Origin of the sequence: Nitrospira sp. SG-bin1 (assembly GCA_002083365.1) — a bacterium.
Classification (GTDB): domain Bacteria; phylum Nitrospirota; class Nitrospiria; order Nitrospirales; family Nitrospiraceae; genus Nitrospira_D.
Map to the genome: position 1 here is coordinate 115,344 of LVWS01000038.1, position 57,671 is coordinate 173,014.

At 55.2% G+C, this 57,671-nt stretch carries 59 protein-coding genes and 1 tRNA gene (2 of these 60 cut by a window edge); 39 read left to right on the forward strand and 21 right to left on the reverse strand.

The window, feature by feature from the left end; all coding sequences use genetic code 11:
• Nucleotides 1–91, reverse strand: partial view of a hypothetical protein gene (locus A4E19_08120; protein ID OQW31568.1) — the beginning only. It extends 704 nt beyond the left edge of the window; the window shows 91 of its 795 coding nt (coding positions 1–91); the start codon lies at nt 89–91; the stop codon falls past the left edge of the window.
• Between the two features lie 398 nt (nt 92–489).
• On the opposite strand from A4E19_08120, the gene A4E19_08125 reads away from it, so the two are divergent.
• Together A4E19_08125 and A4E19_08130 are read left to right on the forward strand one after the other, a co-directional pair.
• On the forward strand, nt 490–927 hold the full coding sequence (locus A4E19_08125; protein OQW31569.1) for a hypothetical protein: 438 nt from the start codon (nt 490–492) through the stop codon (nt 925–927).
• Nucleotides 924–1,454, forward strand: a complete 531-nt coding sequence (locus A4E19_08130; protein OQW31570.1) for a hypothetical protein — start codon at nt 924–926, stop codon at nt 1,452–1,454. Before A4E19_08125 ends, A4E19_08130 begins: the two co-directional genes overlap by 4 nt.
• Before the next feature lie 242 nt (nt 1,455–1,696).
• Here A4E19_08130 and A4E19_08135 read toward each other — a convergent pair whose 3' ends face one another.
• From A4E19_08135 to A4E19_08150, 4 genes are all read right to left on the reverse strand, one after another.
• Nucleotides 1,697–2,104, reverse strand: coding sequence for a hypothetical protein (locus A4E19_08135; protein ID OQW31571.1), 408 nt, complete (start codon nt 2,102–2,104; stop codon nt 1,697–1,699).
• 494 nt (nt 2,105–2,598) lie between these two features.
• Nucleotides 2,599–3,567, reverse strand: a complete 969-nt coding sequence (locus A4E19_08140; protein ID OQW31572.1) for a hypothetical protein — start codon at nt 3,565–3,567, stop codon at nt 2,599–2,601.
• 253 nt (nt 3,568–3,820) lie between these two features.
• Nucleotides 3,821–4,123, reverse strand: coding sequence for a hypothetical protein (locus tag A4E19_08145; protein ID OQW31573.1), 303 nt, complete (start codon nt 4,121–4,123; stop codon nt 3,821–3,823).
• 91 nt (nt 4,124–4,214) lie between these two features.
• Complete coding sequence (locus A4E19_08150; protein OQW31574.1) at nt 4,215–4,562, reverse strand: 4Fe-4S ferredoxin; 348 nt, start codon at nt 4,560–4,562, stop codon at nt 4,215–4,217.
• Nucleotides 4,563–4,866: 304 nt separating this feature from the next.
• Here A4E19_08150 and A4E19_08155 point away from each other — a divergent pair, with 304 nt between their 5' ends.
• From A4E19_08155 to A4E19_08200, 10 genes are all read left to right on the forward strand, one after another.
• The gene (locus A4E19_08155; protein OQW31575.1) at nt 4,867–5,148 is read left to right on the forward strand and encodes a hypothetical protein; all 282 of its coding nucleotides are present in this window, start codon (nt 4,867–4,869) and stop codon (nt 5,146–5,148) included.
• Nucleotides 5,149–5,737: 589 nt separating this feature from the next.
• Nucleotides 5,738–6,079, forward strand: coding sequence for a hypothetical protein (locus A4E19_08160; GenBank protein ID OQW31576.1), 342 nt, complete (start codon nt 5,738–5,740; stop codon nt 6,077–6,079).
• A 180-nt stretch (nt 6,080–6,259) separates the two neighbouring features.
• Nucleotides 6,260–6,748 (forward strand): acetyltransferase, encoded by a 489-nt coding sequence (locus A4E19_08165; GenBank protein ID OQW31577.1) that lies wholly within the window; start codon nt 6,260–6,262, stop codon nt 6,746–6,748.
• Between the two features lie 284 nt (nt 6,749–7,032).
• Entirely contained in the window at nt 7,033–8,067 is a 1,035-nt protein-coding gene (locus tag A4E19_08170) for a hypothetical protein (protein ID OQW31578.1), read from the forward strand.
• A gap of 203 nt (nt 8,068–8,270) precedes the next feature.
• Nucleotides 8,271–8,930 (forward strand): isoprenylcysteine carboxyl methyltransferase, encoded by a 660-nt coding sequence (locus A4E19_08175; GenBank protein ID OQW31579.1) that lies wholly within the window; start codon nt 8,271–8,273, stop codon nt 8,928–8,930.
• Between the two features lie 109 nt (nt 8,931–9,039).
• The gene (locus A4E19_08180; protein OQW31580.1) at nt 9,040–9,312 is read left to right on the forward strand and encodes a hypothetical protein; all 273 of its coding nucleotides are present in this window, start codon (nt 9,040–9,042) and stop codon (nt 9,310–9,312) included.
• A 406-nt stretch (nt 9,313–9,718) separates the two neighbouring features.
• Nucleotides 9,719–9,913, forward strand: coding sequence for a hypothetical protein (locus A4E19_08185; GenBank protein ID OQW31581.1), 195 nt, complete (start codon nt 9,719–9,721; stop codon nt 9,911–9,913).
• Between the two features lie 328 nt (nt 9,914–10,241).
• Nucleotides 10,242–11,861 carry a hypothetical protein gene (locus A4E19_08190; protein ID OQW31582.1) on the forward strand — a complete coding sequence of 540 codons (1,620 nt, stop codon included), beginning with the start codon at nt 10,242–10,244 and terminating at the stop codon, nt 11,859–11,861.
• A 105-nt stretch (nt 11,862–11,966) separates the two neighbouring features.
• Nucleotides 11,967–12,431, forward strand: coding sequence for a hypothetical protein (locus tag A4E19_08195; protein ID OQW31583.1), 465 nt, complete (start codon nt 11,967–11,969; stop codon nt 12,429–12,431).
• A 164-nt stretch (nt 12,432–12,595) separates the two neighbouring features.
• Nucleotides 12,596–13,432: a hypothetical protein gene (locus tag A4E19_08200; protein OQW31584.1), complete on the forward strand. Its 837-nt coding sequence runs from the start codon at nt 12,596–12,598 to the stop codon at nt 13,430–13,432.
• Between the two features lie 21 nt (nt 13,433–13,453).
• Here the strand turns inward: A4E19_08200 and A4E19_08205 are convergent, their stop codons facing one another.
• Nucleotides 13,454–16,120, reverse strand: coding sequence for a hypothetical protein (locus A4E19_08205; GenBank protein ID OQW31585.1), 2,667 nt, complete (start codon nt 16,118–16,120; stop codon nt 13,454–13,456).
• A 4-nt stretch (nt 16,121–16,124) separates the two neighbouring features.
• Nucleotides 16,125–17,345 carry a hypothetical protein gene (locus A4E19_08210; protein ID OQW31586.1) on the reverse strand — a complete coding sequence of 407 codons (1,221 nt, stop codon included), beginning with the start codon at nt 17,343–17,345 and terminating at the stop codon, nt 16,125–16,127.
• A 682-nt stretch (nt 17,346–18,027) separates the two neighbouring features.
• Here A4E19_08210 and A4E19_08215 point away from each other — a divergent pair.
• Nucleotides 18,028–22,149 carry a hypothetical protein gene (locus A4E19_08215; GenBank protein ID OQW31587.1) on the forward strand — a complete coding sequence of 1,374 codons (4,122 nt, stop codon included), beginning with the start codon at nt 18,028–18,030 and terminating at the stop codon, nt 22,147–22,149.
• Here A4E19_08215 and A4E19_08220 read toward each other — a convergent pair.
• A complete protein-coding gene (locus A4E19_08220) occupies nt 22,144–22,590 on the reverse strand; it encodes a hypothetical protein (protein OQW31588.1) in 447 nt (148 codons plus the stop codon). The genes A4E19_08215 and A4E19_08220 overlap by 6 nt on opposite strands.
• Nucleotides 22,566–23,207: a hypothetical protein gene (locus A4E19_08225; protein OQW31589.1), complete on the reverse strand. Its 642-nt coding sequence runs from the start codon at nt 23,205–23,207 to the stop codon at nt 22,566–22,568. Before A4E19_08225 ends, A4E19_08220 begins: the two co-directional genes overlap by 25 nt.
• 205 nt (nt 23,208–23,412) lie before the next feature.
• Here A4E19_08225 and A4E19_08230 point away from each other — a divergent pair, with 205 nt between their 5' ends.
• The 10 genes from A4E19_08230 to A4E19_08275 all read left to right on the forward strand — a co-directional run bounded on the left by A4E19_08230 (nt 23,413) and on the right by A4E19_08275 (nt 33,104).
• Nucleotides 23,413–24,228 (forward strand): hypothetical protein, encoded by an 816-nt coding sequence (locus A4E19_08230; protein ID OQW31590.1) that lies wholly within the window; start codon nt 23,413–23,415, stop codon nt 24,226–24,228.
• Nucleotides 24,229–24,250: 22 nt separating this feature from the next.
• Entirely contained in the window at nt 24,251–24,652 is a 402-nt protein-coding gene (locus A4E19_08235) for a hypothetical protein (protein OQW31635.1), read from the forward strand.
• Between the two features lie 28 nt (nt 24,653–24,680).
• Nucleotides 24,681–25,763, forward strand: coding sequence for a 2-alkenal reductase (locus A4E19_08240; protein ID OQW31591.1), 1,083 nt, complete (start codon nt 24,681–24,683; stop codon nt 25,761–25,763).
• 64 nt (nt 25,764–25,827) lie between these two features.
• Nucleotides 25,828–27,564: a peptidase gene (locus A4E19_08245; protein OQW31592.1), complete on the forward strand. Its 1,737-nt coding sequence runs from the start codon at nt 25,828–25,830 to the stop codon at nt 27,562–27,564.
• A 77-nt stretch (nt 27,565–27,641) separates the two neighbouring features.
• The gene (locus A4E19_08250) at nt 27,642–29,168 is read left to right on the forward strand and encodes a peptidase (GenBank protein OQW31593.1); all 1,527 of its coding nucleotides are present in this window, start codon (nt 27,642–27,644) and stop codon (nt 29,166–29,168) included.
• Nucleotides 29,165–29,359 carry a hypothetical protein gene (locus A4E19_08255; GenBank protein ID OQW31594.1) on the forward strand — a complete coding sequence of 65 codons (195 nt, stop codon included), beginning with the start codon at nt 29,165–29,167 and terminating at the stop codon, nt 29,357–29,359. Before A4E19_08250 ends, A4E19_08255 begins: the two co-directional genes overlap by 4 nt.
• Before the next feature lie 87 nt (nt 29,360–29,446).
• A complete protein-coding gene (locus A4E19_08260; GenBank protein ID OQW31595.1) occupies nt 29,447–30,220 on the forward strand; it encodes a proteasome subunit alpha in 774 nt (257 codons plus the stop codon).
• A gap of 12 nt (nt 30,221–30,232) precedes the next feature.
• On the forward strand, nt 30,233–31,036 hold the full coding sequence (locus A4E19_08265; protein OQW31596.1) for a hypothetical protein: 804 nt from the start codon (nt 30,233–30,235) through the stop codon (nt 31,034–31,036).
• A 4-nt stretch (nt 31,037–31,040) separates the two neighbouring features.
• Nucleotides 31,041–32,531, forward strand: coding sequence for a hypothetical protein (locus A4E19_08270; protein ID OQW31597.1), 1,491 nt, complete (start codon nt 31,041–31,043; stop codon nt 32,529–32,531).
• 114 nt (nt 32,532–32,645) lie between these two features.
• On the forward strand, nt 32,646–33,104 hold the full coding sequence (locus tag A4E19_08275; GenBank protein ID OQW31598.1) for a hypothetical protein: 459 nt from the start codon (nt 32,646–32,648) through the stop codon (nt 33,102–33,104).
• A gap of 36 nt (nt 33,105–33,140) precedes the next feature.
• Here A4E19_08275 and A4E19_08280 read toward each other — a convergent pair whose 3' ends face one another.
• From A4E19_08280 to A4E19_08330, 11 genes are all read right to left on the reverse strand, one after another.
• Nucleotides 33,141–34,127 (reverse strand): hypothetical protein, encoded by a 987-nt coding sequence (locus A4E19_08280; GenBank protein ID OQW31599.1) that lies wholly within the window; start codon nt 34,125–34,127, stop codon nt 33,141–33,143.
• An 819-nt stretch (nt 34,128–34,946) separates the two neighbouring features.
• Nucleotides 34,947–35,022, reverse strand: a tRNA-Asn gene (locus A4E19_08285).
• Between the two features lie 63 nt (nt 35,023–35,085).
• Nucleotides 35,086–35,355, reverse strand: coding sequence for a hypothetical protein (locus A4E19_08290; protein OQW31600.1), 270 nt, complete (start codon nt 35,353–35,355; stop codon nt 35,086–35,088).
• Between the two features lie 77 nt (nt 35,356–35,432).
• Nucleotides 35,433–35,711: a pyruvate ferredoxin oxidoreductase gene (locus A4E19_08295; GenBank protein OQW31601.1), complete on the reverse strand. Its 279-nt coding sequence runs from the start codon at nt 35,709–35,711 to the stop codon at nt 35,433–35,435.
• A gap of 18 nt (nt 35,712–35,729) precedes the next feature.
• Entirely contained in the window at nt 35,730–36,437 is a 708-nt protein-coding gene (locus A4E19_08300) for a ferredoxin oxidoreductase (protein OQW31602.1), read from the reverse strand.
• Nucleotides 36,438–36,450: 13 nt separating this feature from the next.
• Nucleotides 36,451–37,362: a ferredoxin oxidoreductase gene (locus tag A4E19_08305; protein OQW31603.1), complete on the reverse strand. Its 912-nt coding sequence runs from the start codon at nt 37,360–37,362 to the stop codon at nt 36,451–36,453.
• Nucleotides 37,363–37,418: 56 nt separating this feature from the next.
• A complete protein-coding gene (locus A4E19_08310) occupies nt 37,419–38,630 on the reverse strand; it encodes a ferredoxin oxidoreductase (GenBank protein ID OQW31604.1) in 1,212 nt (403 codons plus the stop codon).
• Between the two features lie 50 nt (nt 38,631–38,680).
• The gene (locus A4E19_08315; GenBank protein OQW31605.1) at nt 38,681–39,304 is read right to left on the reverse strand and encodes a carbon monoxide dehydrogenase; all 624 of its coding nucleotides are present in this window, start codon (nt 39,302–39,304) and stop codon (nt 38,681–38,683) included.
• Between the two features lie 349 nt (nt 39,305–39,653).
• Nucleotides 39,654–40,916, reverse strand: a complete 1,263-nt coding sequence (locus A4E19_08320) for a hypothetical protein (protein OQW31606.1) — start codon at nt 40,914–40,916, stop codon at nt 39,654–39,656.
• Nucleotides 40,917–41,019: 103 nt separating this feature from the next.
• Nucleotides 41,020–41,298, reverse strand: coding sequence for a hypothetical protein (locus A4E19_08325; protein ID OQW31607.1), 279 nt, complete (start codon nt 41,296–41,298; stop codon nt 41,020–41,022).
• A gap of 62 nt (nt 41,299–41,360) precedes the next feature.
• Nucleotides 41,361–41,777, reverse strand: coding sequence for a hypothetical protein (locus A4E19_08330; protein ID OQW31608.1), 417 nt, complete (start codon nt 41,775–41,777; stop codon nt 41,361–41,363).
• Nucleotides 41,778–42,292: 515 nt separating this feature from the next.
• Here A4E19_08330 and rho point away from each other — a divergent pair.
• The 8 genes from rho (at nt 42,293) to hisB (ending at nt 49,784) form a co-directional block, all read left to right on the forward strand.
• Nucleotides 42,293–43,540, forward strand: a complete 1,248-nt coding sequence (gene rho / locus A4E19_08335) for a transcription termination factor Rho (GenBank protein ID OQW31609.1) — start codon at nt 42,293–42,295, stop codon at nt 43,538–43,540.
• A 95-nt stretch (nt 43,541–43,635) separates the two neighbouring features.
• Nucleotides 43,636–43,842 carry a 50S ribosomal protein L31 gene (locus tag A4E19_08340; GenBank protein ID OQW31610.1) on the forward strand — a complete coding sequence of 69 codons (207 nt, stop codon included), beginning with the start codon at nt 43,636–43,638 and terminating at the stop codon, nt 43,840–43,842.
• A gap of 99 nt (nt 43,843–43,941) precedes the next feature.
• Nucleotides 43,942–45,021, forward strand: coding sequence for a peptide chain release factor 1 (locus A4E19_08345; protein OQW31611.1), 1,080 nt, complete (start codon nt 43,942–43,944; stop codon nt 45,019–45,021).
• 3 nt (nt 45,022–45,024) lie between these two features.
• Entirely contained in the window at nt 45,025–45,915 is an 891-nt protein-coding gene (locus A4E19_08350; GenBank protein ID OQW31612.1) for a hypothetical protein, read from the forward strand.
• 9 nt (nt 45,916–45,924) lie between these two features.
• Nucleotides 45,925–47,193, forward strand: a complete 1,269-nt coding sequence (locus A4E19_08355; protein ID OQW31613.1) for a UDP-N-acetylglucosamine 1-carboxyvinyltransferase — start codon at nt 45,925–45,927, stop codon at nt 47,191–47,193.
• 7 nt (nt 47,194–47,200) lie between these two features.
• A complete protein-coding gene (locus A4E19_08360) occupies nt 47,201–47,899 on the forward strand; it encodes an ATP phosphoribosyltransferase (GenBank protein OQW31614.1) in 699 nt (232 codons plus the stop codon).
• Nucleotides 47,896–49,179, forward strand: coding sequence for a histidinol dehydrogenase (locus tag A4E19_08365; GenBank protein ID OQW31615.1), 1,284 nt, complete (start codon nt 47,896–47,898; stop codon nt 49,177–49,179). Before A4E19_08360 ends, A4E19_08365 begins: the two co-directional genes overlap by 4 nt.
• A complete protein-coding gene (gene hisB, locus A4E19_08370; GenBank protein OQW31616.1) occupies nt 49,176–49,784 on the forward strand; it encodes an imidazoleglycerol-phosphate dehydratase in 609 nt (202 codons plus the stop codon). Before A4E19_08365 ends, hisB begins: the two co-directional genes overlap by 4 nt.
• 257 nt (nt 49,785–50,041) lie before the next feature.
• Here hisB and A4E19_08375 read toward each other — a convergent pair whose 3' ends face one another.
• On the reverse strand, nt 50,042–50,296 hold the full coding sequence (locus tag A4E19_08375) for a hypothetical protein (protein ID OQW31617.1): 255 nt from the start codon (nt 50,294–50,296) through the stop codon (nt 50,042–50,044).
• A 336-nt stretch (nt 50,297–50,632) separates the two neighbouring features.
• On the opposite strand from A4E19_08375, the gene hisH reads away from it, so the two are divergent.
• The 8 genes from hisH to A4E19_08415 all read left to right on the forward strand — a co-directional run.
• Nucleotides 50,633–51,241: an imidazole glycerol phosphate synthase subunit HisH gene (gene hisH, locus A4E19_08380; GenBank protein ID OQW31618.1), complete on the forward strand. Its 609-nt coding sequence runs from the start codon at nt 50,633–50,635 to the stop codon at nt 51,239–51,241.
• A 140-nt stretch (nt 51,242–51,381) separates the two neighbouring features.
• Nucleotides 51,382–51,981, forward strand: coding sequence for a hypothetical protein (locus A4E19_08385; protein OQW31619.1), 600 nt, complete (start codon nt 51,382–51,384; stop codon nt 51,979–51,981).
• 1 nt (nt 51,982) lies between these two features.
• Nucleotides 51,983–52,708 carry a 1-(5-phosphoribosyl)-5-((5-phosphoribosylamino)methylideneamino)imidazole-4-carboxamide isomerase gene (locus A4E19_08390; GenBank protein OQW31620.1) on the forward strand — a complete coding sequence of 242 codons (726 nt, stop codon included), beginning with the start codon at nt 51,983–51,985 and terminating at the stop codon, nt 52,706–52,708.
• 67 nt (nt 52,709–52,775) lie between these two features.
• Nucleotides 52,776–53,597: an imidazole glycerol phosphate synthase subunit HisF gene (locus A4E19_08395; protein OQW31621.1), complete on the forward strand. Its 822-nt coding sequence runs from the start codon at nt 52,776–52,778 to the stop codon at nt 53,595–53,597.
• The gene (locus tag A4E19_08400) at nt 53,584–54,228 is read left to right on the forward strand and encodes a bifunctional phosphoribosyl-AMP cyclohydrolase/phosphoribosyl-ATP diphosphatase (GenBank protein OQW31636.1); all 645 of its coding nucleotides are present in this window, start codon (nt 53,584–53,586) and stop codon (nt 54,226–54,228) included. The genes A4E19_08395 and A4E19_08400 overlap by 14 nt, the downstream gene beginning before the upstream one ends.
• Before the next feature lie 10 nt (nt 54,229–54,238).
• A complete protein-coding gene (locus tag A4E19_08405; GenBank protein OQW31622.1) occupies nt 54,239–54,583 on the forward strand; it encodes a histidine triad nucleotide-binding protein in 345 nt (114 codons plus the stop codon).
• A gap of 121 nt (nt 54,584–54,704) precedes the next feature.
• On the forward strand, nt 54,705–56,531 hold the full coding sequence (locus A4E19_08410; protein OQW31623.1) for a hypothetical protein: 1,827 nt from the start codon (nt 54,705–54,707) through the stop codon (nt 56,529–56,531).
• A gap of 2 nt (nt 56,532–56,533) precedes the next feature.
• Nucleotides 56,534–57,671: the 5' portion of an RNA polymerase subunit sigma-70 gene (locus A4E19_08415; GenBank protein ID OQW31624.1), read on the forward strand. It continues 677 nt past the right edge of the window; the window shows 1,138 of its 1,815 coding nt (coding positions 1–1,138); its start codon is at nt 56,534–56,536; its stop codon lies off the right edge, out of view.

Sequence of the window (57,671 nt, forward strand, 5' to 3'; positions counted from 1 at the left end):
CGACAGGGAATTTCAGCTCCTGCGCGAACACCCCGACTGCGGCGGCGATTGTGCCGGCAAGAAGAGCCTGTTGTACCAGGAGCGTCTTCATGTTCAACCTAAGCGACGTGTGGGTATTGCGGGACTATATGGATGGCCGTGATGGCTGTCAACTTGATGAGGATCGGTAAGGAGGGCGGCCCGGGTGCTTTGATCAGCCGGTCATACAGTGTACCGATGAATCCGTGTGATTCGATGGTCTAAAGCACTGTTGCCGGGACTCTGACGTCACTTGGAGCCTCACTCTTCCGTGCCTGTACGAACCCAGCTACCCTCGTGCCTCGATCCCCCTCTTCGGCAACGCCGGATGAACACAGGTATTGCGAAATATCTGGTCTGGTCAAGGGATTTATTGCATACATTATTATTGAACGGCAAAGAGCGGCGCCATCAGTTCGGGTTATGTGCATGAAGGCTAGTCCATTCCACAACCTAACCATTAGGAGCACCATGAACCGAATCAAGTTGCTGCTTCCCCTCCTATTTGTGTGTCTACTCCTGCCAGCCTGTTCTTCGACCCTGAATGCCAAAAGGGCACCAGGAACGGACTTGTCCCGCCTGAAGTCGTTGTACGTTCAGAGACTGCCGGCGGACGGACGAGGGGTTGAACAGTTGATTGCTCGTCGATTGACGCAGATGGGATTTCGGGCTACCTACGGGGATGGGGAGATACCCCCGATTCCGGTTGACGGCATTGTGACATATCAGGACAAATGGATGTGGGATATCACGATGTACATGTTGCAATTGTCGGTGCAAGTGCGCGATCCGAAGAGTCGAATGGTGCTTATGAATGGTGAATCGATGCGTACCTCACTGGTCAGGAAGGATCCTGAAGGGATGGTGGAAGAGGTACTTACGGAGATGTTCAAAGGAGACAGACCATGACCCGATCGACCTGGGCGATGCTTCTGCTAGGAGTATTGTTTGTCGGAGGATGTGCGTCAGGAGCGAAGCCGGAGGCCATGCTTGTCCGCATGAACGTGCCGGTGCATCAGAGCCAATCCGATGTGAGTGTGAGCGTGATCGGAGGAAAAGAAACATCGACGATGGGGGCGTCGCAGATATCCGACCAGGACTTTGCGCAAGCTCTCCAAGGTTCAATCGTGCAATCTGGACTATTCAGAAAGGCAACGACCAATAGTCCGGCAGCCTACAGATTGGACGCCTTCATTGTACAAATGAATCAACCGATGTTCGGTGCATCCATGACCGTATCGATGGAGGTCAATTACAGCTTAGCCAGAACCAATCCCAAAGAAGTGGTCTGGCAGAAAGCGATAACCAGTACCTACACTGCACCATTTAGTGAGGCGCTTGTCGGAGTTACACGATTGAGAATGGCCAATGAAGGGGCGGCAAGGAAAAATATCGAACAGGCGATCAATGAAATGTCCCAACTCAAGCTTGACTAGCAGTACTTTAACAAACACTGTCCAGTTTCGGATCCCCCCGGACAGAGGCTTGCCGGCAAGATCTCCCGTTTCGCGAGGGGCGATCCGAATCTGGACCAGACCTGCGCAACCCCGGATAGCCGGTGTAGCTCGTGAAGTGGCGTGTCCCATGCCGAAGGCTTGGTCTGGCCCATGTTCTTCGCCGTGAGCGAGGAGGACGATCCCGACCGTACGAGCCCTGAGAGATGGTGTTACGGCAGAGGTCACTCTGACGACCCGCCCACGAAGTAGAGGTGCTTCTCTCCGGTGAGATTCTGCGGTTGAACGATGTAGTGGCCTGTCATCGAGGGAATCCAGACGGACTTGGCCACCTCCATGTCGCCTCCCGTGATGGCCCAAGCGAGGCCGCCCACAATGCCGCCGCCGATCGCATAGGCCATCTTCACGGCACCATAGGGAACGGTGAGAGCCCAGCAGGCTGCTTGGAGTCCGGCTGCTTCGGGGCTGGATAGATTCGTTGAACTGGACAGGCTCGCATGCGATGGACTCGCCTCGGATATGTCTTCACCATGAGCCAGTACAGATTCCCCTATCATGACCAGTACCGTGCAAAGGGCAGTTCCAACAAGAAGCTGCCCGGCCTGCGCCCGTAGAAAGCGATTCATGCTCATGGCTGTTCTCCAGTGGTGAGGTCTGCCAACAAGCGAGGTTCGATACGAGTCTCCGCGTACGTGCTTTTCGCTTCTGGGAGGACGGAACCTCGTGAAGAATGTGTGTTCTGGGGCCAAGTTCGATTCAACAGTTCCTCTCGATGTCTCGCACCTGGCAAGGACCCTAGAGGAAATCAATAAGAACATGACCGCAAGCTTTTCCAACTGCCACGCAACATCTCACTCTTCAGCGCGTGAACGAGCCCGGTCCCTCGTACCCGAGCCCCTTCGGCAACGTTTTAGCCGCATTCGGATTACAGCCCCCCAGCCTCCGGCAACGAGTGCTTCTCATCCTCCATCACGATGGCGGCTCGCCCACAGACTACAGAACACCTCATCACCTATGGCCGCGGAAAGCACCTGAAGTTCACTCGTGATACCTTCGAGCATCGCCAGGCCCTGTTGACCCAAGTGTCTCGAGGCTACAACAGTTCAGGTTCTGTCGCCGATATCTGTCAGAACTGGGCTTCAAACGACAGCTCCAGTGAGACGGTCTGATTGGCCGTCACCGTGAGGTCGCGTTCTAATGTCCCCAGAAGGGGATGCCAGGTCTTGAGGCGATAGGTCCCCGGCGGGAGATCCTCGATGGAAAAGGAGCCCTTCGCATCCGTCACGGCATAATAGGGATTGTCGACGGCATAGCCCCAGTTCTGCATGTAGGGGTGCAGGCTGCACTGCATGGTGAACGCGTTGCGCCCTTTGACCAGCTGCACGAGATCGGAGGTCCCACCGGCCTGTAGGGACGGCCGATAGAAGACGACATCGCCTCCGGTTTGATCGGACGCATACCCTTGGATGTCGTGGGGTACTGGGTCTTGATTAACCACCGTGATTCGACGCGTGTCGCTGATCACGGCGACGAACGGCAGAAACCGGCAGAGGTTCGCTTCCACCTTGGCCTCGGTGAAGGGGAAGGGCTTGCCGCGTTCCACACCCTCCACCACCACCACGGCGTCTTTGAGGCTGCCGTCCGCTCTGGCCCAGACTTCTGTCAAGAACCGATACCCCTTGCCATTGGACAGTTTGCTGCAATATTCGTGGTCTGGATAGCGACGTAACTCGAATTCTTTGGGTATCGGTATGGTTCCGGTGACGGTCACGGTCCCTCGCACGGTGGCCCCCTCCTTCACGGGGACCGACTCATAGGCCCAGGCGTCAGGTCCCAGCCAGGTTGTCAGCACCTGGAGCACCCCTGCCATCATCCAGAATCCGGTTCTAACATATCGCTTCACCACTGTTCCTCCTGCATCACTGGTCTTTCGATGACGATTGTCGGGGTGCCCCGGGATCGGCTTGACTCCATCGCTGAGGAGTTTCACACCAGAACGGCGGCTGCCTGGTGAAGATGAGCCGCCGATACTCTTCCGACCACTTCCTTGCCGATTCACCACCTTGAGTAGAAACCGCCGACCTTGTTTACCCACCGAATAGTATCGCCGAGTTTGGCTCCCTCTGCAACGGGGGATGGTCGTCTATGTGAATTCTCATCTCACGTGCAGCGCAGGCACGCTCTATCACATGACCGCTTGCGGTAATATCCGGCAAGACATAGGCGGCGGCCTAGCTCACCTTGCTTCAATCTCTTCCTTAGACGCTTCGTTCTCGGCGGGACTGTTTCTGTGGAGGCTTCTAGATGACACAGAATAAGAAGCCACCCTCTGGAACCGGAAGGTCGGCTTATGGTTCGTCTTTGGGGGACTCCTCGCTCTGTTTGAGCCAGAGTTCCAGCAGTCTTGTTTCCCGTTCAGACTGGGAAATGTGTTCCAACGCAAACGCGCCCGTCAGACGATCTTCATAAAAAGCCCGTTGCTTCGCGTAGGTTTTCTTAAAGGCGTCCGTCTTAAGAGCTTTCCAATTCGCGTCGGATATTCCGGCTTGAGAACGCAAGAGGTTGATCTCGATGGCTTGGAACGCAAAGACCTTGGCTAAGACCTTGATGACCGTCGCATTGGTCAGGAATCGAGGAGCTTTATCAGCCATGACTCATCGTCTTGGTCAGCCAAGGCACATAGATCCGTATCGGCGCGTTCTCAGCATTCTCGCGCGGTGCGGAACTTCGAAGGGGAACCTATCAGTTCCGCACGCCGCTCCACACTTTTGCCGGATCGATCGGCTTGTCGGGATTGAGGGCCTTCGCCTTTTCCAGCAGGACATCGGTCCCCTCCGGATAGGCCGGATCAGAAATACAACAATTATCAACCGGACAGACCGCCGCACATTGCGGTTCGTCAAAATGGCCGACACATTCGGTGCACCGATCATGGGTGATGACGTAAATATTGTCCCCCACTCCCTGGCCGTCGCCCACATGATTTCCCTTCGTCTCCGCGTCACTGCGAGTTTCGAAGATGGCCTCGTTCGGACATTCCGGCAGGCAGGCGCCACAGTTGATACATTCGTCGGTGATCAGCAGTGCCATGATCCTGGTCTCCTTTATCTTAGAAATGTTTCTTGTCTTCGAGCCTGGGTTTCAAGGGATCTCATCGTGGACGTGTGCGTATGACTCCCTCACCCTAGGCGCATTGAATGTGACAGTCAAGCTGCCTGATGCGTGTTTCAGTCAATAAGAGTCTATGTTGCACCTTCGTAAGCGTTCCTGTCAATGCGGCGGTCGAAGAGAATTTCTGAGGAAGGAGTAAAGGGGCGAGCCTTTCCTTCATTGCTTCAACCGACATCCGAGTGCCCATCCATTCCGAAGAGCTGCTCCACAAGGACGTTCCATCATGCCGACGATGGGGTTATCGTTTGGGGCAAAGAATAATGAGGTTCTTCACGACATGCATTTTTGCATGCTTTCCAATGACACCGGCCTCATCAGCGCCGGGGGTATCAAGGTTATGGCCTGTGTCACGCAAGCAGTTTCATTCGAGGATTTCAATCCGTGTGGCTTGGACTCTGACGTCACGCGGCAGATCGCTCTTCAGCACCTGTACGATTCCTGTTACTCGCACCCGATCTCCATCCTTCGGCAACGCGTCAGCCACACCTGGGTTGCAGCTCCCTAAAACCACCACGGGCAATGAGCCTGTTTCATCCTCCAGCACGAAAGAGGCTCGCCCATAGAGAAGGCATCGTGTCCTGTGGGATGAGAAGTAGAACGGGGGGACGATTTGGAGCGTACTCGTCACGCCCTCTAGCGTTACGAGACGTTGTTGATACGAGGTGGCTTGCAGTGAAAATAACGTCTGGATTGAGACCCGTTCCGGTTCAATGGCACCGGCAGGATTCAGGAACAAGGACGTAGTGAGAAAACCAATAGTCATCCACCACAAGATCAGGCGTACAACCCGTTGAACCGATACCATGCTCTAAGTCTAGCACCAACCAGTTGTTGTGCGTCTTTTCCTGGCACACGGCACAGTGGGATCCAGAGACGATAGGATGAAATCGCGGAGGCCGGTGAGCTATGGCAGGGATGCCGAACCTTGCCGTTGACAAGCGATACCTTGAAAGATAACACTCCTCCCTCGTGCGGGAATGTTCGGCGGGATGGGTGCGTGTTTGTTTCCTGAAACCTGACCACGCTCCTCGTCATATGCTTGTGTATCGCGGTGCTGCGCCCGTCGTGACTGGGATATGAACGATGGGCAGCCGATGATCGGGAAGGCATCACAAGGTAACCTGTCCGGGGTCCAACGGTGTACGTTCACCTTCCACAAAGGAGCAAATCTCATGGCGGATGTCAAAGAGCAGATCACGAATGCCCTGGAGCATTTCAAGCAGCAGCGCGATGAGCTTCAAGTTCAGCTGCACCTGGCGAAGGCGGACGCGAAAGACGAATGGGCTCGCTTGGAGAACCAGTGGGAAGACATAAAACCCAAGCTGGAGGCGGCAAAAGAGGAAGTCGGTAAGACGGCGGAATCCGTGGGCGCCGCACTGAGCCTGGCGATCGACGAATTGAAGAAGGGCTATGAGCGGCTGCGAAGCCGGTTATAAGAAAGGCTCCTCCTTCAAAGCAGCGACGGGCCGAAGCATGATCCTCGATGGGGATCACAGGTAGGTGCGACAGCGTGGTGTGACGAAGTTCGACCGGTCTCGCCCGTAAGGAGCTTGCACTGGACCGGGTTGGACGAAGCTCCCTTATACTCGGGCCTGTCAACAAGCACATGATGCCGCATGGCTATTCGAGAGGCTACAAGAGATGATTTTGAGCGGATTTGGCCGATCTTCCACGAGATCGCGGCAGCCGGCGAAACGTATGGCTATCCGAGAGACGTCACGCAAGAACATGCCTTCGAGCTCTGGATGGATATTCCAAGAAAAACATATGTGTACGAGGAGAATGGACACATCGCGGGCACGTACTATCTCAAGACGAACCAGTTGGGTCCAGGCGACCATGTCTGTAATTGCGGCTATATGGTCTCATCTGCCGCCAGAGGGCGGGGAATCGCAACAGCGATGTGCGAGCACTCTCAAAAGATCGCACAGGCGCTCGGGTACAAGGCCATGCAGTTCAATTTCGTCGCATCCAGCAATGAAGGCGCGGTCAGGCTTTGGAACAAACTGGGTTTCACGACCGCGGGGCGCTTGCCCAAGGCGTTCCGCCATCCATCCAAAGGCTATGTTGATGCGTTAGTCCTGTACAAGTGGTTGGAGCCGTAACTCCACATTTCAACCGATGCCGCCGCTTCAGCTCAGGCTTCTTCCAGCCAGAGATTAGGCGAACAGTCTTGAATCCAAACTGCCCGCCGCGCTCTTCGCTAGGGTGGATCCTAGTGTTCTGAGGCCACGTCAGAACTTATCCATAAACATGTTTGCCGTAGGGTGGTCGAATACCAGCAAAAAACGATGTGGAGACAGGCTCTCATCGCCGCCTTGAATTCCCATTGTCCGTCTCGCTAGACTTCGCCCCGCTCAGTGCTTGCCGCTTCTTCGGAGGGTACTCAATGGCGCGTCGTTTTCTTCTTCAGGTATTCATGATCCTCGGAGCGTTGGTCTGGACGGGGGTGATTCCTTCGGAAGGAGCTGAAAAGCCTCAACAACTGAAAGCGGCGTGTGAGAAGGGTCTGGCGATGGCGTGCAACACGCTGGGCATGTCGTATGTGAGAGGTGAGGGCGTAAAGCATGATGATACGCAAGCTGCGGTCTTTTTCAAGAAAGCCTGTGACGGTGGGGAGGCGAGCGGCTGCTCCAACCTCGCCGTGATGTATGCCGAAGGGACGGGGGTCCAGCAAGATGACGGGCAAGCCGCCGCCTACTCGAGCAAAGCTTGTGACGGGGGGGATGCCAGGGGTTGTTACAATCTCGGTGTAATGTACGCCGAAGGAACCGGGGTCCAGCAAGATGAGGTGCAAGCCGCCGACTTCTCGAGAAAAGCCTGTGAGGCTGGAAACATGAAGGGCTGCTACAACCTTGCCGTAATGTATGCCGCAGGGTCCGGCGTCCCGCAGGACGACGTCCAAGCCGCCGATCTTTATAAGACAGTCTGCGAGAACGGGAATGCGAGAGGCTGCTACAACCTTGCCGTGATGTATGCTTCAGGGACCGGCGTCCCGCAGGACGATGGTCAATCCGCCGACTTTTATCGAAAGGCCTGTGACGGGGGGAATGCAAAGGGTTGTTACAACCTTGGTGTGATGTATGCCGAGGGGACCGGCATCCAGCAAGACGAGTTTCAAGCCGTCGACTTTTACCGGAAGGCCTGTGACGGGGGCAGTGCGAGGGGGTGCTCCAACCTGGGCCTGATGTACGCCGAAGGGAGCGGGATCAGGCAGGACGATGCTCGAGCCGCCACGCTTTACCGAAAGGCCTGTGACGATGGCGATGCGAAGGGGTGTATCCATCTCGGTTCGGTCTATCAAGCCGGGAGGGGTGTCAAACCGGACGATGCGGAAGCACTCAAGTATTATGGGAAGGCGTGCGACCTCAGAGAGCCGAAAGGCTGCTCTCTGTACGCGAGATTGAAGACGGGTCGGCGGTAAGATCGTCCCTGATCAACACGATCATGACGTGATCGCGAAAAGCCGGAGTCGGAACAGTAAAGAAAATCGTCGGATCTCATCAAACGATAAACGATCGGACTTTTTCTCCAGCTTCTCCGTGCTTACAGGACAAGCGAGACTCCGAATTTCAGCAGGACGGGAAGAAACCCTGGGTCCACGGCACAAGGCCATAGGACATTCCCTTGGATAACGACACAGTTTATGGGGTGTGGTGGCTCGTTTTCGTCAATTCACTATTCTTTATCGTGTTCGCGTTCGGTTTCATGCGTCCTCGGACGGGGCGCGATTGGCGATCACTGGGAGCCTTCTCCGCGTTTATGGTGGCTCTGTTTTCGGAGATGTACGGGTTCCCTCTGAGCATCTATCTGCTCTCCGGCTGGCTGGCGAGCCGTTATCCCGAGGTTGATCCGTTTGCGCATGATACCGGCCATTTTTGGCATATCCTGCTCGGCATCCCGGGGCCTGCACATGCTGATCCGCTGCATATCTTCAGTGAAATACTGGTCTTCGTCGGTCTCATCCTGCTGGCCGTCTCTTGGCGTACCTTGTATTGGGCACAGCGGGACCAAATTCTGGCGACAACCGGACCGTATGCGCTGATCAGACATCCGCAATACGCCGCCTTCATGCTGATCATGTTGGGTTTTCTTCTCCAGTGGCCGACCATTCCGACCCTCTTCATGTTCCCTGTATTAATCGGGATGTATGTTCTTCTTGCTCATGAGGAGGAAGCGGAGGCCCGTGCAAAATTCGGTGAGGTCTATGATCGGTATGCGGCGCGAACGCCGGCCTTTGTTCCCTCATGGAGAACGCGGGGACAAGAAGCAGATATCGAACGGTAGCCGGAGTCAGCAGACAGATGAAATCTGACTCCTGAGTGGGACGGTACCAAGGTACTCTGTGAACCGCAGGCGAGCTATGGTACGGAGCGGACCTTTATGGAGGTGGAGCATGGTATTCAGACGGCCTGAGTTGGAAAAAGACAATCCGATTGCCCCCGAACCCTATGTGGGACCGCGCCGCCGGCTGGCTATGGCCCGCGCGGCGGCATCTGGCGAACGCACGGAAAAGCATGATCTCAAACAGACGCTGCGGGCTTTGACGGAGGCGGCGTCTTATTACGTGGAGTATGTGCCAAAACCCAAGAGATCGGAGAAGAGCTTCAAATTCCTACAGGACGCGATCGCTCAAGCTGAACGGGTGCTTGCAGCCGAAGAGCGCTAAGCGGACTCTTGAAACATAATACCCGCAACTTCCCTATGGATTCAGAAGATAGGTGTGCAGTGGAGTGAGAGGTGCGAGTCCAAGGGATCTACCCGCTGCGGTTCACTAGTCCCTCCTGCCTGAAAACGCGATGATTCCGTTCCCGTCTGAATGATATCCATTTCGATACATCGTGATATCTGCAAGATACTGGTCTGTGATCCTCACTTGAGTTGTGCGCCGGTGAGAGATCCATAAGTACTTATGACTAAAGGACCTTGCATCAATGGTCAACTTGGTACAAGCCTTGCTGGAGATGTCATACAGAACTACAAGACGTGGGACTCGATCCATCACGAGAATCGGAGGAACTCCACACCCACGTAACCCAAACATTGATGGAAGAACAGAAAGGAAGGAGGAGGCCATGCACGAGGTTGCGGTTTTGATAGTCTGGTTTGCGTTGAATATTGCAGCGATGATCCTGACGATGCTGATGCCGCATGTCTTTGCAGATTCACCCGGGAGCAGGAAGAAGCACGATCAGCCGGTTCTGGTCCTATCAGAAGACGGTATAACGGAAGAGAGAACCGCGATGGTACCGATAGGAAAGGCGGCATAATTGTCTTGTAGGTCCAAACGGACCCTTCCAGCGTTACGGATACGAGGAATGAGGGGCGTCTCGGATATGGACAGCGTGACGGAGGCTGCTAGAAATGGATCCATTTGGATTCAGTTTTTTATCGACAATGATACAGATCAGCCGTCTCCCTCTTTACTTTTCTTCGCGCTCGCTTCATAAACCTCTGTCTGGCAAGAAGTTCTATACTGGTCTTGCCGGGTACGCGATGTGCTGTGGCTGTAAGTAATAACACTGTTACATTGCCGACAGTAAGTTCAAAGGCGGAGTGGGCGGAGTGAATCGTAAATGAAACAGTGGGAGGTGTCGTATGCCAGGCAAGAATATCGTTTTATGTTCGGATGGAACCGGCAACACCGCCATCAAAGCGCGAGGCACCAACGTCTTTAAACTCTACGAGGCGGTTGACATCCAAGGGCATAAGCATGACTCGTCCTTGAAGCCGCAAGTCGCCTTTTATGACGATGGAGTGGGTACATCGCGCCTTGCCCCACTCAAGGTGATCGGGGGAGCCTTCGGGTTCGGATTTGCAAGGAACGTCCGGGAACTGTACACGGAGTTAGTCCATGTCTACGAGCCTGGCGACCATATTTATCTCTTTGGCTTCAGCCGAGGGGCTTATACTGTTCGGGCGTTGTCGGGCTTGATCCAGCACTGCGGCGTTTTGGATGTCAAGAATATCAGCGAAGCGTCGGTCAAAAAACGCGTGAAGAGATGTTGGAAAGCGTTCCGCAAGGAAGCATTTAAGCGTGTATCGGACAGTGAACGGCACCGTAACCGAGCCGACGGTTCCTCTGAACAACCTCGAAGGCTGTACGAGGCCTACGACGCGTCCATCGAGTTTGTCGGGGTATGGGATACGGTTGCAGCGATCGGGATGCCACACGAGGGACTGCGTACGGTGATTAATTGGTTCTACCCGATGCGGTTTTCTGAATTGACGCCCAGCCGCTGCATCAAGCGGGCCTGTCATGCTTTGTCCATTGATGACGACCGCCGGACTTTCTATCCGGAGTTGTGGAATGAAAAGGAGGTTCCTGCCGGACAAGTGGAGCAGGTTTGGTTTGCCGGTGTGCATTCCAACGTGGGTGGCGGGTATGTCAAACATGGCATGTCTTTAGTCGCGTTGGACTGGATGATGGCGGAAGCGGAAATCAGCGCGAAGGATGGGTACGACCGGCTGCGTTTCATCAAGACGGACCGCGAGTATGTGCACACACACCAGGACGTCCACGACGAACTCTACGATGCCCGTGCCGGCTTGGGGGTGTACTATCGGTGGGACCCTCGCAATGTCGCCACACTTTGCCGTGAACATCATATGGGTCTTCCGAAGATCCACGTGAGCGTCTTTGAGCGCATTGCCAACTGCACGGGATGCTATGCGCCGGTCAACCTCCCGTATCAGTTCCAAGCGATGGGGACAAGAGGGGCACGCACGTGGCCGTCCAATGAGACGCTTCGAGAAATTGAACACCAGGTGACTGGCGGTGAAGACACAGATGAAAGCCAAGGAGGGAGCACATCCCTCCTTGATGGTCTGCGCACCACCGTCGATAGCGGGAAATGGTCCTACCGTGTGTTTGCCGCCGTGTCAATCTACACTGTGGTCGCTGCCATCGTTCATCTCACCGGCCTGGGGGATCCCTTGCCTCCATTTCCACAGATCGCGGAGGCAGTTGCCGAATGGTGCGCGCACCCGTACCTGGCCATCGGCGGCCTCTATGCTCTCCTTGGCGCAGCGGTGTGGGGGTGGTCCAAGTACGTGGATGGGAAAATGGAGTCCGTGGCGCAGGATCATTGGCAACGTCATCGCGAATCATTGCGGGACATCTTTGCCGACGACCGGGCACAGAAAGAATCAGAATCGAATGAGGTCACGATATTGCCGGCGGCATGGTTGGATCGAAAGTCGCGTGGCCTTCCGTGAACGAGGAGGGCGGTACGGCGGTACGGTAATTGGAATGGGTAAATGGCTTCCTGTCTCCTTTCAGAGAGCCTGTGGCACGGATAGGAACTCGGGAGGTCGATTCTCATGACGGTGTATGCAATCTGTTGGATCTCCCGAAGAAAACCAGTTCGTCATGGCGGCATGCTGCCGATCGTATTGGGGACTCTGTTGCTCGGTATCTCACTTACGGGCTGTGGGGCCACGAACATCATGCCGTGCAAAGGCGATGAGCAACGCGCAGTGCAGGAATTGCTGTATTTCGGAACAGAAACGCCGTCCGGCCGTGTCACGTCGGAAGCCTGGGAGAAATTTCTCGGCGAAATAGTCACTCCTCGTTTCCCCGAGGGATTGTCGGCCTGGCGAGCGTCCGGGCAATGGCGTTCGGCTTCAGGTGAAGTGATCCGCGAGCCTTCATATGTCCTGAGCCTCGTTCATCCCGATGATGCCGCACTCGGCAAGGCCGTGCAGGAGATTGTCGAATCTTACAAAACGCGCTTCCGGCAGGAAGCGGTGCTTCGCGTCACATCTTCCGCATGCAAATCTTTCTAGTCGTTGATCGAAAGCTTAGGTGAAGCTTTCGTCATCAAGGTACCTCCAAAAGGGTTTCCTCCCTTTATGGCCGCAGCAATACCAGCCAGTCCCAACCTACCTGTCCAACAAAAGCGTTTACGGATATTCCTTGTCACGAATTCTCGCTTTGCTAGAGTGGTCGCATGCGAACCTGCAAGAGTTTCCTCGCGTGGGGCTTCTCATGTCTGCCACGGTTTGTGCTCCTGCTCTCGCTGTCGTTTTCGACGACGGATCTCGTACAAGCCGACACGACTGTCCGCGTCGTCGAAACGTGGCCGCCGGGCGATTACGTGACGTTGGGAAAGAATCAGAATTTTTATCTTCGGCTGGCGTATGAGACCGACAAGCCTGTCCATATCTGGGCTCGTCCGTACTTCAGGGGCAAGCCCGCCAATGTCGGCAGCAACACTTCGCTCAGCTATTCAGGAACCGGTGAGACATTTGGTTGGTTCTTCTTCAATCATCCGGTGGACGTGGTCGATGAAGTCCGGATCATGGCCGGCGACGGGAGCGACGCCAATACGGCCGTTGTCGCGGTGTGGCGCGGCTATGTCATGGGAGACAATAAGGTGAGCGGAGCGACGGCTGAACCGGCTTGGGTTGCGGAAATGAGGGGTCGCGTCAAAGCGGCGCAAGATGAGGCCTATCGGGCACGGAAGCAGAAGCCAACGAGCGCATTCGACATAGTATCCGATATATTCTTCGGTGTCGCATTCCTCTGTGTCGTGCTCGCGTCCGGGTTCTTCGGATTGTTCATGCCGGCCCGGGCAGTATGGCGCTGGCACGGGGCCTGGAGAATCGCGGCGGCCATTCCCGGCGCGATGATGGCGTTCGTCGTTCTGCGGATTGTGGTCGATGGGTTCCGCGATCCTACGTCACACAACCTATTCCCCTTGGAAATCATCATGTGGGGATCGGTCAGCACCGGGATGATGGTCTTGCTCTATCTTGCGCACAAGTTCGCCGGGGGGAAGCGCTGAATTGGTGCCATGTGCGCGGTATCATGGTGTCTCAGCCCTGAGTTGTGTGGACTGCTCGCCCACCGGAATGGGTCGATCCCGGTGAAAGTATCGTCGCACCAATGTTTCAACCGATGAAAAATGCCGTTCCGGAAGGTTCTTGAAACGTCGTCTGCAATGGGCCAGTGCCTCTTCGGCGGTCGCGAAGGGCATGATCACGGAGCGCAGATGGTCATAATAATCCCGGACCTTCAATTCCGCGGTTCGTAGATGGGTTGGATCTCCGGCAATCTCAATTGCCGCCTTGGCCTGGTCGCCCTTGGCCACGACGAGCGCCTGGAAGCAGAGTCCTTTCAAACGCTGTGTCACCGTGCCGCGATCCCATCCCAGCGTTTCCGCCGTGGACCGCATATCAAAGTCATGCCGCCGCAGACAGTTCAGGACTGCAAGATCACTGGCTCGGTCGGGAACGGTTTCTCCGGTACGTCTGCGGGATAGCTCCTTCCGGTTGCCGAGCCTAAGCGAATCGCTCGACAATAGGGGGCCATCGTTCAGCGCGACGGCCTGTTCCAGGCAGTGGCGGAGCTCCCGCACATTTCCTTTCCAGTCGTGTTCTGTCAATGCACGAAGCGCATCATTTGTGAGCCGGGACGGCGACTGGCCGATCTCCTGGGCAAGCTGGTTCAAGAACACATCAACGAGGAGCGGAATATCACCGGTGCGTTCACGAAGCGGCGGAAGGTGAAAGACCATTCCGTTCAATCGAAAGTACAAGTCCTCGCGAAACCATCCTTCCGATACACCTTTCTGCAGGTCGCGATTGGTCGCAGCCACGATCCGAACGTCAACCGTCGTCGGGACGGTGGCGCCCACTCGATAGAATGATTTGTCCTGCAGCACTCGTAGGAGTTTGCTCTGATGATCCATCCGGAGATCGCCGATTTCGTCGAGGAAAATCGTGCCGTGGTCGGCGAGGCCAAAATAGCCGCGACGGTCACCAATCGCGCCGGTGAAGCTGCCCTTCACATGACCGAAGAGCTCACTTTCAAACAGTTCAGGAGAAATAGCCGCCATATTGACGGCGACGAAGGTCTTCCCCGACCGCGGGCTTAGGCGGTGGATTGCACGGGCAAAGAGTTCCTTCCCGGTTCCTGGTTCGCCTAGAATGAGGACGGTCAACGGAGATGGCGCGCTCTTTTTCAGGTCGCGAAACAGCCGAAGCAGCGAGCGATCCTGGGTGATGATGCCGAACTGGCGGGCTTCGTGTTGAAGCCGATCGAGTTCCGTATCGCCGATCGTGGCTGATACGGTATGTGCGGCTCGAAGATCGCCGAGCTGCCGTTCCAGTTCCTGCAGGTGTCGACGCGCATCCTGTTCTTGACTTTGAGCTTCAGCTATTTGGCGCCGCAGTACGCCGGTGATTCTGGTCAACTCCTCCTGTTGCCCGGACGAAACAGCAGCGGCGGCGGTGGCTGTTTCTAACTCCTCTTGAAGCGCTTCGGCTCGGTCTTCGTACAGCACAAGCGCTTCTCTCACAGCCGTTGACTCCTGCTGGATACGGATCATGTCACGTTCCAGCACAATCAAGCGTTGGTTTGCCGTCCAATTCATCCAAACGGTGGTGCCGATGAAGACCAACCACGAGGCGGTGAGAGGGGCGGCGATCGGCATGACGAGAGAGGCCACGCCCAGCATCGCGATGGCCAGTGTCCCGTACCCTCCAATGGCGGCACCAGCAAGCAGGACCCCTTGTATCCCACGAAACTGCAGGAGGAGCCAAGCCGCCAGCGAGGCGAGCGCGATGGTGACGGTGAGGCGGCTGAACCGGCTCAACGAATCGATGCGTTCATGGTTGAGCAAGGCATTCAGCACATGGAGGTGGCCGGTTATCCCGTCGACTGCCGAGTTGGAAGGTAAAAGCCATGTTTCCGAACTCACGGGATTGGATCGGATCACCACGACTTTGTCCCTGCACCAGGAAGCCAACAGTGGCTCGTCGTGACGTTCGGCCGCGCTCCAAACTGACGACAAGGGGATTGGCTGAAGGGCCGCCAGTGATCCGTCACCGACGAAGTTAATCAGAACGTCACCGTCAACGTGATTCAACCCAGGCTGAGTGGGAGTGGTGCGTCGGTGAAAGAGGTCGAACAGGACCCAACCAAAAGCCGGAACGGTTTGAGTCCCGATCCTCGCGGACGCCGGGATGTGACGGGATATGTGATCGAGATCATTCGTGACCGCAATATGTCCAGAGAGCGAGGCGTCGGACTGAAGATGGGGATCGGGCTCATGAATCAGGACAACCGGTGATGCCGTGCGAAGTGCTTCCAGGAAACGTGCATCGCTTGCGGCTCCTCCCAGCTGAGCAGGGCTCGCATAGTTCAGTCGATGATCCACGCCGATGACCGCGGCGCCGGCCTCACGGATCGCCTCGATCAACTGCGCGAGGATGCCGCGGTCCCAAGGACCCTTCCCGAACCGTTCTTCACTGGCCGCATCGCGGGTCACGATGGTCAACGAGGGGTTGATCTGGACTGTCGTGCGATGGCGAAGCCACGCGTCGTAGACGGCGTAATCCGTCGCCGTAAAGGTCGCGGGCGCGGCGGACCACAGCATTGCCGAAAGAAGCGTGGCGAGTGCGCCGATGCCCAGCGCTTGCAGAGGCAGCGACGCGATGAACAGGCGCCAATATGTCCGCCGGTAGAGCATAGGATCAGTTCAGTCCCAACTCGTCGAACAAAGGTTGTGTGTCCTGTCTTGGGAGACTTCTGAGGAGCGCCTTCGCTTTCGGAATGTCGGCCTCGAGACCGAGCCCCTTGGCATAGATCCGAGCCAGGATTTTCTTGGCCGGGACGAAACCGTCCGCCGAGGTCGATTCAAAGCAGGTGAGGATGTGCTTGTTGAAGGGGATCAGATGCTGCTCCCATCCGGTTTCATAAAGAGAGGCCAGTTCAACATGGGCCTCTTCGCTCAAGGCCAAACATTCCTTCAAGAGGATTGGAATCGCATCGTCCGTACGGTGTTGCTCGAGGAGAATTCTCCCCAGCGATTGCGGATCAGTCGGGCGAGGGATGTCGGGAAAGTCGTTCCAAAGCGTATCGCGGTAGGTCCGCAATGCCTGCTGTGATTCCCGGCGCCGTTCCTTCGTCGATTCAGCGGATAGCGCCTGGCGCCGCACTTTGGATAACGATTCGGCGGCGGTGGACTGGCCGAGGCCGGCGGCTTGCATCCACCAAAAAACCGCCAGACTGAGGTTCTTCTCGACGCCTTGCCCGGTCTGGTGGGCATTGCCGAGAAACAATTGGGCCTGAGGCACTCCGCCTGTTGCCGCCGTTTCGAGATGCTGTACGGCTTCTTTCGTGCGCCCCGTCACTCTCAGCAACAACGAGAGTCGGAAGTGGGCGTCCGGAAAATGAGGGTTTAGTTCCAGCGTACGCCGATAAGATTGGAGCGCGGCTGGTACATTGCCGAGGGAATAGTGCACGCTTCCCAAGCTGTAGTGGGCATGGGACAAGTGGGGTTCCAGCCGGATCGCCTCGCCCAAGGCGGAAGCGGCGGCTCGCCATTCTTGCTTCGCCATGAGGATCAGGCCGAGCTGGAGATGAGCGTTCCCCTCGTCCGGTTGCAACGCGATGGCTGTCCGACATTCCTCAACGGCCGCATCCAGATCGCCGACACGGAAGAGAGCTTGGGCAAGTCTTAACCGGTAGTCCGGATCGGTTGGTATGAGAAGGACCGATCGACGGAAGGACGCAATCTCCGCCACCGCATCCGTTGGTTGGTGGATGTTGTGTTCGGGAGTCCACTCAGGTGCCTCAGAGAAGACACCGCCAACCGTGAGACCGTACTCATTCGGTGGATGAGCGTAGGTGAGAGATGAAGAGCACACAGTCGCGGCGACGGTGAGGGCCAACAGTATCGATCCTGGACGCATCGGCAAAATGTAACTCACTTCCTCAGTAAACAAGCATTATAGCACCACAGTCAGTTTGCTGAATCTTCTGAACCCTAATGAACGCTACGGTTGGACGGACGACATGATCATACATCAGTGTGGCATTGAGATGAGGCCTACGTACTTGACATGAACTGACGGTAGGTACAAAATCTTGCCCATGCTTCCATGAGGTGAGATGGCGTCGCAACGTCAGATCTCCGAGCTTCTCCTCCAGTTCTCAATCATCGGTTTACCTTCCACTTTTTCATCCTGTAAGCACATGCGTATATGGCTGGTGCTGGTAAGCCTCTTGTTCATGGCCGAAGTCGCTCTGCTACTGCCTCAATCGGCACAGGCGGGGATCGGTAGCTGTTCCACTGAAGAAGTGAGGGGCCTCCGAGATGAAGGCTTTACTGCAAAAGAGATCCGCGAACTGTGCAGGAGTGAATCGGAAAATGAATCATCGAGAGGCTCGCGACGGCGCAGCTATGATTTTGATCAAAACGTTGCGCCCCCTCCGAGAGTTCTGCCTGCCTTCAGGTGCGGGTGTTATGCAGGTCCGGTTTGCCCGCTCATGTCTCCATTGCCACAGGGGGCGTCCTGTTCTTGTTTTTCTCAATTCGGAAGTTGTCCGGGGCAAGCGTTTTAGGGGCAGATTCTCGACTTATAGGGCGGCACAATGTCATCGGACCATAAGTCGCCATCACGCTTGGCTGCGCTTCAGTGGCCTATCATTTTAACGATCGGGGTCATCCTGTTCCTGTGCGTCGTGAGCGGCGTCTTCTATCTCTATGTTCTCGACAGAGAACGATACTACAACGAACGATATTTTCGGCTCCTTCATGCGGAAGCAGAAGGGGTCAGCCTCAAACTTGAAAACTATAGAGAGGTGATCTTTTCAGCCGGCAACCTCGCGGCGAATGGTTGGATGAGTCGAGAAGTCAAGGACGGCAATAGGTATAAATATGCTCTTCCGGACATATACCTCTCAAATCATGAGGATATCGGCGAAAATTTAAACTCGTTTCGATCAACAAAGTGCACAAAGACATCTCATGGAAATACTATTGCTCAAGAGATCGCCATGCAGCTCTGCCAGGTGATGGACTTCTATAACGTAAGTGTATCTCCATTGCCACTCCAAAATCCATTTCAAAAATCCGAATCTCAGGCAGAACCGCAAAAATGCGAGACAGTGTTAGAAAAAGTGCGCGCTATGGAAGCGGTAATAAATGGGAGAGGCCGTCCCTTCTGGGTAGATGTTGAAAGGCGATCTTCTGACTCAATCTTTATGATGCAAGCAATTGTCCCCTCCCTCAGGATTGAAGGAATTCGCTGTCAATACGTTCAATGGCTGATACTTGCAGAAGTCGACGGAAAGAATCTTTTCGGCAAGATCCTCTTAGAACAATCGTTCGATGATCTTCTGCTAGCTGATAAGAAAGGGAATGTACTTTTCCAGAGTGGCGACTCTGGATTGCAGTTTGCTCAAGCCGATAGGCTTATCGCGGGAGGTAAAAATGCTTCAGAGCGTGGAACCTCAACATTGAAATTTGTATCGGCGAATGGAAAAGACATAGGCGAGGTTGAACCTCAAATTACGATTGGACGTAAAGAAGGCAGCAATCTTCTAAAGAAAGTGCCCGTCCGCGAGGAGGTGGCTGTTGGAGATAGAAATCTTCTTGTGTTCGCCCTTCCTGTAAACCTTCCAATCGTGGAAAGCGAGCAGCTCAGTGGGGAGAAAGAGCAGGAAAAAAGGCCGGAGGCTAGTCTATTAGTGGAAGCAGACTATGTGCTTGTAGGTGTCATCGGCAAAGACAGATTTCGAAACGAAACCTGGCAGTTGTCACCTTCTATACTTTTGATGCTTCTGCTGATTGCATTATTGACGCTCCTGTCCTTGCCTCTTCTCAAGTTACTGTTGATGACTCCCCAAGACCAATGGACCATCAGGGATTTTGCCCTTGTTGTAGGGGCGAGCATTATTGGGACTGGCCTGCTTACTCTTTCTCTTGTGGACTCTGGTGTATTCTGGTGGAAGAAAAGCCTGGTTGATGATGAGCTCAAGGAGTTTGCGGCTTCGATACACAAGCACGTTAATACAGAGATTGATGGCGCGCTGAAGGTCCTGAAAGATTTCGATGGTATTAGAGCGCAACAAATAGAGAAAGATGTAAAAGTGATCGGAGAAGAGGAAGATGAAACACCTTGCTACAAGAAAAAGCGTAGCTTCCCTCCCCCTGTAGCAAGAATCAACATCTTAAAAAGCGAGGCACCGGATCCATATAGATTCTTTGACTCAGTGTTTTGGATCAACTGCGGTGGAAAACTTGTGGAACACTGGGATACTAGAACTAAGGCCAACTATTTCCTGCCGGTTGTGACAAACCTATCCGACCGCGCATATTTCATCGACATTGTTGAGAAACGGTCTTGGCAGAGGAGTAAGGAAACAGTGAAGAATAAGGAAGAATCGAAAACTCCTTTTATCCTGGAACCCGTGTTCTCGCGCCTTGATGGTTCAAACACTGCTGTACTAGCGATTCAAAGTAAGGTCATAGGCTCAGGCCTCCACGACATTACCGTAGCCGGACTGGAGTCACGATTTCTGTCTCTATTTGAACCAATCATTCCTCCCGGGACCGGATTTGCCGTGGTCGATATGAACGGAAGAGTCCTTTTCCATTCCCAGGGACAGCGGAATTTACGCGAGCACTTTTTCGAGGAAATCGATGATAACAAGAAACTCAAGGCGCTGATCAATGCTAGAGCTCAGGACTGTGAGAATGGAACGTATGGTGGTAACGCTCATCGATTCTGCGTCAGCGAATTCAAAGATATTCCTTGGTCCCTCGTCGTATTTAAGAATATGGAGCCTCTGCGCACGGCGAATCTGCAAGCCGTCACCGTCGCGTGCTTTCTCTTTGCTATTTATACGTTGGTTCTACTTATTGTCATGATCGCAGGATTGGTCGTGGCAAGAATGCGGCGTCAAACTGTGCCAACCATGTTATGGCCGTCAAAGAAGCAACACGATTCATATGTAGGTGGTGCATCAGTGGCCCTGCTTCTGTTTTTCTCCGGCCTGATAACGCTCTGGTTATTTCCCCCACACTATGCGTTCGTTCTGGGTGTCATCATCTTACCCCTTTGGGGAATCATCGCGGCAGTCGTGTTTTTTAGAGTGCCTACAACTGTGGAATTTCTCCCCAAGTTTCTCAAACAAAGCAATAAGGGAGATTATCGGCAGGCTTACTTGGCTTTATGCGGAAGCCTCTTGGCACTTTGTTCTGTGCTCCCGGCCACTATCTGTATGATGTTGAGCTATGAGGCCGAGCAAATACTGATCTTGAAGGCAGGGGCACTTGATATAGCAAAGAGCTTCGCAAGAAGTGCGGATCAGATCAGAGAGAAATATCAGTATCACAAGGACGACAGACTCATCGCGCAGCGTCTCGCTGACTTCGGGCGGCTGGATGTTCATCTAGGTGAGACTGAAAGAAACGTAGACAGTAATGACTGGTGGTCAATCGTTAGTCAGACGCCGGTCGTGGAAGACTTTATGCGGATGACCACGCTCAGGGTACAGTGGAAAGTTAACGCCAGTCGTGGCGAGAGTGTGTCAGAGCAATCGTCGAGGAGTGAAAATTGGTTCGAAGAAATCTACCGATCCTGGAGGGTGCCCTATAACGATGAGTTTACCAAGACTCACGGGCTATTCCGTGAGGCACAGCAATCTGAAGACATACGGTGGCCGACGGATACAACGGTCTCCTACAGACCGGTGCAAGCTTTGACGCGCCTGGACAATGACCAGCACAAAACCACAGAGCGCTGGAACGTCGCCGTGATTGTTCACTTATGGCTCATGCGCTTGCCGGCGGTTGTCCTTCTTGCCCTTGTGCTTGGTGTCGCCTATTCGGCTTATCGGAAACCTGTAACCATACCGGAATTTGCTTTGTCCAAGACCGTTATTGTACCGATTGGTATTGTGGTCGTGATGCTTCTTCTGCTATGGCCAGGTGAAACATTATGGTTTGTTTGGATCCTCTTCTCGGTGCTTTTTCTCGTTTGGTGGCTCATTCACGTCCTTCCCGGCTTTGTAGCTCGACGCGTTTTTCTATTGGATCTTGTTTGGGATAAACCAAATCATGATGCTTTTGCCGCTCGATTGCAGATGGCATCTTCTCCTGCGAGGACGGAATTCAGTAAACAAGAGCAGCAAGTATTCGAAAAAGAATTCAAGGCCTCCGAACGACTCGCTGAAATTGGTGCGGGAGTCCTTAAGGATCAAAAGAAGCGAGCAGAATTTTTGTGGGCGGCTCGGAGCGAAGGTTTCGAGCCGGATCCCGTCTGGCTCTTCCCGCTCGAAGAGGCAATGCATCATTATGAATCTGTTTGGGTAGAAATGAACAAAGAAGAAAAAATGGCATTATTTCACCTTGCGAGAAATGGATTTATCGTTGGGACTCATCCTAGTCTCCTCAGTCTTGTCAAGAAAGGATGGGCCACTCGTTCTCCGGAATTGCAGTTCGTGAACAATAGCTTTCGACAATTCGTTCTCCTAAAGAAAGATGAAATTCTCACGCTACAACAGGAATTTGACAAAGGGATTTGGGATCAACTCGTTTGGCCTATCGGGGTAGGCATGGTGTTTATCTTGGCTGGATTGATGTATACGCAGCAGGAATTACTGGCGAGCGCCACAGCCTTCGTCGGTATCTTGGGTGGTCTTGTTCCGGTCATTTCCAAACTCTTTGACCTCTTCAAGACCCAGAAGCCTAGTTTACCAGCATCATAACTTTTGCATCGCGGCTCGAATTTGATCGGTCTCCCGCTTCAGCTCTTGTAGCTCCAACTGAACTGGCTCATGCGGTACCCGCCAGACCGGTTCCAATGGGGCCGGATCACCGGCGAGGCGTGGAATGAGATGCCAATGAATATGCGGAAGTTGATTGCCGAGGAGTCCATAGTTCATTTTTTGAGCGTGGTAGACATCGGCGATGGTCTTGGCCACCCGGTTGACTTCTTCAATGAGTTGAAAACGTTCGGTGGGTGTAAGTTGGAATAACTCAGTGGCGTGACGTTGGAACACCACGACCGTCCAGCCGGGAAAGAACTGATCATCGTGAAGATACACCTTCGACAATCCGAGTTCTGCGACGAAATGGTCCTGTCTTGGCCAGGTTCCCCGGCATGCCACGCATGGTGTTGTTGTCACGGCTGATTCGCCTTGCGCCACTCTTCCTCAGTTAAGACACCCTTCTTAATCAGCAGCTGGATCAATTTATCGACTGCATTACGGGTGGCAGCTGTGGACGGCCCGAGAGCCGAAGGCATGGAAGGTGTCGGGGACTCCGCACGCTTCGCCTCTGGAGGGGGCCGCTTTTGCCCAAGCACTTTGAAGGAGGGAGTGAAGACCGCCACATAGTCTCGATTCCTGACTCGGACCGTGGCGGGAAGACTATCGGATTGCGGGACGAGGTCGGGAGCTGTCCCAGTCGGTATGCGGAAGTATGGTTTCCCGTCGTCGGTCTGGCCGTCTTGGTCCAGGATGTCGAACCGTTTCAGGAAAGACTCTCCCGTGAGTCCTTCGCGGTCTTCGCCGGCCAAGTTGGTGATCTTGTCCAGGACAATCACCAACGAGTCGCTGATGATCGCGTCCGGCGAGAGGTTTCTGACGCTCACGTCGTAGCGATATTCGCTCGTGAAATTGTCGCGACTCTTCAATGTGACGATGGCCTGCACCCGTCCCGTCAAATCGGTCAGATGATCCAGTGAGCCGGCGAAGCCGCACACAGGCCCGCATGCGATGGTTATCGCTACGGCGAAGCCATAGGTCCGCGTACCGTTCATCATCTCAACGTCTCGCGTTTATTGAGCATAACAGAGTCCTTGGCACTGGGCGAGCCGATTCTCGGAGTCGCCTTGACACATCGTTTCCACCGACGATATTCTCGCCTCGTTCTTCCGGGTCATTTCGCGTTTGCTACAAACTATGGCCATATGTGATTCCCGCCCAGTAGAACCGCTGGAAGTTTCCCGTTCTCTCGCGAACGATCTCATGAAGCTCTACGATTATCCGGACCCCCGGCGACCGGGGCGAATCATCCGAGGCTACGATCGACCACATGCCATACGAACGGCGAAGATGTGCGTGGCCGTCGCCGATCGCTTGGGACACCCACGCGATCGGGTACGGCTCTATCACGTTGCCTGTCTATTGCATGACCTGGGCCGTGCCGGCCTCGATCGGCAGCTCTTTGGAACGATTTGGTCTTGGGCCAAGGAACGGGGCATTCCGACGAGGCCTCGTGAATGGCGCGCCCTTCACCCGAAGACGACCTATGGCCGGGAGACCGAAGCCTTCGTGTCGTTGTATCGACAGGACCTGATCGATTCCGGCGTGTCCATGGACAGATGGGCTGTCGAGCAGATCGAAATGCGGCTAGGCTATGCGCGACGCCTCGCGAGGCGATTACGGACGGTGAAACCAAAATTGAAGACCCTGGGCGTCGAGTGGAAGCCTTGGATGCAATGGGTGATGCTGTATTACTATTATCCCGAACGCCTGTCCAAGACGAAGGCATGGGTGCGGCAACTGGCGGAGATTCTCGTCGCCTGCGAACAGTTTGAGGCCTTCAGCAACCAGCGTCGAGGGCGTGATTATTACGCTCGGACCAAAGAGAGTCTTCCGGAGGCCTTTGCCTATCTCGACAAGCTTGGGAAAGAAGGCATTCTGAGCAGTCAGGTCCTGAGTGCCGTGCGATCGCTGACGGCCGAGGGTGCCTTCGACACAATTTTGGAAGCGGCGCGAGGGGAGCCGCTGACGCGGAACGACCGTCGCTACCTTCGCAACCTCGCAGACCGGAGGATTTGAAATGGGTGTCCGCACCGTCTCGTTGACGATCCGTATGGAAGGAGGCACGCAGGTCGACAACATCACGAAATCCGTTGCCGATGCGTTGGCCGGCTCCAACCTCAAGGCCGGCATCGTGACGGTCTTCGTCAAACACACGACCGCCTCCGTCATGATTATCGAGGACGAACCAGGGATTCGCGCGGACACCAAAACGTTTTGGGACCGTCTCGTTCCTCCTGACCCTCGGTGGCAGCACAATACGGTCAATCCCGGAGAGGACAACGGCCACAGTCATCTTCGTGGGCAACTCCAAGGGCCGTCCGTCACGATTCCGTTTGCCGATGGGGCACTTTTGCTCGGCAGATGGCAGCAAGTCGTCGTCGTGGATTTCGATACCCGAGCCAGAGTGCGTGAACTCGTCGTGCAGGTCCTGGGTGAATAAACAAGGCCGATCCCTATTGCTGCTCCTCATGACGTGGGTGCTTTGCTCACCCGGCACTGCAGCGGAATGGGGTAAGCCCTTGGGTGCCGTCTATGATGGCCCTGAAGGGAAGCCACGCCCGGTGACGCCCTCTCCGGTGGAGCTGAGCGCCGATGAACGAGCGACGATCGCGGTGTTCGAGCGGGCGACCAAGTCCGTTGTGTTCATCGCCAACACGGCGATCCAGCAAGACATATGGTCGCTCAATGTCATGGAAGTGCCTCAGGGGTCAGGGTCCGGTTTTGTATGGAGCAAGCAAGGCCACATCGTCACAAATTTTCATGTCATTTACGGTGCCGATGCCATCAAGGTCACCTTGGCCGATCGAAGCGAGCATCAGGCGAAGTTGGTCGGGGCCGATCCTGACCATGATCTTGCGGTACTGCAGATTCAGGTGGCTGATGATCAATTGGAGCCCTTGGCGATCGGCTCCTCGCATGACTTGCGTGTGGGGCAAAAGGTGTTGGCGATCGGAAATCCGTTCGGACTGGACCATACGCTGACGACCGGCGTCGTAAGCGCCTTGGGCCGTACCATCAAATCCATGTCGAATCGCACGATCGAGGGTGTGATTCAGACCGATGCGGCGATCAACCCGGGCAATTCAGGGGGGCCGCTTCTCGATGGCGCAGGACGGTTGATCGGCGTCAATACGCAGATCGTGAGTCCGAGCGGGGCCTATGCCGGGATCGGGTTCGCCGTTCCCGTCGATACGGTGAACCGCATCGTTCCGGAACTGATCAAACACGGCAAACTCATCCGTCCGGGATTGGGCGTCTCCCTCGTGCCGGACGCCATGGCGAAGCGCTGGGGAATCAAGGGAGTCATCATCGGCAAGGTGACGCGTGGCGGCGCCGCCGATCGCGCGGGCCTCAAGGGGGCGCGCGAAACCATGATCGGACAGATCCAACTGGGCGACATCATCGTCGGGGTTGCGGGAAAGCCGGTTGCCACCATCGACGATCTCATGGATGTGATGGAAGCGCACAAAGTCGGTGACCAAGTGGCTGTGGAGATTCAGCGCGGAAATCGTCGTGAAAAGGTATCGGTGACTCTTCAGGCCGTCAATTAGGGAGAAGACATTGCGACGTAGGTGTGTGTTAGGATCATGGGATTAGTATCGTGGAGAACCACCAATGAGTGATCCCAGAGCTCCGGATCAGGATGAATCCAGAGGTCGGAGCGATGAGCCGTCGCTGAAGACGGGAACCGACCCGTTGGAATTGATTGAGCAATGTCTGGCATCCTTTCCTGAGGGAGATGCGCGACAGAAGCTGTTGTACAAGCTCCGTCATGCGGTGACGTTGTCTCAGGCCGCTCATCAACAACGTGAGCTGGAATTCAAGAAGGTCAGCGAGGTGGTGGCCAAACTGACGGCGCCGGCCAATCGTATCGGCACGTTGCTTGACGTTCCAGGCGAAGGGCTCGCCCGCATCGTCGTCGGTGGCGCCGAATACTATGCCAACGTAGACCCGCGTGTATCCCAAGCGGATCTTAAAATCGGCACACAGATTCTGGTCAACGAGGCCTACGCCGTGATCAAAACGCTTGGGTACGATCGTAATGGTCCGATCTTGCGACTGGCCGAGGTTATGTCCGACGGGCGATTGCGGTTTGAGCAGGACATGGGCCGGCAATCGTTGATCTTGCAGCGGTCGACCGATCTCGTCGGTGCCGAGCTCAAGGCGGGCGATGACATTCGCATCGATCCCAGCCATCGTGTTGCGATTGAGAAGTTGGGTGATCGCAAAGCAAGCCGCCATGTCCTCGACGAAACACCGAAAGTTACGTGGGAGCAGATCGGCGGCCAGAACGAGGCGATCGCCAGCATCCGAAAGGCCATCGAGTATCCGTTGCTGCATGCGGAGACGTTCGAACGGTTCAGGTTTTCCCAGCCCAAGGGGTTCCTCCTCTATGGACCACCCGGATGTGGGAAGACGCTCATAGGGCAAGCGGCAGCCGGGAGCTTGGCCAAGTTGGTCAGCGAGGCTAAGCCGGGGCCATCGCCCGAGCGAGACGAGCGTCAACCGGTGACCAGCGGAGCGTTCCTGCACGTGAAAGGCCCGGAAATTCTCAATATGTGGCTTGGGGAATCGGAACGGATGGTGCGCGATCTTTTCGATCAGGCCCGCGCAAGACGCAAGGATGGGGCGCTGCCGTTTATCTTCATCGACGAAGCGGAGTCGATTTTAGGGACGCGGCGCGCCATGCGCTCCTTCAATATCTCCAACACGCTCGTGCCGATGTTTTGCAGCGAAATGGATGGGATCGAGTCGCTACGCGACGTCGTCATCATACTGGCTTCCAACCGTCCGGATTTGATCGATCCGGCGGTGCTGCGCCCGGGCCGTATTGATCGGAAGATCAAAGTCGGCCGCCCGAACAAGGAGGCAGCCGCCGAGATTTTGAAGGTGTATTTGACCGCGGATCTGCCGTTGGATGCCGAACTGGTGAAGGAACGGGGCGATGAGCAGGCGCCGGCAGTGAACCGGCTCGTCGAAGACATCATCGAGTCGATCTTCCGCCGAACAGAGGACACTCGGCTGCTGTCGATCAGGCTCAGGAACGGTCAGAACAAGGTGCTGTACCGAGGCGATCTCGTCAGCGGAGCCATCTTGGCGTCGATCGTTCAACGTGCCAAGGAAAAGGCGATCGATCGGACGGTTCAGACGGGGAAGCCGGCTGGATTGCAGGCGGAAGACTTACGAGGTGCCGTCACTGAGGAATTCCGAGAGGGTGACATGTTACCGCCGGATGATGCGGCGGAAGAGTGGTTGAAGCTCCTGGATCATCACCCGGAACAGGTCGTTGGAATCTCCTCCTTCCGGCGTGGCCGTCAGACCGAAGAACGCCTCGTGAATCAGATCATTTAGGAGTCGCATGTCAGAAAGTCGTCAAGTCCAAGATCGTGGAGTTCGACTTTGTGACTTTTGACGTAAGGACCATCTCCATGCCTCTTTTCGGAATTGAAACCGAGTACGGAATCACGAGGGATGACGTCCCTGAGATGGATCCGGTCGTCGAGTCGATGGAATTGGTACGAGCCCATCTTGCCGCTTCCTTCGAGCGGCGTTGGGACTATGCCGGTGAAGATCCGCATGAGGATGCCCGCGGCTTTCGTGTGTCGGGCTTGCAGCAGGATAGAGAGGAGGATGAGTTCGCGCAACGCGATGCTCATCGCCCTTTTTCCTTCCATGACATGAAGAGTGACTTGGTATTGCCGAATGGCGCCCGATTCTACAACGACCATACGCATCCGGAATACTCCACGCCCGAATGCCGAACGCTGCGAGACCTCGTGGCTCAGGATCGGGCGGGAGAACGCATCGTCCTCCGTGCCGCCCAGCGTCGCAATCGAATCCTCGGCGGAGCGCATGTTCGTCTCTATAAGAACAACACGGATTTCCACGGCCACAGCTATGGCTGCCACGACAATCATCTCGTCTCGCGGGCCGTTCCCTTTTCAGCTCTTGTAGCCGGTCTTGTGCCGTTTCTCGTGAGCCGACAAGTCATCGCCGGTGCAGGAAAGGTGGGCACGGAAGCCCAGGAGTCGGGACATGTTCCAGGACGGTATCAGCTCTCGCAGCGGGCGGATTTCATGGAGGCTGAGCTAGGCGTCGATACGATGCATAACCGGCCCATTCTCAATACCAGGGATGAGCCTCATGCAGATCGTAAGAAGTATCGCCGGCTCCACCTCATCATCGGCGACGCCAATATGTGCGAGTATGCGACCGTACTGAAGGTCGGAACGACCAGGCTGGTGCTTGATCTAATCGAGCGGGGAGCTCAGCCTCACATTGAGTTGGATCAGCCGGTGGCGGCAGTCAAACAGTTGTCACGCGATCCTGACCTGAAAGCAGCGGTTCGTCTGAACAACGGACGAAGGCTTTCAGCTTTGGAACTGCAAGAAGAGTACTGCGAGGCGGCACGTCGTGAGTTAGCCGGATCGGATGAGGAAACGGATTGGCTGCTGGCCCACTGGAGTGACACGTTGCGTCTGCTGTCTCAAAACCGCTCACAGTTGGTGGGGAAACTCGATTGGGTCACGAAACAGTGGCTGCTCGAAACCTTCATGGAAGAAGAACGGATCGGTTGGGATGATCCTTGGTTGGCCAGTTTGGATCTGGAGTATCACAATGTAAATCCCGAACAAGGGCTGTACCTGGGATTGGAGGCCGATGGAAAAGCGTGGCGGATGACGACCGACGAGGGGATAGAGGAGGCGGTTCGGAACGGGCCAAGAGATACGCGGGGCGGGTTACGGGGAATCTGTGTGCAGCGATTTCCCGACCATATTCAGTCGATGCAATGGGAGCGGATTCAATTCGCCGGGGGCTTGCGTTCGCACTCTCTCGACATGGGAGATCTCTTTGAGCCACAGGAAGTTAGACGATGCATCGATGTCTTCACACAGGCCCATTCCCCTGCCGATGCATTGGCAACGTGGAGCCGCAGAAAGGACGTGGAAACATGATACACAATATGATGCCGGAACGGCGTGAGGGGCCAGCCGATCCCATGCCGAAGTCGCCGAGTCCGCTGGAAGAAGGCGGCGGGCCGAGACGGCCGGATACCGGATCGCCGGAAAAGGATAGCTTAATGAAACGCATGCGGAAGGTCGATCCCAAACAGGCGGAAAGGTATCGGCAACGAACCGGGGAATAGACGTTGTTCGGTAATCGTTAAGCGCCAGAATTGGAATGTAGTCTTCACTCGATGAACGTATAACGAATAACGCTTCACGAAGCAGGTATGGGCATGCAGGGAGATTTCTATCAGCTCTTGAGAGAACAGGGATATGTTTTGGGAATGCCGGGTCCGGCCGGAGCAAGGCAGGAACTGACGACTGCCACAACGATCCTCGCGTTCAAGTACCGAGATGGTGTGCTGGTCGCCGGGGATCGGCGTGCGACAGCCGGCAACATGGTGATGTACGACCGCACCGACAAGGTGTTGGAGATCGACCGGCACAGCGTCATGGCGATCGCCGGAGTGCCGGCTACCGCCTATGAAATGGCGCGCATTCTTGAACATTCCTTCAAGTATTACCGACGGACACAACTTCAGGAACTCAGCTTTGAGGGAAAGCTTCGGGCATTGTCCAAACTGTTGAAGGATAATGTCGCGGCGGCCCTAGCTGGAACTGGAGCGGTCGCACCGATCTTTGCCGGGTACGATGTCGGGCAAGAAGCAGCGAAGATCTATTTTTACGATATTCTCGGCGCGGAGTTCGAGGGAGTGGAATATGCCGTATCCGGGTCGGGTTCCCCCACGATCCGAGGGATCCTTCATTATTTGAATACGTGGGGCGAACAGCCCCTGAGTGCGATGCCTGAGGAGCAGGCCGCCGTCCAGGCATTGCGGCTGTTGACGAGTGCGGCGGAATTCGACAGCGCGACCGGTGGAGTCAACCGCGAAGCCGGTCTCTATCCGGTCATCAAATTCATCACGGCCGGCGGTATCGCGATGATGCCGGATCTTCGGCTCCGGTCGCTGTTCGAATCAAAAGTTTCGAGAAGGACGTAAGAGGCATTCTACATGTATGAAGAACCCTATCGGTGGGTAGAAGCGGTCGGGAATCGTCGACACTATCTCGATGATCAGCTGAAGGAGGGATCCCCTGTCGTCGGGGTCTCGTACGAGAGCGGCATTCTGCTCATGACGATGAGTAAAGGTACGCCGAAGCTCTATGAAATTTACGATCGCCTTGCTCTCGGAGGAATGGGACATCCGGCCGACCTGGAGAAACTCCGCTTCAATCTATTGGAGATGGCTCACGTCGAAGGCTTCAATCGCTCCGCCTCTGATGTAACCGGAAGCCGCCTGGTGAAGTACGGCATTGCCCCCGTCATCAAACAGGCGTTTGAAGAAGTGTTCAAGGCTCCCTTTATCGTGAAAATACTACTGGCAGAGTTAGGTCAGAAAGCCGGCACAGACGGTTTCTTGACGATCAGTTACGATGGGACCTTTGAAGAAAAGAAGCGGTACGCGGTGCTCGCGGCGACATCGGCGGTTGAGCAGGCGATGACCGAGTATCTCGGCCAGCAGTCCGTTGTGTCTCTGGGTGATGCGATCGATGCGGCGATTCGTACCTGGGCCGTCGGCAATCGAGCGCAACAACTCGCACTCGATGCCGAGGGAGACCACGACGAAACGAAAGCGGGTCAGCCGGTGGCGGATGCCGGGTCACTTTATGCCCATCTTCGTCGGTGTGTTGCCGGGAAGACAATCGAATGTGCCCTGCTTGACCGCCAGGTGCAAGGAACCTCAAAGTACCGAACGGTCGGAGCCGATGAGTTGGGAACACTGCTTCCCGAGGATCTGAGTCCATCGATTACGTAATCACATGCTGCATCGTATCTTCGGTTTAGAGACTGAATACGGCCTCTTGATCCACGCGGACCGGCCGGACCATTCCCCGACCTGGTTTGCGCACCAGATCCGGGATCATCTGTTCCATGTTCAGCGGCGCGGCGTGTTGGATTTGCACCATCGGGGGCATGACGAGCCTCCCGGCAATGGGGGATTTCTCACCAACGCCGGACGAGTCTATGTGGACATGGGGCATTTAGAGTATGCCTCTCCGGAATGCCACTCTCTTATGGACGTGGTGGCGTCGGACCGCGCCGGGGATTTCCTGCTGCAGCGAGCTCTTGAGGACCTCGGCTTCGCAGAGCACGTGTCGCTGATCAAGAATAACGTCGATCATGAGACGGATGCGACGTTCGGGTCGCATGAGAATTATTTAGTGTCTCGGCGGTTCCCCTTTTCCAGGCGCGGGTTGACTCCGCTCGTGACGTTTCTGGTGACCAGGCAGATTTTTACCGGCTCGGGGCGCATCGGGTCAGCCGCCTTGCAGGATGCCTGGATTCAGACGGATCGGTTGATCGTTCCGCGCTCGGCGATGGGTGGACCTCGTGTATCGGAACTGCCCTTTCAAATCTCGCAACGTGCGGACTATATCGTGAACGATTTTTTTGAATGGGTGCAGCACAATCGGGCGATTGTGAACACGAGAGACGAGCCGTTGGCGGATCCCAATCAATACCGACGGATTCATCTGCTCCTGGGCGATTCAAACATGGCCGAATATGCCACCGCCTTGAAGCTCGGAACGACGGGATTGGTGCTGCAGCTGATCGAGGAAGGACATGCTCCTCACGATCTGGAGATCGACGAACCAGTGGAAGCACTCCAGGAGATTTCCCAAGATCAGGAACGGCGATGGATCGTGCGGCTGCAGTCTCACAAGACGATGTCGGCGTTGGACATTCAAGAACGATTTCTTGACCGTGCCGTTCAGCATTACAAAGGGCAAGATGAGGAAACCGATTGGATCCTGGCCCAATGGGCATCGGTGCTCCACGATTTGCGCGGCGATTATCAAAATCTCGTGGGGCGTGTCGATTGGGCGTCCAAACTCTGGTTGCTGGAATGCTTCAGGGACGCGGAACAGACCGACTGGACCGATCCCATGCTGAAAAGTTTGGATCTGGAGTATCACAATCTGAATCCTGCCAAAGGGTTGTATCACGGATTAGTGGAAGAGGGGCGTGCTCCGCGTGTGACGACGGACAGCCTTATCCATCGGGCGATGGAAACTGCGCCGAAAAACACCCGCGCCTACGGGCGCGGTGAACTGGTCAGATATCTTCTGAATGAATGTTCTCCGGTCTCAGTCTCGGATCAGTTGCCGTCTCCCGATGGATTGTTCCCTACCTATGTCATCAATTGGTCGATCTTTCAGGTGCGTGGCCGTCCCCCGTTTGCCATGCCGGATCCGTTTAAGACCTATGTGGAGGAGGTGCGGACACACCTTCAACACATCGTCGTCTAAGCTGTTCAGATTCGGGAATGACAGTTTGTTTCTCAGCCGGAATCCCCCCGTGGTAAGCTTCTGTTCATGCGGTGGACGGTGAACGTTGGCGTCTAGCTGCATGAGAGGAGCGTGATGACGGTCAAGAAGTGGGTGATGGTCTATGGCGTCGCCCTGGTGCTGACGTTTATCATCGCCGTGACTCTTGGACAAGTGGCGTTATTTCGAGAAACCTCGATGGGGAAACTTCGTGCATCGGACCTAGTCCAGTTCGCTGGCTACAGCGGTTCACTGGCGATCGGGTGGCAGGGCGCCCAAGAGTTGGCGAAGCATCCTCCAACGGAATGGAAGTGGCTAGTGCCGTTTCAAGGCCTCATCGTGCCTCTCGCGACATTGATGGCAATCGCCGTTGCGTATAGCGTACTGCTCTTTGCTCTTGAACCGTTCTTGGGAAAATCCGGTACGGTGATCTACAACTGGGTCTTTATTGCGGCCATCGTTGCCGACAGTATCTGGCTCGTCTTGAGTTGGGTCTGGAAGTGCGCTCCTCTCGTCGCAGCTATGGAGTCTTATAAGTTTCGCAAAGCCGCCTAGCTGTCCTATTGTGAGGACAGCCTGACGCAGCGTCAGTTATAGCTTCCCGAGCAAAAAGTCCAAAATTCGGTTTTCCGCCCAGTAAGGGTCCTCTCCATTCCGGCTCCAATGGAAAAACCCGCAATGGCCTCCATGGCGTGGCGCGACTACACGAATACGAGGGTTCGTTTGAATCTTCGGTGTGGTGAACATCGAGTAGGGAATAAACGGGTCGTCTTGAGCGGTGATGATGAGGGTAGGAACCGCCATGGTGTCGAGTACGTGGCGTGCGCCGGCCCGGTCGTAATAGTCCGCACCGTCGCGATAACCGCCGTCATGAGCCGTATAGCGATCGTCAAATTCGCTGATTGTGGTGATCTGATCGAGTTGGGCAAGGTCCCATTTCCCCGGCTGCAGGACCGCCTTTCTCCGCAGCCTGGACTTTAATCGCATCAAAAAATGACGATGGTAAATAAAATTGCGAGGTTCTTCCAAAGCTTGAGCGCACACGATCGGGTTGATGTTCGGGCAGACGGCTGCAATGCCAGCTAGAGCTGGTTCGGTCTGACCCAGCTCGCCGCCGGCTTTGAGGACCAGATTCCCACCCATGGAATAGCCGACCAGCCATATATGGCTGAACCCATCTCGGTGGGCAAGGTCATGGAGGATCGCGCGGTAGTCTCCGCTCAAGCCGCTGTTATAAAGGGTTGGAGAGAGATGTTCGGTTCCACCACACGTACGCTGATTCATGCGAATGACGTTGAAGCCGGCACGATAGGCCTTTGCCGCAATACCGCGCATGTACCTCGATTCGCTGCAGCCTTCCAGGCCATGAACCAGCACCACTGTGGGTGATGCCTGACGATCATCTTGCCAATGACAGAACCCCAGAAGCCGTGCACCGGGTTCAACCGGAAATAAACGGGACTCCTGAGGCAATCCTGCCAAGGATGTGTCCCGCGGCACATAGCGAGGCACAAGGGTCATGAGGTGCGCGTTCCTGAGGGCTGGCGGAGGCTGGAATGACGCGGCGACATCAATCATTGCAAGATCATTCATTGTATCGAGTTTGCTCCGTTGTGCGAATAGCTGGTGGATTCCTGAAAATGCCATTCGATTCATATCCAAGGCTTCACATGGGAGGTCAAAAGCGCACCCTCATTGTACTGGAGGCACGTCCACGGGTGTCGGCGATGTCATGAGATGATGCGAGAAGTGAAGATGGATTACCACGGGAGACGGCAACCTTGCCATGAGAATGAGGATGGAAATACCTCAATGCCTCTACACCACACCATCTGGGTGGCGCAAGACGATCGTTCATCCAAAAGATGTCGGGGGTTGAAGATCGTCATTGATTCCGTAACCGGACAGTGAGTGCCGAAGGTCAGTGATAGGCACGCGCCATGCGGTGAACTTTGATGCATTGGAATGTGCAGCGCGATTCGTAGCGGACGCGAATGGGGTGCATGCCCATGCACCCCATGTAGTAGCAGCTACCCATGCGAGGATTGATTTGCCGACCAGTGCGGAGTTCCAGAAATTTCACGCTATACGCAAGTGAGACGTTCCGTTCTTTCCTGACTGGCTCCGTGAGTTGGCCGATGCGACCTAGGAGCGTGAATTACTTCAGAAGACGGGATGTTGGAGTTTGATATCTAGGGTAGCTGAATCATGGTTTGGGCGGCTGCCATGGATTCCAGGGTGCGTATGAACATATCTAGGGGGTATATCTGCCAGACTTTGAGGAATGGAGCCCGGGTACTGGGAGCGATTATCATCTTGCTACTGCCTAAATGAGGTAAAAGCGAAGCCGAGCATAATAAGGGAGAAGGAATGGCAAATCGGCGATAAAAGATAAATTGGCTCCCCGGGCAGGACTCGAACCTGCGACCAGCCGGTTAACAGCCGGCTGCTCTACCAACTGAGCTACCGGGGAACAACAGATCAATCCAAGGAAGAGGCCATTCTAGCAAAACTTTTCGCGCAATAGGGAGATTTTTTAGACGTCGAAATCCTCGGTCTCGTCCTCGTCGGATGAGGCGTCGGTATTGCCTTCAGCCAGAGCCGCATAATGCCTGGCCCAGGTGAGGTACAGATTGCCGCTATCGCGCATGGTATCGGCAGCTTTAGCTAGTTTCTCGACGAGTTCAGGATCTTTGCCGGTGGCTTGAATGGACGCTGCTCGTCGTTCAATGGCTCTGGGGTATTCATTGATCAAACCGGCAATTTCTCTGAGCAGTTCCTCAATGACGTTGTCTTCATTTTCCATGTGGCCCTCGCTGGACAGCAATAAAAAGCCCCATAGCGTTGACGCTATGGGGCTTTTCCCATTCAAACCGATAGGGCTCAACCCTGGTAGGCTTGCCCCAAGGCGGCGGATTCACCCTTTTTGGTCATCAACTGGCCGGTCGCGGTGACAGCCTGCATGACGATGGCGTTATGCTTAGCCGCATCGCAGACCACGACGCAGAGTTCGCACCCCTTGCACCTGTCAATGGTCACTTCTGCAACCATCTTGCTGACGTTCAGATCCAGACAATTGGCTTCCGGGCAATACATGATGCAGAGCCGGCAGCCTTTCTTGGCCGTACACTTTTCATCGATGACTTGCGCGACGTTATACATTCAAATAGATCCTTCTTTTTACGCAGCGACGGTCGGATTGCCGACCCGCAACTCGACTTTGTTCTTCTCCGCCCACTCACTGGCGATCTCATATGCCCGCTTGACCGTCGCCAGGTTCTTCTGCAGCAACATTTCTTTCTTGGCGAACTTCTTCTTGATGGCTTCGTCCAATGAGGCGGTACCGCCAGACGCAACGAACTTCTTGCCGAATCGCTCTTGCAGGGCCCCATCAAGGGCCTCCATCGACACGCATTTGGTAATGCCGGCCACCGAGCCGATCATTGTCATGTTTGTGGACAATTCGGTACCCGCAATCTCAATCGCGATTTCCGTGCCAGGAATGTAGAATACGGCTACGTTTAAATCTTTAAGCCGCTCGACGTCTTCCTCGGACAGTAGATTTTGTCCGGAGTTGATGATAACGACGCCACCTTCCTTGATGCCGGAATAGAATGGCATCGTGTAGCTCTTGCCCATCGTGATGACCTGAGGATGGAAGACTTGGATCACATCGGGAAACACCAGTTCTCCTCGATCATAGATCCGCTCAATACCGATCCGGCAATAGCTCTCTGCTGGCGCCATGCGTTTTTCAGCGCCAAAGAACGGATTCGATATGGAAAATTTCCCATCCCGGTTGGCGGCCATGGCCATGACATGAGCGGCCGTGACCGCGCCTTGTCCCCCGAGCCCTGACATTCGGATATTGAGTCGCTTCTTGATCATGTAGGGCCTCCGTCTAATTGGCTTGTGCCTGTGCAGCCAACTGCTTGGCCGCTGCCTTCCGTTCCTTGTCTTTGGCCGCCAGTTCTGCCAACAGTTGCTTCGCGGGCTCGCTGATGTATTCCTTGTAGGCGAACCGCTCGGTCGGCTTCTCAGAGTCACGCATTTCCTGCAAGCCTTCCATGCTGTTCTTGCCGATCTCCAGAATACAGGGCGTATAGAGCTGTAGATAGGTCGGGCCGATTTCTCGGGCGATGTGCACCGCATTGCGGATGACCTTTTCTACCAACGACGGCTTGCTGACCGTGCAATTCACGACGTAGTGGCAACCGGACTCGCGGGCGATTTCCGGCAGACGGACCTTGTCGAACAGCTTGCCGACCGGCGCCATCTTGGCCACGAAACCCTTCTGCATGAGGCCGCTCTCCTGGCCGCCGGTGTTGGCATAGAGTTCGTTGTCGAAACAGATAGTCGTGAACTTCTCTTGCCGGAACCAGGCTTGCAGGGTCATATCCAGACCGATGTCCACGGTGGCGCCGTCACCGGCGAGGACGACAACGTCTTTTACACGACCAGGAAATCTGACGCTGAGGGCGCGCTTGAGACCTGACGCGATGGCGTTCTGGTTGCCGAACAAGGAGTGGATGTTGTGAACGGCGACCATAGGGAACACCAGACTGGTACAACCGGTGGAACCAACCATGACCGTATCCTCGGGGTTGGGGAGAGAGGCCAATATATATCGAAATGCCATGGACTCGGGACAGCCGGCGCAAAGTGAGTGTTGCTCGATAAGCTCCTTCGAGGTTCCGATGTCTTTCCACCCGCGGTCTTCCTTGCCGTACGTCGCGCTCTTTACCAGATCCTGATAATCCGACGGCATGATGTCATACAGGGCTTCGGATATTTGGATGCGTTCCTTGCTCATATATATGCCTCCTCCGTGTCGCTCGTGAGAGCGGACAAGTTCGCGATCAGTGTAGTTCAGCTTCCACGGCCAGCCAGGGAGAAGGTCTTCATCCCTAGCGCTGTCTTAATTTCCGACACGATGATTTCCGGCGGCATGGTCATGCCACCGCACACGTGTGGACCGGCATGGACCCGATGATGATTCGGGATGGTGGCCCGGATTTCTTTTGCCAACCAACCGGTCACGTTGAACTCCGGCACGAAGATATGCTTCGCGTTCTTGGTAGCCTCACGAATTTCATCTTCGGGCCATGGACGCAGCGTCTTCACCTTCACGAGGCCACAGCGGACGCCTTCGTCTTCCAGCAACCGGATCGCTTCTCGTCCCTGTGAAACAGCGGTGCCTGAGGCGACGATCATGATGTCTGCATCGGTATTCTCAGTATCGATCAGCCCATTGAGCCAGTGGATGGAATGCTTCCGTGAGCGTTCCACTGCTGCCCAGATTTCCTGTTGCCAGCTCGCGTGGGTGGCGTAGCTGATGTAGTTGCTTTTCATGACAAATGGGTCGCGCATCATGCGAACCGGTGGACACTCCATATCCATGCAGGGTACCGGCGAACGATAGGGATCATACGGCGGCAAGCACATATCCGTAGGTGTGAGTTGCACGACGTCTTTTGTGTGCGTCACAAAGAATCCGTCGCAACAGAGCGCGAGCGGCAGATGCACATCCGGTTCTTCCGACACGATATAGCCCTTCAAAATCCAATCAAAGAAGTCTTGAGCGGTTTCCGCATGCCACACCAACATGCCTGTATTGAGCAGGTATGCAATTTCAAGCGTGTCAGGCTGGATCGAAAGTGGGGAGTTGATGCCGCGGCAAGTGACAATCATCTGGATCGGCAACCGAGCCCCAGCCCACATCGGAAAGTTTTCCATGGCCCGCATCGTGCCTGGGCCGGCAGTTGTCGTGAATACTCGGGCACCACCAAACGAGGCCCCGGCACATTGCGACATGACCGCGAATTCGCTTTCGCCGCGGAAGTAGTCGCCTATGTAGCCTTCAGCGAACAATTCGCCGATCAGTGCTGCCGCCTCTGATTGCGGGGTGATCGGGTAAGCGATCATTACGTCGCAACTGGCGCGACGGATGGCTTCCTTAATGACTTCCGATCCCGTGAAGAACGATGGGGTACGGGGTGCTTCATGCAACATTTTCCACGGATCGGTAAACGTCTGGCCTTTTTTATTCTGTGTTCCTATGACGGATTTTGTTTCTGCCATGGGTCCAGCCTCCTTTTCACGCGGATTCACACGCACAGGATTCCGACGGCTTAGTTTCTGGTCGAGGTCAAGCGCGGTTGAACGGTCCCCTTCAATCGCTTGATCGTATCGGCCAGCTTCATGATCTTTTCCACCGACGCATCGCGGAACGATAGCATGGCGTCTTCGTGACCGGCCTGGGCACACATGGCGATCGTGTAACAGGATGTGCCACCGCGAATGATTTTAAGCGATAGATTGGCTTGGTGGCAATGAACGCCGACGAACATGCAACAGTCGATCTTGTTGTGCCAGATCGTCAGATTCGGATGGTTGGGGTTGATTTCAACTTCCGGATTGATCTTCGGGTACTTGGGCCGATAGTCAGGCATGGGGATCAGCATTGCCCTTTGGCCGGGCTGGACGCATTCCTTCAGCGTGTTAAAGAGGTGCCGAATGGCCGTAGCTTTCTTAGCCGCCTTTTCATTCCAGGCCCACAGGACCAACGGACCGGGGAAAATTGTGGGGACCTTCGCCATTAAAAACTGGCGCGCAGCTTCCTCATAGGCTTTTTCTTCGGAAGCGATGACGCCATTGATATGGGCTTCACCTGGGTTCGGCAGCCGTATACCCATGCTGGCGGCGGCCGGGGGAAGAAAGTGTTCTGGTCCTGGGAGCACACGGTACTCGCTCATCACGGCCTATACTCCGGAAAAATTAGGTTGATGAAAGAATGATGATTTTTCACGTACTTGTTCTCTGAGACACTCTAAGCTGTTTGCGTACTCTTCTTCAAGATCACAGAAGACCCAGCTTAAGGAGCTTTTCGGGCCACTATTTGGTGGATAGCTTAGGCCCTTTGCCCCCATCATCCCGTTGGAAGGTCGTCAGTGTCGAGAGGTGGAGATCGACGTATTATAGGTGTCGATCTTTTCGGTTGTCAAATGAGTGTATGTGGCATGACAAGATTATGAAACAGAGACGGTGTGGGGCCGAAGGTTAAAGACCCTAGACCAGAGTTAAACGTAAGTGTGGGATTGTTGCTTACGGAAGCTGTTCACAGGCAGCCTTTGCTCCGAGCATGCAGGCGTGCTCAAGGTCTTCCTTGGCCGAATGCCCTTGCAGCTCTTTCTTGTAGAGCTCGGCTCGCGCAAGCAGAGCTTGCCTATCAGTGGGATCGGCTCGCAGGATCGCACTAAGGTCTGCTATGGCTTGGGGTGCCTGGCCCAACTTCTTGTAAACATCGCTTCTGAGCCAATAAGCCTCCTTTTGGTATGGAATCCAACTGTCAGGAGTATTCGGAGACAAGCACTTCTGTAAGACAGTCAGGGCAGATGACCATTGCCGCAAGGAAACCAATTTACGAGCCTCGGCTGTATACAAATTGATAAGGCGATGGCGTGCCAAATCAAAAAAAGGATCCAACTCAAGTATTTGTTCGAATGAGTGAGCGGCTTCGACAGGCCGATGCAGCCATGTGTTGACGTCTCCTTGGCCGAGAAGAGCCCAAGTATTTCTGGAATCAATGAGAACGGCTCGATCGAAATCCATACGAGCATTGTCGATATATTCCGAGTATTCGTTCGGGTTGGACTTATTCGAGTAGGCGGCGGATGCGAGCCGTAGATACGTTTGTCCGCGTACGACCAAAGGGTCGACAGACTGAGGGTCTAGAGCGGCTGCCTGTGAGAGTAAATCTAGTTTCACCGTCAGGTGTGGTGAGCGAATCGCTTTCTCCACCAATATTCGAGTTTGCTCGCGAACTTTCGTTTGGCCGGGAGGCTCTATGGTGAGCATTCGCACACTGGCGGGGGCGGTTCTTAGTTCATAAAGCTGAGCCTTGAGTTCCACGTTTTCTTTCTGAAGCCGGCGGAAGTGTTCGGCAAGCCGTTCCTCGGATTGCCAACGTCGAACGGCTGCATGAAGATTGTCCAGGTCGACAACTGCTCGAATACGAACATAGAAGTTTGGTCGATCACTTTCGAAGAAACGTCGCGATTCCAGGATATCGGTTTTTGTTATTGCGGCAGCGATCGTACGGATCTCCAATGAGCTGGCCTGGAAACCCTTCCCCCGCGCAGCTTGTTCTACATCATGGAAGGTGGACTCGATATACAGGCCGGCTTCTTCAACCGCTCGACGCTGAGCCAACCGGAGGACTCGTTCTTCTGCTATCGCGAGCGTGTCGCCATCTCCCATCACATAACGCCCTTCGGTCACGACGGTGGTCTCTGAAGCATATGCAGACTGATACAAGATGAAAAAGGAGACGACGAAAAGAACTCTTTGTGCGCGTCTCAAGTTCATATGAGGACTATACCGCTCGATTGAACCTTGAGCAATGCTTCCTGCGGGGAGGCCGATATAGGGGAAATATGACAATATATGCGGAAGTGAGCGAGAGAGCCTACTAGATTGGTTTGGGGAATACCTGCAGAAACGGGTGAATTTCAACCCGTTCAAAGACGCCATAAACCGTATATGGGTCATGCCGGACGAAATCTTCCACCTCCTTCTCTGTCTCAAATTCCAGCACCAGTAGGCTTCCAGCCTTATCCGTAAGAGGGCCCGCCAAGACAACTCGGCCCTGTTTATCCAGCGATTCCAGGCTGGCTAAATGAGCGGCCCGATGGATTTTCCGTTTGGCTTCCCCTCCTGGGCTATCGTAGCCGATGATGACGAACTTCATGCTTATGATTCCGATTGCGCACCGTTACTGCACTTGATCTCGATGGAGGAGGAGCAGGAGAGCTAGGTGGGATCTCCTTCAATGGGACGACGATCCTTGTAGCCTGTTGTAACTTCGTGCCACCAGCGAATTTCTTTCTCGCCAAGTTTCCAACACAAATAGACAACGCGGCCTTCGCGGATATGAGGAAAGTCACAGAGGCCAAGATCGATGTCCTTGACGACCACTCCCATCTCGTGGATAGCATGTAGATTGGTGCTGATGTCCTGAATGCTTTTCACATAAGAGGCACCGGCTGGCGTCCCACCTCCGAAACATGCATTGGCCGACGCGTATCTTGCTTCGGTGCGGGTTCGCATCAGCACGGTCTTACCTTCCTGGATAGTTGACAAATGCAACTGGAGTTGAGGGATAAGCTGATTGGCCTCAAAGACAGAAAACACGCGGCCAGGGCTGGTTTCGTTTTCGTCACGTGCCATGTGGTGCGCGCCGTATCGCCATTGTGTTCAATGTGTAACACACTTTAAATTCGAGGAACAACCTGTAAAGCACAGGACTCCAGGATAGGCCGATGCACCATTGCTAATAAATAATTGAGTAGGCGGGACAAAATCTGTATGCCAGTTGACAATCGGTTAATGGCTGGGTATCATCAAGTCAGCATCTAGATCTGAGCTGATCTCTCCATCAAAGAAATCAAGTCCTGAACCTGTCCCGATTAAATCTAGCAGCAGTGAAAGTAAAGTGACTTAAGTTGGTCAATCAAAGACTGTGCTTGGGCCGGAGAACCTGGAGACGACAGACTTGCCCTCGCACGAAGCAAGCGACAAACTTCCACAAGCTATTCCAACCCGAGTCAGACCAAAGACCTAAAGCTCATCGGCACGATCAAGATTACGTTTGGCATGGCTAATCAGTTTCGAGCGAATTCTTTTAAATGGGAACCGAGCCAAGGCTCGAGAGGAGTTGTATGTCAGTAGCTAGGGGGGAAGTAATGCATCTTGCAGAACTGAAGCAGAAGTCCATCGCAGACCTGAATGACGTCGCTCGGGACCTCAAAATCGAAGGGGCGGCCAATTTGAGGAAACAGGAGTTGATCTTTGCGATCCTCCAAGCCCAGACGGAAAAAAACGGCGTGGTTTTTGGGGAAGGGGTTTTGGAAACCCTTCCGGACGGATTCGGTTTCCTGCGGGCGCCTGATTCCAATTATCTGCCGGGTCCAGACGACATTTACATTTCTCCCTCCCAAATTCGTCGGTTCAACCTTCGCACGGGTGACATCGTATCGGGGCAAATTCGTCCTCCGAAAGAAAGCGAGCGGTATTTCGCTCTCCTCAAGGTCGAGAAAGTCAACTACGAAGACCCGGAAGTCGCTCGAGATAAGATTCTCTTCGACAATCTAACGCCACTCTACCCTGAGGAACGGATCCAATTGGAGTTTGACCGAGAAGAATACTGCACCAGGGTCATGGATCTCATCACGCCGATCGGTAAAGGTCAGCGCGGATTGATCGTCGCTGCCCCTCGTACCGGTAAGACGATGCTCCTCCAGGCGATCGCCCGGGCCATTCTCAAAAATCACAAGGAAGTCACACTCATTGTTTTGTTGATTGACGAACGACCGGAGGAAGTGACCGATTGGCAGCGACAAGTGAAGGCGGAAGTCATCAGCTCCACGTTTGATGAGCCGGCACAGCGGCATGCCCAAGTGGCTGAAATGGTGTTGGAGAAAGCGAAGCGGCTCGTCGAGCACAAGAAGGACGTGGTCATCCTCCTGGACAGCATCACCCGCCTTGCGCGGGCCTACAACACCATCGCACCGCCCAGCGGCAAGGTACTCTCCGGAGGTCTCGATTCCAATGCGCTTCAGCGGCCGAAACGCTTTTTTGGAGCGGCTCGCAACATAGAGAACGGCGGGAGTTTGACCATCATGGCTACGGCACTTGTCGATACGGGTAGCCGTATGGATGACGTTATCTTCGAAGAGTTCAAAGGGACCGGTAACATGGAGGTTCATTTAGACCGTCGGTTGGCGGACAAGCGCTTGTTCCCGGCGATCGATATCAGTCAATCCGGAACGAGAAAAGAAGAACTGTTGGTGGATAAGGATCGCCTGAACAAGATGTGGATCCTCCGTAAGGTGCTCAGTCCCTTGGGAACGATGGAGGCCATGGAATTCCTGATGGATAAGATCGGGGGGACCAAGAATAATCAAGAGTTCCTGCAATCGATGAACCGATAAGGGGTACTTGTTTCTTGCGGTGGCTTCAGATAAAGTATCGCCCCTTGAGAATAGGTCCAAGACATTTGCAATTCTTCCCTAAGGAGTCCTGGCTCATGCAGAAGGGCATTCATCCGGTCTACCGAGAGGCGACAGTTCACTGTGCCTGCGGAAATTCGTTTAAGACACGTACCACCATCGGTGACATCAGCGTCGACATCTGCTCCAATTGCCATCCGTTCTTCACCGGTACCCAAAAGATCGTCGACACCGAAGGGCGTGTTGAGCGGTTCAAAAAGAAGTACGCGAAGAAGGGGAAGTAGCGCACCACCTTGGTAGAAAAGAGACCCTGCTTCGCGTGTGAAGCAGGGTCTCTTTTTTTTGTCGCGGTGGTGTGCCACTGAAGGTCGAGGTATGAAGCGATGGAAGCAGTCTTGCTCAAGAAATGGGAGAGTCTCGCCTCTCGGTTTCAAGAGTTGACCGATCAGCTCATGGATCCGTCCGTCGTCAGCCAGCCGGGCTTGTTGCACAGGTTGAGCAAGGAGCGGACCGATCTTGAGCCGGCGGTCAGACTTTTTGAAGCGTATCGGGAGAATGTGAAACAACTGGAAGACGCGCTGGGGATCCTCGCCGATCCGTCGGCGGGTACTGAGCTGCATAAGCTGGCCGCGGAAGAGAAAGTCGAGTTGGAACGGCAACGGATCGCAGTCGAAGAGCAAGTCAGAGAATTGCTAATCCCAAAGGACCCGCGGGACGAGAAGAGCTTGGTGCTCGAAATTCGCGCCGGGACGGGTGGAGACGAAGCTGCATTGTTTGCCGGGGAACTCTTTCGGCTGTATGTCAAATACGCCGAAAAGAAGGGATTCAAGGTTGACACAGTTGAAGCGTCTGAAACGGGCATCGGAGGGTACAAGAACATCGTCGCCTTGATTGAGGGCAAGGGAGCGTATAGCCATTTCAAGTATGAAGCCGGCGTTCATCGGGTGCAGCGGGTTCCCGTCACGGAAGCGAGTGGCCGCATTCATACGTCGACGGTGACGGTGGCGGTCATGCCCGAAGTCGATGAAGTCGATGTCCAGATCGACGCGAAGGATTTACGGATCGATACCTTTTGCTCGTCGGGAGCCGGTGGACAGAGCGTGAATACCACCTATTCAGCCGTTCGTATCACCCATCTGCCCACTGGGGTGGTCGTGACGTGTCAGGATGAGCGATCTCAGTTGAAAAACCGGACCAAGGCCATGCGTACCTTGCGGGCCCGGATCGTCGATGCTGAACGGGAAAAACAAGAAGCAGAGATCGCGCAGAATCGGAAGTCTCAAGTGGGGTCCGGGGAGCGGAGCGAGAAAATCAGGACGTACAATTTCCCGCAGAACCGTGTTACGGATCACCGTGTCGGCATGACCCTTCACAAACTGGAATTGGTGATGGAAGGTGACCTTGACGAAATCGTTCAGGCGTTGAAGGCACAACAGCAGCAGGCTGAAACCGCCAACGTGTAAACGATGACCGCTCTTCGAGCCACAGATGCGAGAACGATCGGCCAGCTCATCGCATGGGCCCAGCGCTCGTTGGACTCGTCCGGAACGGCGAATACCGCTCAAGAGGCCCGATGGCTTTTGGCCCATGCTCTTGGAGTGAAGCAACATGAGTTGGTGAGTGGGGCTGACCATCCGGTGACGGCCGAACAACACACACGCGCCGCGGCTTTCGTCTCACGGCGGACTGCACGGGAACCGCTTCAGTACATTTTAGGTACGCAAGAGTTTTGCGGACTGGACTTTTGCGTCAATCCAGCGGTGCTCATCCCTCGACCGGAGACGGAGTTGTTGGTGCAGGCAGTCCTCAAGGAGGGAGGACTCACTGAAGCGTCGACGCTCGTCGATGTGGGAACAGGGTCCGGTTGCATCGCGGTGACGTTGGCGACCATCCTGAGCGGCATGCGAATCTTTGCCCTGGACTGTTCCAAAGACGCATTGACCGTTGCAAAGGAAAACGCGGAGCGACAGGGGGTCAGGGACAAGATTACCTGGGGAGAAGGGGATCTCTTGTCTTCATTGCGCACACATCACCTTGAGAAAATGGTCGATGTCGTTGTGTCCAATCCTCCATACATTGCCGAGGACGCGTGGGCCCATCTGCAACCCGAAGTCCGGGATTTTGAACCGCGGTTGGCGTTGGTCGCCGGGCAGAAGGGGACGGAATTTCATGAACGATTGCTCCACGATGCACGCGAACTCCTTGTGTCAGGTGGATTGCTCGTGATGGAACTGGGGCAGGGCCAAGCTGCCCTCGTACGAGAGGCAGCGGAGCAAATCGGAGGTTATACAGGGCTTCAAACCGTCAAGGATGAAGCCGGCATCGAACGAGTGATGATCGTGCGGCGGGCCGGTTAGGGGCATGGGATGGACGAAATCCTTATCAACGGCGGTAAACGATTGTCGGGTGAAGTCCGTATCAGTGGCGCAAAAAATTCCGCGCTGCCGATCCTGGCGGCCACCATTCTTGGCGGTGGTGAGTGCGTCATCACCAATGTTCCGAGGGTCGTTGACGTTTTGACGATGGGCAAACTCCTTGGGATTCTCGGGGCTCAGGTGTCTCATGAGGGGAATCGGGCGGTCATCCGAGTCGATGCGATCAAATCGACTGAAGCTCCCTATGATCTCGTCAAGACGATGCGGGCCTCGGTTTTGGTCCTCGGTCCCTTGGTTGCCCGCTGGGGTGAAGCCAAGGTTTCGCTCCCTGGAGGCTGTGCCATCGGCTCCAGACCGGTCAATCTTCATTTGGCGGGGTTGGCAAAATTGGGAGCGGACATTTCCATTGAGCATGGCTATATCACGGCCAAGGCGAAGCGATTGAGAGGTGACCGCATCTACTGTGATACGCCGACGGTGACTGGTACGGAAAACCTTATGATGGCAGCCTCGCTCGCCGAAGGGGTGACGGTGCTGGAAAATGCGGCCAGAGAACCGGAAATCGTCGATCTGGCGGATTTTCTCATCAAGCGGGGTGCGCGAATCCACGGGGCAGGAACCGACATGATTACGGTGGAGGGAGTGCGCGAACTGCATGGCGGAGACCACGAAGTGATCCCGGATCGTATTGAGGCCGGTACGTACTTGGTGGCCTCCGCCATCACTCGCGGCGACGTCACCGTCACTCATTGCCGTCCCAGGCACCTTGAAGCCGTGCTGATGAAGTTCCGTGAGGCTGGGGCCGACGTGCAGGAAGAAAAAGACAGTGTGCGTTTGACCATGCCGGACACGTTGCGAGGAACCGATGTGAAGACGTTGCCTTTTCCTGGGTATCCCACCGACATGCAGGCGCAAATGGTGGCATTGATGAGCCTGGCCGAAGGCACGAGCGTGGTCACCGAAACCGTGTTTGAGAGCCGGTTTATGCATGTCGAAGAATTGCGACGGATGGGAGCCGATATTCGTGTTGAAGCCAACCGGTTGGTGGTGACCGGACGCAGGAAGCTCACCGGAGCTCCGGTCATGGCATCGGACCTTCGTGCCAGCGCCGGTCTGATTATCGCCGGTTTGGCTGCAGAAGGACTGACTCAGGTCCAACGCGTGTACCATCTTGATCGGGGCTACGAGCGAATCGAAGAAAAATTAGGGGCTTTAGGGGCTGATATCCGGCGCCAAAAGGTTTCGACGAAGTCTCTGTAGGAGTCCCATGCTGACCATCGCGTTGTCAAAAGGAAAACTCATCGAATCCGCGCTGACGCTCTTTCGGAAAGCGGGGTACGAAATTTCCGGGTTGTCAGGAGAGAGTCGGCGGCTGATCTTTGTCAGCCCACAACATAACATGACCTTCCTCATCGTCCGACCCAGTGACGTGCCGACCTATGTGGAATACGGGGGGGCCGATGCCGGGATCGTCGGGAAAGACGTTTTGCTGGAGCAGGAAAGTGATGTATACGAACCATTGGATTTAGGATTCGGAGCGTGTAGAATCTCGGTCGCCGCGCTCCGTGGAGAGGGATCCACCGATCGCCTGTCGTCCAAGATTCGCGTGGCGACAAAGTATCCCCGGATCAGTGAGCGCTATTTCAATACGCGCGGGATTCCGGTGGAGATCGTCAAGTTATACGGCTCTATCGAGCTGGCTCCGGTGGTGGGGTTGGCGGATCGTATCGTCGATTTGGTCGAAACCGGCAGTACGCTGAAAGCCCACGACCTTGTGGAAGTGGAAGTCATTACGCAATCGACGGCTCGTTTCATCGTCAATCGCGCGAGCCTTCGACTCAAGCAGGAACCGTTGATGGCGTTGATTCGTAAACTCAGGGCGGTATTACCGAACCAGCGAGCACTATCGAGCAACGGGCGTCCTCGGACTGCCGGCGCGCGTCGAAAGAAGATGGTCCGTACATGAAGATTGTCACGCAGGCAGATCGCAGTTTTCTTCCTTCCTTGAAAAAAGCTGCGCTTCGAGGGCGGACGACCGGCGCAGCCGTGGAAAAAACCGTACGCAACATCCTGCAAGCCGTCGAGCGAGGCGGCGATAAAGCCGTGCTTCGTTACACCCTCCAATTCGACAAGGTCACGCTGAAGGCGGAGGCGTTACGTGTCACATCGGAGGAGATCAAGAGCGCCTACTTTCAGATCCGGAAAGACGAAGGCGATGCGCTGAGACTCGCCGCTCAGCGAGTGACATCGTTCCATGAGCGGCAACGGACGAAGACCTGGATGTATCAAGACGGCGATGCCACGTTAGGGCAGGTTGTCGGGCCGGTCGACGCAGTTGGGGTGTATGTGCCGGGAGGAAAAGCCGTCTACCCCTCTTCCGTCTTGATGTGCGCGATCCCGGCCAAAGTGGCCGGCGTGCCGCGTATCGTGATGGTCACGCCGCCCCAGAAGGACGGGATCAATCCCTATTTGCTGGTTGCGGCGGACATTGCCGGAGTGACGGAGATTTATCGCGTTGGCGGCGTTCAGGCGATCGCGGCACTTTCTTACGGGACCAAGACCATCGCGCGCGTCGACAAGATCGTCGGACCGGGCAATATCTACGTGGCGACGGCCAAACGATTACTCTATGGCATCGTCGGAATCGACATGGTCGCCGGTCCGAGCGAATTGTTGGTGGTGGCCGACGACGAAGCTAAACCGGCCCATGTGGCCGCCGACTTGCTCTGTGAAGCCGAGCATGATGAAGACGCCCAGGTATTTCTTGTCACGACATCCGAACGATTGGCCAAAGATGTGTCCAAACTCATTGAGGCTCAACTCAAAGGCCTTCAACGAGAAAAGATCGCCTCGAAGTCCATTGCGCGCCATTCGGTAGCGTTTGTCGTGTCCTCCATGGACGAGGCCATCGAAGTTGCCAATGAAATCGCAGCCGAACATCTGACGCTGTCCGTGGACAATCCGTTTGATTACCTGGAGAAAATCCGCCATGCCGGAGCATTGTTCTTGGGACGATACACGCCGCCGGCAGTCGCCGATTATATTGCGGGTCCGAATCACGTCTTGCCGACCGGCGGAACAGCACGGTTCTTTTCACCGCTGTCCGTCAATGACTATGTCAAGGTCAGCAACATCGTGCACTACACGAAACAAGAATTGGCCAAAGTGAAAGATCCGTTGGTGCGGCTGGCGCAGATCGAGGGGTTCGATGCCCATGCCAAGTCAGCGCTGAGCAGGTTTTCATGAAGAAGAATGGATCGGCTCCACGACAGGCGAGCATTCAACGAGCCACCAAAGAAACCGATATCCGTGTCGAGTGGACTTTGGACGGCAGCGGGCAGGGCAAGATCGACACCGGCGTCCGGTTCTTCGACCACATGCTCGAGCTGCTTGCCAAACACGGATTTTTCGATCTGACGGTCCAGGCGAAGGGCGACATCGACATCGATGAACATCACACGGTCGAAGATGTCGGGATCGTGATGGGAAAGGCATTGCACCAGGCATTGGGTGAAAAAGCCGGGATCAAACGATTTGGGTTTGCCTCGGCGCCGCTCGATGAAACCTTGGCACAGGTCACCGTTGATCTCAGCGGTCGGCCGTTCCTTGTGTACAACGTGACATTGCCGGATCGGAAGATCAAAGCCTTCGATCTCGGCCTGTTCGAAGATTTCTTCCAGGCCTTTGTGACTCACGGAGGCCTGAACCTACACGTGAATCTGCTCTATGGCCGCAATCCTCACCACATCATGGAAGCCATCTTCAAGGCGCTGGCCAAGGCGATCGATCAAGCCACGATGCTGGAAGAGCGGCTGGCGGGGAAGGTGCTCTCGACAAAGGGGATGCTGTAAGGGATTTGGAAATAGCATAATTTGTCAGTTTGAGGAGAGCGGGTTCTGAAAGGGTGCGCGCCCCTTCGTCTTTTGAGTCGGTGAGCTGACTCATGCAGAATGACGGGAAGATCGCTGCGTGTTTGTGGGGTGAGTCTTTCTCCCACTGATGCGAGAGAATGTCAGCGGTGTGCAGCGATGAGCATGCATCGCGGTTGTCTTGAGGCACACCAAGCTTCCGCTGGCTGACCACATACATGGCAAGATCGATGGCCGTTTCACAGGCTCGCTGTAGATTTAAGACAACGGTATCCCTGCTTGATTGTCAATTCGGTTCTGTTGTCCCCCGCATGTTCATCCTGAATCCGCTGGCGGCACCGCTCAATGCTGGCGGCTTCGTTGAGGATCACTTCATCAGCCATACACCAGCCCGCAGTTTGTAAACCCTTCAAGATTCCACGCCGTTCTTCATTCAGCCTGGCATAGTCTGAATAGACGTACATTTCGAATTCTCGACGGGCTTGTTCGTCCATAGCGCTCCGGCCCGGGAAGATCTACGTCACTGTCGGGGCGGGCGATTCCCTTCGCCTGTGAGCCAAATCGATACAGTGCGATTAATCCACGGACTGACTTGTTCATGTATTCCACTAGTCCTGTGTCATTCTGTCATTCATAGGTCGCTCCGCCGACTTGCCGAGTTCAGGTTACTGTTCGGTCCCATTCTGTCAATCGAAAGACCTCAAGCCCCTCATATCTGGGTGGGCACTGCCTGGTGGAATCGGGGACATAGATTGCCAGTGGCAGGAACCATCCAGTTGCGGTATTGTTACCCTTCCACATATGGATATATTCCATAAGGGGATAACTCCATGATCGCCATCATTGACTACGGGATGGGAAATCTTCGCAGTGTCTCGAAGGCCTTCGAGGCCGTGGGACATCAGGCGATTGTCACGCGCGAGGCGGCTTCGATTCAAAACGCCAGTCATGTCGTCCTTCCGGGAGTGGGAGCTTTTGGAGACTGTATGGCGAACTTGAAACAGTATGACCTGATTGAACCAATCAAGGCGGTAATTCAATCGGGGAAACCATTCTTGGGGATCTGTCTAGGGTTCCAGCTATTGTTTACGGAAAGTGAGGAATTTGGCAGGCACGAAGGACTCGACATTTTCCCGGGCAAAGTGAGAGCTTTCTCAAAGGATCGGACACTCAAAGTTCCGCACATGGGGTGGAATCAAATCAGCATCCAAAGTAGCTGTCCGTTGTTCCAAGGCATAGCCGACGGATCCAATTGGTATTTTGTGCATTCCTATTTTGTGGATCCACGTGACGGGCACATGACCGCCACCACGACGACGTACGGCATTTCCTTCACATCGAGTATCTGGAAGGACAATGTGGTCGCGTGCCAGTTCCACCCAGAGAAGAGCCAGGCGGTCGGGTTACAATTGATCAAGAATTTTGGAGCGTGGAAGTGAGGGTATACGGTCTGTTATCTCGCACGATTCTGATGACAAGCGCTGTTGCTTTGGTAACTATTGCAACAGGGTGTAGTGGATCAAAAGTCACGACGAAATCTGCCCCAGAACTCTCCCGTTACCACATCCGCTCCATCGCCTTGATACCGTTTACGTCGATTGCTACACCCCAAGCGCGTGATCAAGACGATCTCTTTCTTCCAATCCCGGAGAGTGTCCGTCGGTCCGACATCTCCTTGGCGATTCCGCGGGACATTCAGCCTACATCCAAACAAACCATGCTGGTACCCGGATATGCGGCGGAGAAGGTGACGGAATTGTTCTGGGGACGCCTCCAGGATCGAAGGGGAGTGCAAGTGTTGTCTCCTGGTGAGGCGGTCAGAGTCTCTTCGGCGGATGAGGAACTGTCCAAAATGGGAGCGGAAAAGGCTGCACCCGCCGTTGCCAAACGACTGAAAGCGGATGCAGCATTATTGGGCGTCGTATCGGTGTACCAGGAACGGGTGGGCAGTCGGCTTGGAGCCGACCCTCCGGCGACGGTGGGTTTTGAGGCCAAAGTCGTGGCGGCTGATGGACAGGTACTCTGGGTCGGTGGCTATTACGAACGGCAGCGACCCATGGGCGAGGATCTACTTGGATTTTTTCGAGGATGGGGTTTCCTGACGGCGGCGGAACTCGCCGAATACGGGGTTGATGCGGTCTTGAAAGACTTTCCGTTCGGTGTGGGGGAGGGCAAGTAGCGTGCTGGTAATTCCCGCGATTGATTTGAAAGACGGGCGCTGTGTGCGGTTGCGCCAAGGCGATATGGCGGCGGAAACGGTCTATTCGAACGATGTCACGGAGGTCGCCAGTAGGTGGCAGCAACAGGGAGCCAGCCTGATCCACGTCGTGGATTTGAACGGCGCGGTGGACGGCGAACCACGCAATCTATCCCAAATTGAAGCCGTGCTGAAGACGGTGAAGATTAATGTGCAGATCGGCGGCGGCATCAGGACGATTCAGACGGTTCGGCGCTATCTTCAGGCCGGGATGTCGCGCGTCGTTCTTGGCACGGCCGCGCTGACGGATCGGACGTTTCTCGAACAGGCCTGCAAAGAATTTCCTCGCCGAATTTTATTGGGCCTCGATGCGCGTGGCGGCATGGTCGCCGTGAAGGGATGGACGGCGGTGTCGGAAACGAGCGCCATCGATCTCTTGAGGGAGGTAGGCGGGCTGGCGATTGGAGCGGTCATTTATACGGATATCGCACGGGATGGGATGTTGAACGGGCCGAATCTACCGGCGCTGAAGGAAGTCGTGACTTCGTCATCGTTTCCCGTGATCGCTTCGGGGGGGATCAGTCGGATCGAGGATCTTCTTGCGGTGCGATCGCTCGGTCCCAAGGTGGAGGGCGCGATTGTCGGCAAGGCTCTCTATGATGGCAAACTGGATTATCAGGCTGCAGTGGCCGCGCTAAGTCAGAGGTGAAAGACACAAGAGAAACTGATAAAGAAGAATCGAGCGGGTTCTTCAGAATGTCCTCAAGCACAATCGTATGTTGACTAAACGCATTATTCCCTGTCTGGATGTCAAAGAAGGACGTGTGGTCAAGGGCGTCAGCTTCGTGAATCTCCGCGATGCCGGAGATCCGGTCGAAGCAGCGGTCGGGTATGACCGGGAAGGGGCGGATGAGCTGTGCTTCCTCGATATCACGGCTTCGCATGAAAATCGAAAGACGATCCTCGACGTCGTTGAGCGGACGGCGGCCCGAGTATTCATGCCGGTGACGGTCGGTGGGGGCGTGGGGACGCTCGACGATATTCGCGCCCTGTTGAATGCCGGAGCAGACAAGGTCAGCATCAATACTGCGGCAGTCCGACGACCGGAGTTCGTAAAGGAGGCCGCGCAGCGTTTTGGGACCCAATGCATCGTCGTGGCCATCGATGCAAAACACATAACGGGTGATCGTTGGGAAGTCTTCACGCACGGTGGTCGTCAGGCAACGGGATTGGATACGGTGGAGTGGGCAAGACGGATGGCCCAGTACGGTGCCGGTGAAATTCTGTTGACCAGCATGGATCAGGATGGCCGGCAAACGGGGTACGACTTGGATCTGACGTCAGCCGTGTCTGGCGCTGTGTCGATTCCCGTGATTGCGTCCGGCGGGGTTGGCACGTTGGAACATCTATACGATGGATTTGTGAAGGGCAAGGCGGATGCGGTCTTAGCCGCTTCGATTTTTCATTTTCGGACCTATACAATCTTCCAAGCCAAGGCGTATTTACGTGAGCGTGGTGTCCCCGTCCGGTTCGATGGCTTTTCACAAGCGGCATCACACGATGAGTCAAGGATCCGTGGATCAGCTGCAGTTCGATAACGAGGGACTCCTTCCGGCCGTCATTCAGGATTGGCTCGATGGGACGGTGCTGATGCTGGGATACATGAACCCGGAAGCCTTCGCGAAGACGGTCGCGACGAAGAAGGTCCACTTTTGGAGCCGGTCCCGAAACAGGCTGTGGGAAAAAGGGGAAACCTCCGGTCATTGGCTCCATGTCAAGGAACTTTTTGTCGATTGCGACAACGACACGATTCTGGTGAAGGCCCAGCCGGGTGGACCGACGTGTCATACCGGCGAGCGAGCCTGCTTCTTTTCCAAGTTGGACGAGCAGGGCAAGATGATCGGAAATACAACACAGGATGCGGCGGGGGGAATCCTTGACTCGGTGTTGCGGACCATCTGTGAGCGCCGTGCGCATCCTCAAGCCGGGTCCTATACGTCGAAACTGTTCGAGGGCGGCCATGACAAAATCCTGAAGAAGGTAGCCGAAGAGGCCGGAGAAGTCCTCTTGGCGTCCAAAGGCGGCAGGAAAGAGGAAATCGTCTACGAAGTGGCCGACTTGTTCTTTCACACCCTGATGGTTCTAGGGTATCACGATGTGGCTCTGCACGATATTTATGAAGAGTTGGGCAAACGATTCGGCACATCCGGATTGAGGGCGGAGAAGTGAGGAGCCGACCATGAACGACTGTTTGTTCTGCAAAATCGTGGAGAAGACCATTCCGACTAAGATCGTTCACGAAGACGACGAGACTCTGGCCTTTGACGACATCCATCCGCAGGCACCAGTGCATACCTTGGTGATTCCCAAACGGCATGTCACCTCGATTCAGGATCTGGGTGAGTCCGATCAGGCGCTGCTGGCACGGTTGCTGCTGACCTGTACGAAAGTCGCGAAGGACAAAGGGGTGACCGACTCAGGATTCCGTCTCGTGACGAACACCGGACGACATGGCGGTCAAACCATCTTTCATCTGCATTGGCATGTTATGGGGGGACGCCGAATGGGCTGGCCTCCCGGCTGACAGAAACTCCGAATTGACAGGTTTTCCACTCGTCTGTTAATCTGAACGGTCAATTATTCCGATTACTTAGTAACCGACTCGTCCGGTCGTGCGCGACGGGAGCGTAGGAGCGGAGACTCTCGTGGGCCGAGGCCTGATTTCCGACGATATCAAGAATCGAATAAGAGATCGGGTCGATATCGCGGACGTCGTCGGGCAGCATGTATCGCTGAGACGGGCCGGCCAGAACCTTGTGGGACTGTGCCCCTTTCATCAAGAAAAGAGCCCCTCTTTTTCGGTCAGTCCTTCCAAACAAATGTTTTACTGCTTCGGCTGTAAGGCCGGAGGCGATGTCTATGCCTTTTTGACCAAAATTACCGGAGCTTCGTTCCCGGAGGTGCTCCGGGAACTCGGAGACAAGGTAGGTATCGTGGTCGAGGAGTCGCCCGCAGAACGAATGCAACGCGGGCAGACTCATCGCACTGAAGAAATCAACCGGGTCGCGATGACTTGGTTTCAGGCCAATCTGCGCGATACGCACATCGGCGCCGCAGCACGCGACTATCTGAACCGACGGGGCATCCAACAATCGACGGTGGATGTCTTCCGGATCGGAGTATCGTCTTTAGAATGGGATGGATTGATCAAATTTCTGTCCCGCAAGGGATTTTCTCATGGCGAGATGGTGACCGCTGGGCTCGGAACCTCGCGAACCCACGGGAACGGGTACTACGACAAGTTCCACGGACGACTCATGTTCACGATCACCGATCTGCGCAAGCGTGTGGTGGGATTCGGCGGACGCGTGCTGGACGACCGCATGCCCAAATACCTCAATTCCCCCGATACACCCCTGTTCAAGAAAGGGCAGACGCTGTATGCCTTCGATCAGGCGCGCGAAGCCATCGTTCGAACTAAAACGGTGATTGTCGTGGAGGGCTATTTCGATGCGATCGCGCTCCACCAGGCAGGACTTGCCCATACCGTCGCCACGCTGGGGACGGCTCTGACGGCCGAACATATTCAGGCTCTGCGGCGGTTTGCCGACCAGGTCGTGTTGCTCTTCGACCCGGATGCAGCCGGAGTAAGTGCGGCGTTGAGAGGTTTGGATCTTTTCGTCAACAGTGGATTGGGCGTCAAAGTCGTCACGTTGCCGGCAGGGGAAGACCCCGACACGTTTGTGCGGAAGAAAGGCGCCGACGCGTTCACCAGGCTGGAAGCGGCGGCGCCGAGTCTCCTGGATTATGCGCTGAACCATACGGTCATGCAGGCCGATGTCGGCTCGCTTGAAAGCCGCATTCGAAGCGTCGACGAGGTCCTGCGCATTCTGCAGAAGAGCGAGCATCCGATCGAGCGGCAGGAGCGCATGAGGATCGTGGCGGAACGCCTGGGCATCAGCGAAGCGAGGCTGATCGAGCGTTATCCGGTGCTGCTGGCTCAACCGAAACGAGGTGCCACGACCGCGCCACGCACGCCGCCCGTCCCCGGAATGCCGCTCAATGCCCTGTTCAAGGGTTCGCCGGAAGAGCGGGATCTCCTTGTACTGCTGCTGCACGGACAATTGGCGCCGGCCGATATCCGACGCCTGCGACCGGAGTCTTTTACCGTCGCGACCTGCCGCAAGCTCGTCGAGATTGCGCTCGCTCATGTCGACCGGGAGGGACGCATCAGTCTCCGACCCGTCTTGGATGAATCGGCGGGAGATTCCGACTGTGGGGCCTTGGCGGCGGAATTGTCGATGCGCGAGGATCACTTCGACGACGTGCCGGCGCACGTGAAAGCCTGTTTGGATCGTCTGGACCAGAAGCGGTCGGAACAGCGACTCAGAGAGCTCATCGTCAGCCTGAGACTCGCTGAACGCGAAGGGCGAGCGGAGGATGTGCGAATGTTGAATGTGCAGATCAATGACGTACGGATGCGGAAAGCCGGCACGCCGACCGCCGGTGTGGTTTCATTGGTGAAGGAGTAGTCATGGCGAAACAAGAATTATTGGGCGAGGTCAAGAAGCTGATCACGATCGGAAAGGAAAAAGGATTCCTGACGTACGACGAGCTCAACAGTACCTTGCCCGCTGAAGTGGTGTCCTCGGATCAATTTGGCAACATCATGGCGATGTTCGGTGAGATGGATATCGAAATCGTCGAAGCCACGGACGGCGAACGGGTTCAGAAACGGTCTGAAGGGGACGTCGGCGAGGAGGTGGAGGATGTCGAGTCGGATTCCGACGAGGAAAACGATAAGGCCATCGATCTGACGCCGGGTGCGCTGAGCCGTACCGACGATCCCGTGCGGCTGTACCTCAAAGAGATGGGCAGCGTGGCGCTGCTCAGCCGCGAGGGGGAGATCGAGATCGCCAAGCGGATCGAGGAGGGGAAAAACGACATTGCCTCGGTGATCTATGGGATGCCGATGACCATCGAGTTCGTTCTGGCGCTCCGTGACCAGCTGAAGAACGGGAAAATCGATGTGCGTGAGATCGTGCCGGTGCAGGAGACGGAGGAAGACTTTGAAGAAGAGCAGCAGCCGGTGGAACGGGATTACGAGGAACTTCGAGTCAAGACGCTCGATGCCTTGAATTCCGTGCGGAAAGTCTCTCTCGCGCTGAAGGCCTTGGCGGAGAAGAGCAAACATCTCGGCACCGATCCGGTCAAACACAAGAAGTTCAAGAAGCAGTTCGATGCGGTTCGTCAACAGGTGGTGAATAAGATTGAGTCCGTGAATCTTCATGGCGTGCTGAAGGATCGGATGGTCCAGCGTGTCCGCGATCTGGCGGTGCAGATCCGTGTCGCCGAACGGGAAGCGATCAGTTGCCAACGTCGGATCGGTGTGGGAGGGGAAGCCGGTGCCGAATTGCTGAGGAAGATGTGCCGGAGCCGCCAGGACTTCTTGGCGGTCAAGCGCAAGACCGGTGTGTCGGAAGAAGCTTTGATGGAGATTCGGAAGGTCTATCAAACCGCCAAAGCGAAGATTCGCCAGTTGGAAGCGGAAGAGGCGCTCGTCCCGGCCGAAGAGATCAAGGATGCGGTCAAGCATCTCGATATTGCGGAAGAAAAGGTCAAGCGAGGAAAAGCGGAGCTGGTCGAGGCGAATTTGCGGCTCGTCGTCAGCA

Bases quoted from the DNA above. Each gene is read 5' to 3' on its own strand.
- A4E19_08365 (OQW31615.1), top strand. From the start codon at position 47,896: ATGAAGATTGTCACGCAGGCAGATCGCAGTTTTCTTCCTTCCTTGAAA.
- rho (OQW31609.1), top strand. From the start codon at position 42,293: ATGCATCTTGCAGAACTGAAGCAGAAGTCCATCGCAGACCTGAATGAC.
- A4E19_08125 (OQW31569.1), top strand. From the start codon at position 490: ATGAACCGAATCAAGTTGCTGCTTCCCCTCCTATTTGTGTGTCTACTC.
- A4E19_08325 (OQW31607.1), bottom strand. From the start codon at position 41,298: ATGAAGTTCGTCATCATCGGCTACGATAGCCCAGGAGGGGAAGCCAAA.
- A4E19_08275 (OQW31598.1), top strand. From the start codon at position 32,646: ATGACGGTCAAGAAGTGGGTGATGGTCTATGGCGTCGCCCTGGTGCTG.
- A4E19_08260 (OQW31595.1), top strand. From the start codon at position 29,447: ATGGGCATGCAGGGAGATTTCTATCAGCTCTTGAGAGAACAGGGATAT.
- A4E19_08355 (OQW31613.1), top strand. From the start codon at position 45,925: ATGGACGAAATCCTTATCAACGGCGGTAAACGATTGTCGGGTGAAGTC.
- A4E19_08265 (OQW31596.1), top strand. From the start codon at position 30,233: ATGTATGAAGAACCCTATCGGTGGGTAGAAGCGGTCGGGAATCGTCGA.
- A4E19_08130 (OQW31570.1), top strand. From the start codon at position 924: ATGACCCGATCGACCTGGGCGATGCTTCTGCTAGGAGTATTGTTTGTC.
- A4E19_08170 (OQW31578.1), top strand. From the start codon at position 7,033: ATGGCGCGTCGTTTTCTTCTTCAGGTATTCATGATCCTCGGAGCGTTG.
- A4E19_08315 (OQW31605.1), bottom strand. From the start codon at position 39,304: ATGAGCGAGTACCGTGTGCTCCCAGGACCAGAACACTTTCTTCCCCCG.
- A4E19_08225 (OQW31589.1), bottom strand. From the start codon at position 23,207: ATGATGAACGGTACGCGGACCTATGGCTTCGCCGTAGCGATAACCATC.
- A4E19_08210 (OQW31586.1), bottom strand. From the start codon at position 17,345: ATGCGTCCAGGATCGATACTGTTGGCCCTCACCGTCGCCGCGACTGTG.
- A4E19_08350 (OQW31612.1), top strand. From the start codon at position 45,025: ATGACCGCTCTTCGAGCCACAGATGCGAGAACGATCGGCCAGCTCATC.
- A4E19_08180 (OQW31580.1), top strand. From the start codon at position 9,040: ATGGTATTCAGACGGCCTGAGTTGGAAAAAGACAATCCGATTGCCCCC.
- A4E19_08290 (OQW31600.1), bottom strand. From the start codon at position 35,355: ATGGAAAATGAAGACAACGTCATTGAGGAACTGCTCAGAGAAATTGCC.
- A4E19_08190 (OQW31582.1), top strand. From the start codon at position 10,242: ATGCCAGGCAAGAATATCGTTTTATGTTCGGATGGAACCGGCAACACC.
- A4E19_08230 (OQW31590.1), top strand. From the start codon at position 23,413: ATGAAGCTCTACGATTATCCGGACCCCCGGCGACCGGGGCGAATCATC.
- A4E19_08310 (OQW31604.1), bottom strand. From the start codon at position 38,630: ATGGCAGAAACAAAATCCGTCATAGGAACACAGAATAAAAAAGGCCAG.
- A4E19_08300 (OQW31602.1), bottom strand. From the start codon at position 36,437: ATGATCAAGAAGCGACTCAATATCCGAATGTCAGGGCTCGGGGGACAA.
- A4E19_08405 (OQW31622.1), top strand. From the start codon at position 54,239: ATGAACGACTGTTTGTTCTGCAAAATCGTGGAGAAGACCATTCCGACT.
- A4E19_08205 (OQW31585.1), bottom strand. From the start codon at position 16,120: ATGCTCTACCGGCGGACATATTGGCGCCTGTTCATCGCGTCGCTGCCT.
- A4E19_08165 (OQW31577.1), top strand. From the start codon at position 6,260: ATGGCTATTCGAGAGGCTACAAGAGATGATTTTGAGCGGATTTGGCCG.
- A4E19_08250 (OQW31593.1), top strand. From the start codon at position 27,642: ATGCCTCTTTTCGGAATTGAAACCGAGTACGGAATCACGAGGGATGAC.
- A4E19_08255 (OQW31594.1), top strand. From the start codon at position 29,165: ATGATACACAATATGATGCCGGAACGGCGTGAGGGGCCAGCCGATCCC.
- A4E19_08245 (OQW31592.1), top strand. From the start codon at position 25,828: ATGAGTGATCCCAGAGCTCCGGATCAGGATGAATCCAGAGGTCGGAGC.
- A4E19_08195 (OQW31583.1), top strand. From the start codon at position 11,967: ATGACGGTGTATGCAATCTGTTGGATCTCCCGAAGAAAACCAGTTCGT.
- A4E19_08160 (OQW31576.1), top strand. From the start codon at position 5,738: ATGATCGGGAAGGCATCACAAGGTAACCTGTCCGGGGTCCAACGGTGT.
- A4E19_08240 (OQW31591.1), top strand. From the start codon at position 24,681: ATGACGTGGGTGCTTTGCTCACCCGGCACTGCAGCGGAATGGGGTAAG.
- hisB (OQW31616.1), top strand. From the start codon at position 49,176: ATGAAGAAGAATGGATCGGCTCCACGACAGGCGAGCATTCAACGAGCC.
- A4E19_08280 (OQW31599.1), bottom strand. From the start codon at position 34,127: ATGATTGATGTCGCCGCGTCATTCCAGCCTCCGCCAGCCCTCAGGAAC.
- A4E19_08135 (OQW31571.1), bottom strand. From the start codon at position 2,104: ATGAGCATGAATCGCTTTCTACGGGCGCAGGCCGGGCAGCTTCTTGTT.
- A4E19_08150 (OQW31574.1), bottom strand. From the start codon at position 4,562: ATGGCACTGCTGATCACCGACGAATGTATCAACTGTGGCGCCTGCCTG.
- A4E19_08340 (OQW31610.1), top strand. From the start codon at position 43,636: ATGCAGAAGGGCATTCATCCGGTCTACCGAGAGGCGACAGTTCACTGT.
- A4E19_08155 (OQW31575.1), top strand. From the start codon at position 4,867: ATGCCGACGATGGGGTTATCGTTTGGGGCAAAGAATAATGAGGTTCTT.
- A4E19_08375 (OQW31617.1), bottom strand. From the start codon at position 50,296: ATGGACGAACAAGCCCGTCGAGAATTCGAAATGTACGTCTATTCAGAC.
- A4E19_08185 (OQW31581.1), top strand. From the start codon at position 9,719: ATGCACGAGGTTGCGGTTTTGATAGTCTGGTTTGCGTTGAATATTGCA.
- A4E19_08345 (OQW31611.1), top strand. From the start codon at position 43,942: ATGGAAGCAGTCTTGCTCAAGAAATGGGAGAGTCTCGCCTCTCGGTTT.
- hisH (OQW31618.1), top strand. From the start codon at position 50,633: ATGATCGCCATCATTGACTACGGGATGGGAAATCTTCGCAGTGTCTCG.
- A4E19_08200 (OQW31584.1), top strand. From the start codon at position 12,596: ATGCGAACCTGCAAGAGTTTCCTCGCGTGGGGCTTCTCATGTCTGCCA.
- A4E19_08305 (OQW31603.1), bottom strand. From the start codon at position 37,362: ATGAGCAAGGAACGCATCCAAATATCCGAAGCCCTGTATGACATCATG.
- A4E19_08270 (OQW31597.1), top strand. From the start codon at position 31,041: ATGCTGCATCGTATCTTCGGTTTAGAGACTGAATACGGCCTCTTGATC.
- A4E19_08320 (OQW31606.1), bottom strand. From the start codon at position 40,916: ATGAACTTGAGACGCGCACAAAGAGTTCTTTTCGTCGTCTCCTTTTTC.
- A4E19_08215 (OQW31587.1), top strand. From the start codon at position 18,028: ATGTCATCGGACCATAAGTCGCCATCACGCTTGGCTGCGCTTCAGTGG.
- A4E19_08330 (OQW31608.1), bottom strand. From the start codon at position 41,777: ATGGCACGTGACGAAAACGAAACCAGCCCTGGCCGCGTGTTTTCTGTC.
- A4E19_08145 (OQW31573.1), bottom strand. From the start codon at position 4,123: ATGGCTGATAAAGCTCCTCGATTCCTGACCAATGCGACGGTCATCAAG.
- A4E19_08395 (OQW31621.1), top strand. From the start codon at position 52,776: ATGTTGACTAAACGCATTATTCCCTGTCTGGATGTCAAAGAAGGACGT.
- A4E19_08295 (OQW31601.1), bottom strand. From the start codon at position 35,711: ATGTATAACGTCGCGCAAGTCATCGATGAAAAGTGTACGGCCAAGAAA.
- A4E19_08360 (OQW31614.1), top strand. From the start codon at position 47,201: ATGCTGACCATCGCGTTGTCAAAAGGAAAACTCATCGAATCCGCGCTG.